A 57,671-nucleotide genomic window follows, 5' to 3' on the forward strand; every position below is an offset into this window, starting at 1 on the left:
AAAGAAATCAAAAATCATGTCCACCTCTTCAAGTTTTTTTATTTTTAGTTGATAATATCTTACTTATCTTTATTCATTATATAAATTATCTAGTGCTTATTAATATATAGCCATACATATAAATACAGATAAAATATTTATAACTGTTATCGATAATATAATTTTCTTTTCTCTCTTTGTAATTTCTGTATTTCTATTAATAAGATTGCTATTAAAAAGAGATACTAAAACTAAATTTAACGGTACCATAACAGTTTCATTGATAATTATCAAATATATATTGATAATGAATATAGTCACACTTACTACTACTGAATATATAAGTGGATTTTTATATTTAGAGACCTTCATAAATTTACTCCTTATACACAATTTATCTCTTTATCTTAAGAGACATTAATAGATATATTAATAAAATAAATATAAATGGACTCAGTTGAATGAACCAAACCAACTCCATTGCCATAAAAATATCATTCAATATCATAGCAATAATAATAGAACTTACAAGAAGCATATATTTTCTTTTCATCCAACGATTTGCCTCCCCCTGAACCTCATTTTCCCCTAACTATTTAAATATTTTAAATAAACACATACCTATAAGAAAAATGACACATCCTCTATTATATAAATTATAGAACCATTCCTCATTCTCACTTACATTAATATTTCCTATAGCAATTCTTATAAATCTCACAATAAGGAAGATAAAAATCCCGAGTGTAATTATAGGAAAAAATGATAGCACTCTACTATCTCCATTAACAGTTAAATCAATCATGGCTACTAATAGTGCAACAATATTTATAATTGTATATATTATAAAATCTTTTTTATGTATTTTAAGTTTCCGCATTGATTCTCTCCCTCTTAATTTTCATTTATAAAACTATGTATATATAAATTAATATTAGCACGTTATCTACTATTAATGTTCACAATGTAATAAACGTATAAAAATTAGCAATAATCGTAGATCATCTACATAAATTCTCTATATACTTCCATCTTTCCTTTTCCAAGTCTTAAAATTATATTTAATCCTTAAACTTAGAAATTTGTAATAATTTAGTTCTTTTTGTATTCTCAATACTTCCCATACTGAATTAGTTAAATTATTTATTAAATTCAATCAAATTTTTACCATAATTCTAATACTATTTTTCCTTTTTTTATGATATAATTGTAGTTAAAATTACATATATTTCATCTTTAGGAGGATTTTATTATGAAAGCAGCTTTTTGGTACAATAAGAAAGATATGCGAATTGAGGAAATCGACGAACCAAGTGTCCCTAATGATTCAGTAAAAATCAAAGTAAAATGGTGTGGAATTTGTGGATCAGATTTACATGAATATGTAGCAGGTCCTATTTTAATTCCTACAGAACACCCTCATCCACTTAGCGGAAAAACTGCTCCTGTAGTTCTTGGGCATGAGTTTTCTGGTGAAATTGTTGAAGTAGGCAGTAATGTATCTAAACTTAAAATTGGTGATAGAGTTGTTGCTGAACCTATGATAGTTTGTGGCAAATGTCCATCATGTCTTGAAGGTAAGTATAACTTATGTACAAGCTTAGGATGCCATGGACAGTGTGGTACTATAGGAGGATTTTCTGAATATAGTGTACTACCTGAAAGATTTGTACATAAAATTCCTGATGAATTATCTTATGAAAGAGCAGCCTTAGCTGAGCCAGTAACTGTTGGAATGCACTCAATAGATAGAGCAAACTTCAAAATAGGACAAACTGCCTTAGTTCTTGGAGCTGGTCCTATTGGTCTTGGAACTATAGAATGCTTAAAGGCTGCTGGAGCAAGTCTTGTAATTTGTTTTCAAAGAAAATCAGTAAGACAAGAATATGCAAAACGTGCTGGAGCAGATATAATTCTTGATCCAAATGAAGTTGATGTTGTTTCCAAGATAATGGAGATTACTGGGGGAGTAGGAGTAGATGCTGCTTTCGAAACAACAGGTTCTGAAATAGGCTTTACAACTGCTTTTAATAGCATTAAATCCGATGGAACACTTGTTATTACAAGTCTTTGGGAAAGTGAAATAAAATTCAATCCAAACTTCTTAGTATTTTTTGAGAAAAAAATTGTAGGTACAATGGGCTATAGAAATAATTATCCAACTACAATAGCTCATATGAATAATGGAAATATAAAAACTGAAGGATGGATAACTAAAAAAATTCACCTTGATGACATAGTTGAAGAAGGATTCGAAACGCTATGTGGTCCTGATAAAAAGAACCATGTAAAAATCCTTGTTACCCCTGATAAATCATTGTTATAAAAACTTACTAAAAGAAAAATATAATAATAAACGTGAGGTGTCGCATAATGGAAAATAATCAAAAATTTCTTAATGTAAATATAATAGGAGTAGGAACTTATCTTCCTGATAATAAAGTAGATAATGAATATTATATTAATCACTTTAAAGAATTAAAAGGAATAGACATTACAGGCGCTTTAGAATCTATAGGTAGAGATTACAGACATATCTCCACAGATTTAGATGAAACAGTTATAACTATGAGTACAGAAGCAGCTTTAATTGCTCTTAAAGAATCAAATACTAATCCAGAAGAATTAGATATGGTTGTTTTCTCTACAGATAGTCCTGAATTTACAACTCCTACTAATGCAATTAAATTAGTAAATGCTATTGGTGCAAAAAATGCTAAGTTAGTATATGATATTAACGCAAACTGTTTAGGTATGACTCTTGGTTTAGATCAAGTAAGCAGGACTATGAAAACTAATAAAAGATTTAAAAAAGCATTAATAGTAGGAAGTGTTCTAATAAGTTCAATAGCTAGAAAAGATGATTTCCTTACATATGCAACCTTTGGAGATTCAGCTTCCGCAGTGGTATTAGAAGCTGTTGAAGAATCTTACCAAAGAGGAGTTATTGACTCTGTTTCTTATACAGATTCAGATCAACATGCAACATCTCAAAGCCCAATTAATGGATTCTCAAGATATTTAAGAACTGATGTTACTGATAAAGAAGAGTTAAAATGGTTCTCTTATCCTGTAGAGTCTGCTAATTATCCAAGCATATGGTCAGACATGATAAAAGATTTACTTTCTGAGCATCAAAAAACACAATTTGATATAGATTTTTTTGCTCTTCCACAGTTTACTGAACCTCTAATAACTGATACATTAAAGGCATTAGATATAGAAAATATAGATGAGCACTATAACTTTGTTTCAAGAAATATAGGTTATACTGGTACAAGCTGCGTTATTTTCTCAATTAAAGATGCTTTAAATAAAGGAAAAGTTAAAGAAGGCTCTAGCGTAATATTTGTAGGATCTGGTGTTGGTTTTTCAACTATGGCACTATACTATAAATTCTAATTAGATATATATGAAAAAAGAGAACCAAAATTCTGGTTCTCTTTTTTATGTATTATTTTATTAAATCTTAGCTATAGCATCTTCATAAGATTTTACAAGTATAACTTGTCCCATGAAATCATTTGAATCAGCTCTCTTATTTTGCATGTTAGTTATAGCACTCTCTGGAACTACAAAGAATTTATTCTTAAATTTAGTTACTGTGTATATTTCCATTACTGATTGTAATACATCAACAGCATCTGCAGGAGTAGTTTTTACTTCTTTTGAATCGATTATTAAATTGTATGATGCTGTGTTTACACTTCCAAAAGTATCTTTTAACTTTTGAAGTATTTCTAAAGCTTCTGCTCTAGCAATCATTCCTTTGCAAACTACATAGATTACACTTTTCTCTTTGTTTAATTCGATATTATTCATTTAACTCTCTCCTTTTAATTAGCAAATTATTTATATAAAATATATTTTAATATATTTTAATTCTTTAATGATTTAAGTCTATCCATAATTGGAGCTGGTTCAGTTCCATCTGTTATTATCTCAATAACACAAGGCCCATTTAAATCTTTAGTAAAATCATCAATCTTTATTATGTCCTCAATACTCTCAATTCTCATTGATTTTACTCCAACTGCATTCATCATATCAGCTATTGAAACTCTCTCTTGTTTAAATACTTCTAAACTTCTACCATATAAAAACTTATGACCATGATCAACATAAGCAAGCATTGAGTTGTTGATTATAAAATATATAATCGGCATATTATTTTCTTTAGCAGTTAAAATTTCTGTTCCATTCATAAAGAATGAACCATCGCCTGAAAATACAGCCACAGGTCTGTTTTCTTCTACTAAATATGCTCCAACTGCTCCACCTATTGCTGACCCCATAGCAGCATAGTTAAGATTCACTTCAAAATTTCCTTCTTCAGGTATGTTTAAATATTTGAACACAAAGTTCATATGCTCTCCTAAATCAGATAGATAAAGGGTATTTTTAGGAACAAATTCTGTGATTCTATCTAAAAATAATCTTAAAGAAACACCTGTATGATTTTTTACATAATCACCATTAAGTTCTGGTCTAATCTCAGGCTTTTCAGCGGATTTTTGTGTATTTCTAATTAACTCAGGTACTACTTGTCTTAGATCTCCATGAATTTTTAAATCTTCATCAAAAACCTTACCAAGTTCTTTCTTATCCCAATCAACGTGAATTACTTTTTTACCTTCTATAAGTTTAGTATTAAAGTTACATGTTGCTGATTCACCAAGGCTTGTTCCAAGAATTAGTAAACAGTCAACATCTTCTGAATAAGCTAGATTTAATGCTGCATCAGTACTTGAATATCCAAAATTACCATAATTCAATTTATAGGTAGAAGGTATAACCCCTTTTCCTTCTGGTGTAGTTATAATTGGCCAATTAAGATGTTTACTTAATTCAACTACTTCATCTCCAAGCCTTCTACATCCTTTACCTACCATTATTACTCCATGTTTAGAATTATTTATTATGTCCGTAGCTTCCTTAATATCATTAAGATTAGCTTCGATAATCTTATCACTTGGATTCGAAAAGTCCCAGTTTATATCTTCTTCAAACTGCATAAGCTGAATATCTAATGGTATAGAAATATGCACAGGTCCATGTGGCGGCGTAAGTGCAATAGTTATAGCTTTCTTAAGACCCTCTATAACCTTATTTTCATCAAGAATAGTTTCACTATATTTTGTAATAGGTTTTAATATGTTCTCTGTATCAAGTTCTTGCAGTGCTCCTTTACCTATTTGCCAGCGGTTAACATAGCCTGAAATAATAAGAACTGGTGCTTTTGCTCTTGCTGCATCTGCAATCCCATTGATCATATTATTAACTCCTACTGCTCCCGCTACTATGCAAACCCCTAACTTTCCTGATATATTTGCATATCTAGCAGCTGCATATGCTGCGCCTGCTTCATTTTTTGTTACTATAGGCACTATGTCTTCATCATTCATTGCATCGTAAATTGGACTTACTGTTCCCGCAGGAATACCAAAAACATGCTTAACATCAGCTGCTTTTAAACACTTCAATATTGAATTACTTATTCTCATCTCAAATTCTCCTAACTTATAGCTTATCCTTGTAGTCATTTACTAATTTTACACACTCATCTATTTCTTCTTGAGTAAAATTATGAACTTCATTAATAGATACTGTACATACTATTCCTTCAACTTCATCATTTTTGATTACAGGTATAATTAAATTGCTATCTAATCCAAAGAAAAAGAAAGCTTCTGAAGATCTAGTATCATTTTTTGTGTCTGAAATAGCAACATAATCTTTAGTTCTTACAATTTCCTGTAATATAAAAGTATCTTTTATATATACGGGATTTCCATAATGACCACTTTTCCATTTATCAATACTTAAAGTATCAGTACTTGTCTTATGAATAGGATTAAGTTTTCCTTCTTTGATTTGATGGTACGCAACATCCTTTAAACTTGTTACCTCACTAATTTTCTCAAATAATTCATCTAAAATATCATATGCCATAATCTAACCCTTTCAATTACCTTTTTTTATGTATTAATTATTTTTCATCTAACAGTACCATAAGCTCTTTCCATCTTCCAGATATAGCTGATGTAACTGTAGTGATTTCCTCTGTTCCTGCAGCTAATTCTTCTATGCATCCTTTAACTTCTTCAACCCCTGATGCTATCTGTTGTATGCTTGCAGATTCCTCCATTGTTGTAGCAGATATTTCTTGAACCACACTAGTTAATTCATCTACAGACTCCATAACTTCTCTACGAGATTCATCTTGAAGCCTTGTGCTTTCTGTTACTGAAACCGCATATTGGTTAGTTTTATCTACTACAGATAAGATTTTACTAATAGAATCTCCACTAGCTTTAACTAGAGACATTCCAGTTTCTAGCTCCTCAAGTCCTTTATTTGACTTGTCCACTGCTTCTTTAATATCTAATTGTATTTTTCTAATTATATCAGCAATACTTGTTGTTGCATCCTTACTTCTATCTGATAATTCCTTTATAGATCTTGCAACAACTGCAAAACCTCTACCATATTCTCCAGCTCTAGCAGCCTCAATACTTGCATTTAATGATAACATGTTAGTTTGATTAGCTATATTTTTTATAACTTCGATTATTTTTCCTATTTCCTCAGCTGATTTACCTAATACAACTATAGAATCAGCCAAATCTTTTATCCTAGTTGAAACATTATTCATTTCACTAATTGCATTAGTAATTATTTCATTACCATCACTAACAGCAACTCTTGCATTACCTGATTCCTTAGTAAGAACTTCTGCTGCTTCTGCAACCTCAGCTATAGAGTCAGTCAATACACTTATTGTTGCATGTATGGTTGACACAAAATCTGAGGCCTGCTGAATATTTTCTGCTGTCTGTTCTATTCCACTTGACATCTCTTCCATAGAAGCCGATAACTGTTCAATACTTACTGCTTGGCTTTCTGTGAAATTTGATAATTCACTAATTGAAACACTAACTTCTTCTGTACTACTATTTAATTCCCTACAAATCTCTAAAGCTTCATCATTATTTTTTGCTTTAGAAATATCGCTTATCTTTTGCTCTTCTAATTTTTCTTCTTCATTTTCTTTATTAATCGATTTATTATTTTTCTTATTTGAGATAATCATAAAACAAACATAAAAAATAATTGCTACTAAAATACTCAATAACAAAGAACTAACAGTAATGTTTCTTAATCCACTTCCCGACTCTGCATTAAAATATCCTAAATCCTTAAGCATAGCCATTCCTCTAAGATAATTAAAAACAGCTTGAATTAAAATGATTGCAAATGTACTACTTATCCAAAGTAAAATCATAGACTTTTTTGAATTTTTCAAGTTATTTCCTCCCATAGCCAATTTATTTTAATTATATATTTTAATACAATGACATTTACTTAACATTCCAAATTTTCATAAACCTTGAATTTAAAAATCAAAAAAAAGATAACACTAAGAAATGCTATCTTTGACATGCATTAACTTAGCAACCTGGCAATCATAGGATAACCCGTTAGACCCATAGCTTTGCGTCCTTACTTTTCAATAAGTTTGCCTTTTTTAAGTTTTTAAAGAATTTCACTATTTAAGTATACCACAATTTCTCACAATTACAATAAATTACGAAGGATATTTTGGAATATTAAGTATTATTTTGTCATTATTTAATATTTAATGTAAATTTATCGATTATTTATCATTTATTTTAGGTTAAAAGTCTTACTTATGTCCATTTCAGCATGGCTATTCACATCATCAAAAGTAATATTATTTCTTTCTTCGTAAGCATTATTAGATACTTTAATCTCTCCATCCCCCCTAACTAAGCTTACTGAATTAGATTTCCTTTTTATTCAACTAAAAGGATTAGATTGACGCTGGGAAGCGCGTCTACCGAATAGTTGTGCTCTTCTAACCTGTAGAGACTTCTTGTAAAGTCTCATTAAATTACTTTTTATTTTCTTCAACTAAATGATTTGATGAAGCTGGGGAACGCTTCTACAGGGCATAGGTGTACATCTCTACTCCTCTACTTCTTTCCTTCTCTAAAGTTCTCCTTCTTTACTTCTCTATTTCTCTACTCCTCTACAGTTTCATAAAATTCCTTTAACTAATTAACTTGAGTTTGTAAAACAAAAATATCCCTATACTGTAGCCGAAATTTTACAGTATAGGGACTCTTATTTTATTAATTAAATTACCAACCTATATAATGGTTTTTAAAAATATAATCGTAAACTCTGTACCATATCCCTGTTTACTTTTTACACTTATACTTCCACTTTGTTCCTCAATTATACTTTTACTCAAGGCTAGTCCTATTCCTACACTAGTTGGATTAGTAGAACTCTCTCCTTTATAAAATCTATTAAATATTTTTCCTATATCATTTTTACTGATACCTTCACCATCATCTTTTATGCATATTTGTACTGTAAGTGCTGTTTCTTCAGCCACCACTTCTATCTTACCTTTAGTATCGGTATGCTCTATAGCATTTTTTATAATATTTATAAATGCTTCTGAAGTCCATTTTCCATCATGAGCAAAAATAATTTCATCACACTCTAATATAAATTCCTGCTCTTTACTTCTCATAAAGTCCATCAAAGGCGCTATTGATTTTCTAAGGGTATCTTTAAGTGATGTTCTTTCTTTTTTAAATATTACTGCACCTGCTTCCAACCTAGCTAACTTAATTAGATTTTTAGATAACCAATCCATTCTATCTAGCTGTTCTCTTGAACTTTGTAAAAGATCTCGCCTCTCTTCTAAGTTCATATCTTCATCATTCTCCATAATTCCATTAAATAATATTAATGCTGCAAGTGGTGTTTTAAGCTGATGAGATATATCTGAAATAACATTCTTTAGATACAATTTATCTTCTTTCAATTTATTTAAAATTTCTTCTAATCTTTCACTCATATTATTAAATTGATTTCCTAATATACTTAAGTCACCTTCTTCGTTATCTAAAAAAACATTGTTGAATCTATTCTCTACAACATCCTCAGCTGCTTTTGAAAACTCTTTTATCTTATTATAAATAATCTTCTGATTTTTTATGATTACTATGTAAATCAATAGAGAGAATATTGAAATTAATAACGATATCTCTATTAAAATCTTTTTATTAAAGCTATTTATAACTGGATTTTTATATACTTCTAAATCTTCCTTATATCCATATTCACTTAAAATATTTTCTGAAGCTTCTATATCCTCACCATTTATTCCTTTTGAGTATATTTCCATAATTTCATTCTTAGCTGATGGGACTATTCCAATCAATCTTGAAGCTACTACTTTATTAGTTCGTATATATTCTTTATTTAGACCTTCTACATTAATCTTAAAAATAACTAATATAGCCAGAATTAATGCCAAGTGTACTACAATAATTTTATATGTAAGAGCTTTAACTTCTTTGTTTTTATATATACTAATCATTACCTCTTACCTCTGCTCTCCATCTATAGCCTATTCCTCTAACGGTCTCAATGTACTTAGGTTCTTTTATATTGTCCTCAATTTTTTCTCTGATCCTTTTTACATATACATTCAATGTATTTCCATCTACAAAATTTCCTTCAGAATCCCATAGTCTATCTAATAAAATCTCTCTAGAGAGAACATTTCCTTTATTCTCAATAAAAAGAAGTAATATTTTATATTCTAAGGATGTTAAAAATATCTCTTCATTTCTTAAAAACACCTTGAACCTTAAAGGTTCAACTATTATATCATTACTTATAATCTTTTTAGTAGGCATATTATTTATTGGTGAGATTTTAAAATGTCTTCTTATTACAGCATTTATTCTAGAAATTAATTCATTTACTCTTACAGGCTTTGTTATATAATCATCTCCGCCTAAATCTAATCCCAATACTATATTCACTTCTTCGTCACAGGCAGTTACAAAAATGATTGGAGTATTCCAAGCTCCCCTTATTTCACTACAAAAATCAAATCCATTCCCATCTGGTAAAGTTACATCTAAAAGTATTAAGTTAATATCATCTTTAATTAAGTTTCTAGCTTCTTTTAAATTCTTAGCTATTAAAACTTCAAAGCCTTCTTTCTTCAAAGTATATTGAAAACCCTTTAAAAGTGCTAAATCATCTTCAACTATAAGTATTTTTATCATATCTCTACCTCTCAAAAACTAATTTTCTCGCATACTATCTATAATATTATTGTTTTTAATCTTACTTAATGGAATTATTGATGCGGTCAAAGTTATCATTAAAGTTCCTATTATGGCTACTACGAAAACTTCATACGGAAACTTATCAATGCTTTTAGATTCAGAGAAATTTAATAAAAACCCTAAGCTACCACCTAATATTCCACCTATAAAAGACGACACAATTGCATAAATTGCACCCTCTATTAAAATCATTTTCCTTAATTGTACCATTGTCATGCCTATAGCTCTTAAAGTAGCAAATTCCCTGTATCTTAAAACAACACTTGTTCCTATGGAATTTGTAATATTCATTGCTCCTATAAAAGTTATTAAAATAATTACTGTATATATAAATACTTCTTCTCTTAGTTTTTCAAATTTCAACTCTTGTATCTGCTTGCTGTAATCAGTATACTTTCCTCCTATTTCAGAAGCTTTTTCATTAAGAAAATGGTACAAATTTTCTCTTACAGAATCATCTTCATATTTTATAAGAAGTTTATTACTATCTAAATTACCATTTATCTTTTTATAAACTTTTTCACTAAACACTAATCCTATTCCACTATCATAAGTATATCCCTTCATCAAAAAATCTTCATTTATTATTGCTACTATATTAAAAGTATAAAATTCTTTATTATCTATTGCTTTTTTAATACTATATAATTCTTCATCATCAATAGCTTCTCCAGACTTTTCTTTTCTGTTTCTCTCCATATATTGATAATCCTTTATCTTAGGTATTACCAGTTTATCCCCTACTTTATAGGTTGAATAGTCATTTTTAACTAATATTACTCCCATGTTATCTAGATCTTCTTTATTAAGATCCCCTTCTAATAAATATTTTTTTGCTAATTCTAGTTCATATTCATTATAAAAAGACATAGTAGATCCAATTCCATCCACATACTTACTATTTTCACTAAGGATTAAAGAATTATCAGTTTTATATTCCTTTGGAAATATGATAGCACAAGGATTAGGGGCTATTTTATATAACTTATCAATTCCGTTTAAGCTTTCAATTTCTTTATACTCAGTTTCAGTGAAGTTTCCTGAATCTTTACTAAATATAGCTTCTCCTTCAATAGGAATATTTCTTTCATTTATATATGAGCCTCTTGAATATGTCCCATAAGTTATAAATAATATTATTGATATGATTAATGAAGAAACTGTAATCCAGAATCTCTTAGGCATTCTTTTAATATTTTTATATGCTAACTCCCCTTCAAATCCCCAAATACTCACGCTTCCTAACTCTCTATTGATTTTATTAAACTTAAATTCCTTATCCTCTTTTATCGTTTTAATAGGTGAAAGCCTACCAGCTCTTAAGGCTGGAAAATATATAGCTATAAATATAGTTAGTGCTGATAAAATACTTGAAATTAAAATTATCTTCGGATAAAAATTTATATGAATTAATTCACTTCCTCCAATAAGTTTAAGTATAACCTCTAAGCCAAAATACCCTAATATTAAACCTATTGGAATAGCTATAAGGCCTATATAAAATCCTTCTTTAAATATTATTTTTCTTATTTGTTTAGGAGAAGCTCCTATTGCTCTTAATATCCCTAACTGACTCATTCTTTCCATAATTGATATATTAAAAGTATTGTATATTAGGGTAAAACTGCATATAGTTATTATAATAAATAATAATAACATAGATATAAATTCTACTTTTAGATATAAATACCACTTATCTGACTTCATGCCCATTAATTCTTGATTAACACTAATAGATTCAGAATCTATGTCTAAATCTTCAGCTAATTTGTGTGCTATTTTAACTTTATCTTTTCGCTCTTTTAAATTAATTAACACATCATAAGACTCTTCACTTTCTAAAATATCTTTATCTATAAATGTTACTCCTGAGACTATAGAGTAAAATAAATCATCATAGACACCAACAATTTTATACTCTTTTTTTTCATAGGTATTTCTATCTTCTATTGTTACATAGTCATCAATTTTTTTATTCCCTAGCAAGTATAAAACTCTGCTCTGTAATACAATTTCTTTTTTACTAATAGGTAATCTTCCTTGCTTTATATTAAACTGTGTATGAAATATATCTTTAAAGGAATTCTCATCATATTCGCTGATATTTATTAAAACCTTTTTATCATCATTTATTATTTCATATTGTCCTAAATATTTACTAACCCCAAAGCTACTAACTTCAGAATTATATATGAGTCTATCTACTTGAGCTTTATGTAAATTTTTATAGACTACCTCATAATCTCCATTAGAAGTTTTTAATGAGTTTATTTTTGCATCTTTATAACTTAAAAACACGCTCATTATACTAGAGAATAGCATCACAGAAAGTACTATACCCATTATTACTAGTATGGTTCTTTTTTTATTATTTTTGATATATTTTAAAGTTATATCACTATATTCTTTCATAGGGCTTTATTACTCCATCTTCTATACTTATTACTCTGTCTGATAAGGTTGCTAAATTTAAATCATGAGTTATAACAATAAGAGTTTGGTTATATTTTTTAGCTGAATATCTTAAAAGTTCAATAATTTCTCTGCTATTTTTAGAGTCTAGGTTTCCTGTAGGTTCATCTGCTAATATTATTGATGGCTTATTAGCTAAAGCTCTTCCAATAGATACTCTTTGTTGCTGTCCTCCAGATAACTGTGAAGGAAGATGATTTTTTCTATTCTCAATGCCTAAAATACTCATTAACTCCTGTATATATTCTTTATCAATTTTTTTCCCATCCAGTAGTAAAGGGGTAACTATGTTTTCCTCTGCTGTTAATACTGGAATTAGATTATAAGATTGAAATATGAATCCTATCTTTCTTCTTCTTAATACAGCCAAGTCTTTTTCCTTAAACTCATATATATCTTGTCCATTCAAAAATACTTTCCCTTCTGTAGGTTCATCTAAAGCCCCCATAATATGTAATAGAGTGCTTTTCCCTGAACCACTAGGCCCTACAATTGTTATAAATTCACCCTTATTTATTGTTAAATTTATATTCTTTAAAGCTTCTATCTTTGACTCACCTTGCCCATAGCTTTTATATAAGTTTCTTACTTCTAACATTTTCATTTATTTCTCCTTGACTTGTAATCAATTATTTTTAGTAATAGTAATAACCTTGCATTAAAATATTACAAGGTTATTACTATTACTATATTAACTTTTATCTTCACTTTCAACTTTATCTATCTTCATATATCCTTTAAGATTTTTTTCGAATACTTTAGAATTAATATTTTCATTTATTTTCAAACTTTTTACAATAGTAGATAATACTACTTCACCTTTACTATTAAGTCTCTCAGACTTCAGTATCATTCCAGTATCCTTATCGACCAACTTTCTAAAGGTTTTATCTCCACTTTTCCCTACAGAACCTAAATTCCCTTCAATAAGCACACAGTTTCTGCCTAGATAATTTTCTTCCCCTTTTATATCCCAAGTATTATAATCTTTAAGTTCACCTGAAGAAAATTCCTGATCAAAAACACTATCATCTGCGCCAAGTATATATTCAGCATCCCTTCTAACCATGTAGCCAGCTTTTTCAGAATATCTATTTTTAGGTTTTAACTTTTTCAAAGTTTCATCTTTAGGACGTACCTCTAACTGAAATTCTCTATAGCTTTTTTTAACATTATCAATTTGAAGCTGGTTACCATTATCGCATATGATTTCACTATCCTCAGCTTCAGAAATACTGTGAACATATCCCCTTCTATTTTCAACATCTATAACATAATTTACTTTTAAATTATCTCCGTACTTTACATCAGTTTTTTCAAGTTCACCTGATACATTTTTAAAATAATCTATAGAATTTAATATTTTATAGTGTATTAGCTCTTTTTCACTCATACTTGAAAAAAATTCTTCATTTAAAATCACATTTGAAACATCTATTTCATCCGTTTTATTAAAGAAACCTTTATTTTTCATATACGCACTTATTGATATAATTAAAATCAATAATATTGGAACGATTATAAAAATACCCGTTTTACTTTTACCCTTCTTAACCATTATTCACCTCTTAATGTTATAACTTTTGCATATAATTTTAATTCATTTATTTCTTTTTCTACTTGATTTTTATACAATTCTTTTGATATATAAAAATCAAATTCATTTGGATTTTTTGATTTCTTTAAAGCATCTTCAAAAATAACATAATTTAGTGTTAAATTAGCTTCTTTATTTGGCTGAAGATTTTTAACCTTTTTTAAATCACCTGTAGCATCTGCATAATCTTGATAGCTTGTTCCAAATCCAAGTCTGCTATTTTCAATAATAGGAGCTATATCCACTACTTCACTACTTATATTTTTTATATTTATCTCCAATATACAACCTAAATTTTCATCTCCATGCTCTTCTAGATTTCTTCTTAATTTTTCAAAAGATTTAACCTTTATTTGAACTCGATCTAAGTTAATACTTTCTCCTAAGGAATAATTATCTATTAAGTACTCTTTAGGCATATCTTTATTTATTATTCTATACCTATATACACCTAAAACTATTAAGATAATGGCTACAAGCAGAATTATTATATTCTTTCTTTTTGTTCTCATATAGCCTTCTCCTATAACACTTGATGATCAGTGATTTTCCCCAGCTGTATAGTATATATTTCATCAGATATTCCTTCTATTTCCTCTTTATCATGATTAGCTAACAAAATAAGTTTGTTTTGTTTTTTTAAATCTTTAATAATTGAATTTATTAAATTAACACCATCTGCGTCAAGGGCATTAGTTGGTTCATCTAAAATAACTAAATCTGGATTTTCCATTATAGCTTGAGCTATCCCTAGTCTTTGTTTCATGCCTAAGGAATATTTCTTAAACTTCCTCTTATCCTCTGGGTCTAATCCAACCTTCTTTATGGCTTCTTTAATCTCCTCTTCTCCTATTTTTCCATTTATGTCTGCCAAGTATTTAAGATTTTTAAATCCTGTAAAGTTAGGTAAAAATCCTGGATATTCAATTAACACCCCTAAGTTCTCTGGGAATGAAATATCTTTTCCCATTACTTTTCCATCCACTGTTATTTCCCCTTCAGTAGCTTTTATTAAACCACAAATAGCTCTAAATAACATTGTTTTTCCTGAGCCATTTTTACCTTTGAAGCCATATATTTTGCCTCTCTCTAATTTCAAATTTATATCTGATAGAATTAAATTACCCTTAATTTCTTTTGTTAATTTTTTTATTTCAACATAATATTTTTCCATACAAATACTCCCTTTCCAAAATTACTTATACAATATCTTTTTTATAAATCACTCTTCCACCTACAAATATAGCTGTAATTGATAATACAAAATTGTATATTAAAGATTTCCACAAAGTTAAATTATATATTTTATCAAAGGGAACATGCCTTAATATTAAAGAATGTTGTCCAGGTAAAAGATTATTTTTCAAAAAAATAGAGAAAGCTAATAATAATATAATTATCAAATAAGCATATACTGGTTTAACTATCAAAGATAATGTAGCATTAAGTAAACATAAAGCTATAGAAGTTGTAAAATATAAAATAAATAAAGTACCTAGAGTTTCTATTAGATCTTTTTCTAATGAACTTCCAGAAAATATTTTCCCAGCAATTACTGCAATACCAAAAACTATTAAATAGTAAATTAAATTATTAATTATAATCCACAATACTTTTGAAATCCAAAAATATTTTGTATTTCCTACTCTAGACAATATATAAACTCCATTATTTTTTAAATCATCATATATATAACTTCCTATAATAAAGACTATAAAGAAGTTAATCATAAACCATACTAAAGGAAAATCAAAGTTTTTAAAACTTACTTCTTCATAAGATATACCTTTAAAAGTTTCAAAAACTAAATTAGTTATACTTATTTCCCCAAGCTGAACCTTATTGTATATACTTAAAGATTCTACTAAACTGAAAGTTAATATTATTAAAATATATTTAATATAGTCATTTTTAAAGCCATATAAAAAATCTCTTTTAGCTAAAGATAGTAATCTTTTATTATTTATAGCTATATCTCCTCACCTCCACTATTAAATGAAATCCTTTCTTTCCATAATTTCTTTTCCTAATATATAACATACTAAAATAAATAATAATAAGTATGCGTCATTTATAAGTATACTAAATGGATCTATCCAATTTTTTAAACTTAAAGTCATCTGTTTTATTATCAATGAAAATTTACTTAGCATCCCATCTGAAAAAATTATTATAGTTAATACTAAATACATATAAATGTTTTTAAGAAAAGTTTTAAGCACCCCGATAAGAAACCCAATAGAGCATAGTCCTAAGAAAGTACTAGTAGAAAGTATAATCAGCATCTTATATGTAAAAAACATATTATAAGCGGTTTCCCATTCATTTGTAGCTCCTATTATGCTATATGGAAAGCTTGTTTCACTTCTCCAGTTATTATTAAAGCTCCCTATTAACATTCCACTTATTAGGTATCCCCCAAAAACTAAAATTATAGAGAATACAAGAGAAAAAATAATAATATAAAATGATTGTTTATTCCATATGGACTTTCTTGAAACCCCTCTTACTATAAAAAATATTTTTTTCTCTGAATCTAATAAACTTATTAGTATGAAAGAAAACACTGGAACTATAGGAATAGCAAGGGGTCTATTTCCTAAAAATCCATATTCTCCACCTACATGACATAATGCATCAAATATAGATAAATTCATTTCCTTAGGTGCAATATCAACAAGATACTTAATTGAAGGAATTACTACACTAAACATAATAATAATAGCAAAAAATATCTTATATTTATTTGAATTTAAATTTCTTAACAAGTCTTTAAACATTTTAGTAGGTTTCATTTTTATAGCCTCCATATATAAATAAACAAATTGTAGCTATAAGAATTAAAACAAAATCTAAAGTAATGGCTGAAATATTTTGATTATTAGACAAATATAAAAACTGAAGTGGCTCATATAAATTTTTATTCATTAGTTGTAATATAATAGATGCAATATGATATATAATAAATGGCGCTATCAAGGTAACAAATTTATTTTTTATTAATATTCCTAAAGATAACCCTATAGACGCAAAGGCTCCAGAATACAAAAAGTATATTAATATCCATATTAATATATAAATAGCAGGATGGTTATAAAATAATCCTGGAAATAAACCTCCTGGCATTATTGTTGGTCTACCTAATACAGCATGAGTTGGAATGCTTGGATATAATAAAATCAAAGCTATAAAATTCAATAGTAGGGGAGCTGCAATAGCTGTTCCTGCTACTATAAAATTTGATAAAAACTTTGATATTAAATATTTCACTTTTTTCTCTTTAGTATAAATAGCCTTAATAAACCCACTATTTACATCTTCTAAATATGAATCTGAATAACTAATAGCACTTATAATAGGAAATATTAAAATTAGAATATTAGATACAGGATTTAGATTAAAGAAAATAAATCTATCAAAGGGTGTATCTAAATATGTCTTAATATAATCTCTAAGTAAATCTTCAGATAAACCCTTGGTTTCTATTAAACTTAATAAACAAAATATTATTCCTATAAATAGAGCAATCTTAAAGGATAATCTTGAGAATCCTCTCTTTAATTCCACTAAAAACATTTCTTTCTCCTCCTTGTCTTTTTTATTTATTCTATAATGAATGTTACCAGTGAATAATTACTTTTATATAACTTATTTATAAGCATTTAGTAATAATTAAACAAAAATCCCTATACTGTAGCTGAAATTTTACAGTATAGGGACTCTTATTTTATTAATTAAATTATATTAATTCCACTTTCATCAAGTATTTTTATTATACCTTTATCCGGTTTTTCTTCAGTAATTATAGTATCTATATCTTCAAGTTTTGCGAAGTTATAGGAGCCATCTAAGTTAAATTTCTCATTTTCTATTAATGCATATACTTTTTTTGAGTGATTGATTATTGCCTTTTTTGTATTTCCTTCTTCTAGATCAAAATTACTTAGAGTGCCTTCATGTACATTAACTCCACAGCTTCCTATAAAAGCTTTATCCGCTCTATATCTAGAGATATTTTCAATAGCTGTAGAACCTATTACCCCTCCTAGGGTTTTATTATATGTGCCTCCAATGCAAAGTAGCTCTGTATCCACATTATCATTAATTAGTGCAGATATTTCTACCATATTTGTTACTAGAGTAACTTTTTTATTTCTTTCTATTATTAGTTTTGCTAAAAGATAATTAATACTTGATATATCTAAAAATATTACTTCTTCATCTTTGATTTCATTGAATGCTTTCTCTATCAATGTATTTTTGATGCTGGTATTTTTTATAAGTCTTGTTTGGATACTTGAACTCTCACTTTTTCCTCTTTCAAGAATAGCTCCACCGTAAGTTCTCTTTAACTTTCCTTCCTTCTCAAGTCTTTGTAAATCCTTTCTTATTGCAGGTTCAGACATATCAAATCTTTCACTTAAGTCTTTAACATATACCCTCCCCTCTTCTTTTAATATATCTATAATTTTATTTAATCTCTCTTCAATAAACATTTTTCAACCACCTTAATTGATACTAAGTAATAACAATTGATATACCCTATATTTTATAGCATAAGCAGGCAAAAATAAAGATTTTTCTCTATTTATGAATATTGACCTTTGGTATTAAATAACATAAAATAATAATAAACAGTAATAATCGATACCAAATACACTGTAAAGGAGATGAATTGTTTTGAGGAGTACTCTAGTATGTGAAATAGAACATTATGCTATCCATGATGGACCTGGTATTAGAACCGTAGTTTTTCTTAAAGGTTGCCCACTTAGATGTCTTTGGTGTAGTAATCCTGAGACTCAGAGAAAAGAAAATGAGCTTTATTACAATAAATCCAGCTGTATAAACTGTGGTACTTGTATTAAGGTATGTAAAGAAAAAGCCTTAAATATTTCCTCTGAAGGTATGCTCATAAACAGAAATAACTGTACAGGCTGCGACCTTTGTGTAAAGGTTTGCCCTACTTCTTCTTTAAAACTTGTAGCTAAAACTATGACTGTTGATGATGTTTTTAATGAAGTTATGAAAGACTCCTTATTCTATAACCAATCTGGTGGAGGAGTAACCGTTTCTGGTGGTGAAGCTTTAATGAATATAGACTTTGTTTTAGAACTTTTTAAGCTTTTGAAAGATAATTATGTGCATACTACTTTAGAAACTACAGGCTTTGGAAATACAGAGAAATTAAAAGCTTTAAGTTTTTACACAGATCTTTTTCTATTTGATCTAAAATGTGTGGATAAATATATGCACCAAACTCTCACCGGAGTGGATAACTCTCTTATCCTAAAAAATCTTCATCTATTAAAATCACTAAATAAAGAAGTTATAATAAGAATTCCTTTAATCTCTAATCTAAATGACAGCATAGAAAATATTCAAAACTCCATAAATATAGCTAAAGAAAATAATATAAAAGAAATTCATCTTCTTCCGTACCATACTTTAGGACTTGATAAATATAGACGACTTCAAAAAGACTATAAACTAGACCATATTGAAAAACCTTTACCTGATTATCTTAATGAACTTAAGACTCTTATGGAAGAGTCAAAAATAAAATGTATTATAGGGGGATAAGAATTATGAAACAATATGAAATTAAAAGTGAAAGAATTAAAAAACTAAGAGAATCTGTGCTTTCACAAACACCAATGGTATGTATAGAAAGAGCACGATTTGTTACAGAGGTCTATAAAGAAAATGAAGCTGAACCTGTATATATTAAAAGAGCTAGATCATTAGAAAACACTTTAAAGAAAATGTATATATATATTAAAGAAGGAGAATTAATAGTAGGTAATCAAGCTTCAGAAGAAAGAACTGCTCCAGTATTTCCAGAGTATGCTGTTGATTGGATGGAAAAAGAGCTTTTAGAAAAAGGTAACTTCAACACAAGAGATGGTGATAATTTTTATTTGCCAGAACAACATAAAGAGGAACTTTTAGAAATCATACAATATTGGAAGGGAAAAACCTTAAAGGATAAATGTATGGCGATTATGCCAGAAGAGGTTAAAGTAGCATCCGAAATAAAGGTTATCCACGGAGAAGGAAATATGACTTCAGGAGATGGACATATAGTTCCTGATTTTGAGAAGGCTTTAAGATTAGGTTTAAGTGGAATCATAAAAGAAGCTGAAGAAAGATTATCTAGGGTTGATATAAGTGAAAATGATGCTTTTAGAGAAATTGCTTTCCTTAAATCTATTGTTATAGTTAATAAAAGTATCATAGAATTTGGAGAAAGATATTCAGCTCTTGCTTATGATTTAAGTTTAAAAGAGAAGGATGAAAATAGAAAAACTGAACTTCTTAAAATATCAGAAGTCTGCAAAAATGTTCCTAAAAATCCTCCTAAAAACTTCTATGAAGCTGTGCAGATGATATGGTTTGTGCACTTAGCAATTCAAATAGAAAGTAATGGTCACTCTGCTTCTTTAGGAAGAGTGGATCAATATCTCTATAAATATTATAAAAATGATAATTTAGATAAGGACTTTGCAAAAGAACTTCTTCAATGTCTATGGATAAAGCTCTACTCCATACTTAAAATAAGATCAACCTCTCATTCAGGTTATGGAGCTGGATACCCAACTTATCAAAACGTGACTATAGGTGGTTCTAATCCTGATTATTCAGATGCTGTAAATGAATTAAGTTTTCTAATTCTAGAAAGTGTGGGCGAAGCAAAACTTACTCAACCTAACCTTTCTGCAAGAGTTCACTTAAACACTTCTGAGAAATTTATAAGAGAATGTACTGAAGTAATCTCAACTGGTTTTGGTATGCCTGCCCTTCATAATGATGAGATTATAATTCCTGCTTTATTAAATAAAGGAGTAAGCTGTAAAGATGCCTTCAACTATACTATGGTTGGATGTGTTGAAGTTGCTGTTCCAGGAAAATGGGGATATAGATGTACTGGAATGACTTTTTTAAATCTTCTAAAAGCTTTTGAGCTTACTATAAATGATGGTTTAGATAAAAGAACCGGCTATACTCTTTTAAAGGGAAATGGAAGTCTAAAAGATTTTACTGATTACACTTCTCTATGGAAAGCATGGGAAAAGAATATTGAATATTATACTAAACTTTCCGTAGTATCAGATAAAATAGCAGATACTATGCTTTTAGAATATCCAGATATTTTTTGTTCTTCCTTAATAGATGACTGTATAGAAAGAGCTAAAACAGCTAAAGAAGGTGGTGCAGTTTATGATATAGTCTCAGGACTTCAGGTTGGACTTTCTAATGCAGCAAACTGTTTTGCTGCATTAAAGAAAGTTGTGTACGAGGATAAAACTCTTACCTTAGAAGAGGTCATAAATGCTATAGAAACTGATTTCTCAGGACTTAAAGGAGAAAAAATACGAACCTTATTAGAAAATGCTCCTAAGTACGGAAATGATATTGACTATGTTGATTCTATAGCTTCAGATATTTATGATACCTATATTAATGAAATTTCCAAATATAAAAATACTAGGTTTGGTAAAGGCCCTATTGGCGGTAATTATGGTTTATCAACCTCTGGTATTTCCTCAAATGTTCCTATGGGTTGTGTTACAGGAGCTACCCCTGATGGAAGAAAAGCTTGGACTCCAGCAGCTGAAGGTTGCTCTCCAGTTCAAGGAACAGATATTAAAGGACCAACTTCAGTCCTTAAAACTATATCAAAACTTCCTAACATTCTAATGACAGGTGGACAATTATTAAACGTAAGATTTTCACCTGACTTAATAAATAATGATATCGGATTTCAAAAATTCCTTATGTTTATTAAAAGCTTTATAGCCATAAAAGGATGGCATATTCAATTTAATATAATGTCAACTGAAACTTTAATTAATGCTCAAAAGAACCCTGAGGAGTATAGAGATATAATCGTAAGGGTTGCTGGATACTGTGCACAATTTATAACTTTAGATCCGACTACTCAAAACGACATAATAAGCCGAACTCAGCAGAGATTCTAATCTATATCCCCTAGAGGCGCTCTCTCATAGTTCAATGAGGCTTAACTAACTTTGATAATATTCTACTTAGGTATATAATTGATATGAGATTAAAATATGCTACGGAAGGATATTATTGAAGGTGCAAAAATGAAGTTTATTCGAAAAGATGTTATTAGCTTAACCCTACCAATATTGGCTGAACAATTATTCGTAATGTCCATGGGAATGATTAATACAATGATGGCTGGTCATATAGGAAAAGAGGCAGTTTCTGCAATTGGTATGGTTGATTCCATAAACAATATAGTAATTGCCTTTTTCTCTGCCCTTGCAGTTGGTGGAATGGTAGTTGTTGCTCAATTTGTAGGACAATCTAATATAAAAAAAGCAAATGCCTCCATGAAGCAAGCCCTTTACTCTTCTATACTGATATCAATATCTATTACTCTACTTATGTTTATCTTTAAGAAACTTATTCTTTCTTTCCTATTTGGCTCTGCTGAAGCTGAAGTTATACGTTCAGCAAATATATATTTATCTATTACTCTATTGACCTATCCCTTAATCACAATGGATCTTATTTGCAACGGAATCTTAAGAGGTGCTGGTGACACTAAAACTCCTATGAAGATAACCATATTTATGAATGTAATGAATGTTGTTTTTACATTTGCATTTATAAATATTTTTAGCTTTGGAATAGTAGGCGCTGCTTTAGGTATAGCATTAGCTAGAAGTATAGGTGCCTTTATTGTTCTTGGTGTATTATTAAGAGGTTCAAGCATACTTAAACTAACAGAACTTAAGAAATTTAAATTTGATTTAACTCTACTAAAACCAATTTTTTCAGTGGGCGTACCTGCTAGTATAGAATCTTTAGTTTTTAATGGAGGTAAGTTAATAACTCAAGTATTTATAGTAGGTATGGGTACAGCCTCCATTGCTGCAAATACTATAACTAGCTCTATTGGTGGAATGCTTAATATTCCTGGAAATGCCTTATGCATAGCAGCTACAGCTTTAGTTGGTCAACATATGGGTAAAGGTGAAACTGATGAAGCAAGCGATACTTTAGGTTATATAACCAAGTTATCAACTTTTTCTTTGATTGCTATGGCTTTAATATTTTTACCTTTCTCAGGATTACTCCCTAGATTATATACAAGTGATCCAGAAATAATTAACTTAGCAAGACGTGTGTGTATACTATATTCACTATGTATTCCTATGTGGTCTATCTCCTTTGTCCTTCCTGCTGGGTTAAAAGGAGCTGGAGATGCAAAATACACAATGGTCACTGCCCTTATAGGAATGTGGCTATTTAGAATTACTCTTGGATATTTTTTAGGAATCACCTTAAATCTCGGACTTATAGGAGTTTGGAGCGGAATGTTTATTGACTGGACCGTAAGGGGAACTCTCTACTTTATAAGATTTAAAAGAGGTAAGTGGAAAGAGAAACTAGTAATAGCAAGACTAGCCTGCTAATAAAAATAGCTGTCATACTAAACAATTAGTAGGCAGCTTTTTCTATTACCCTAAGGAATATATATTTCTATCAATATAAGAATTTAAGAATATAAGAATAAAAGAATATAAGAATATATAGTATTTATGCGCCTTGCAAGGAATCTCAATTATAAATTTACTTTTAATATCAGAGTAAATATAATATCAACTTTACTAAGGTATGTTCCTTAAACTCTCCATAAATAATTTAAATGCATCAATCCCTATTCCAATAAAAGCTCCTATGGCTAGAACTATCATTATCAAAAAAAATATTCCAACCTTAGGTCTTTTTATTTCCACAAAAGGAGAGTTTGTTCTTTCTCTTAAATACTTTATCATATCTAAAAAGATTTCTTTATTTTCTTTCTCAAATGGTCTTGGAAACACATTTTTCCCATCTTTAAAGTTTAAGGAAATTGTGTCGCACTTCACCCATAAATCAGTAAAACTCTCTAAATTATTTATATCATTATTATACTCCTCTAGAACTTCGTAAAAATGATCCAACCTAAAGACAAAAATTCTCTTATTAGTTACAAATAAGCCCATATAAATAGCTACCTTTCCGCCCCAATCACCTACATACCTTGCAAATATTTTTTTCTCAAGATAACTTTGAAGAACCATCATTTTATATTTAATATTTTCATCTTCTTCTAAATAACTTTTAACCTTTCTCTCTAATTCTATAAAAGCTATATTTCTTAACACCCTATCGTTTTTTATTTTATATAAATCCTCTCCAATAGAATTACTACTACTAATAGCTTTTTCTTCTAAATTTTTAATTTCTTCTTCACTATATTCAACAGAGTTTAAAAGTTCTAATACCTCTCTATCATTCATTAATCTCACCAACTATCTTTTTAAATTTTTTCCTAGCCCTAGATATTCTAGTATAGATATACTCTTCTGAGAAACCTGCATCCTTAGATATTTCCTTAATTGACTCTCCTCTAAGATATCTTTTAATAAATATATTCCTATCTTTCTTATCTAGTGTGTTTAGAAGTTCATTAATCAACTCCAAGTTTTCTATTCTTTCTAATTCATTTTCCTGATTGCTTACTAACTCATCATCATATTCTAGACTCTGATTATGCTTTAAATTTTTCTTCTTAATGTCTATTGCCTTATATCTAGTTATGGCGATTATCCAATTCTTAAAACTGCCTTTGTCTAAGTTAAAACAATCTATATTAAACCAAATAGCTGTAAACACTTCATTATAACAATCTTCTATACTTTCCTTTTCGTAAGGCTCTATTAATATAGTTCCTGCTATATAATATATCAACTTACCATAGATATCCATTAGCTTCATAAGACTTTCTTTATCTCTTTTAATTATGCCTTTTATAAGAGCACTTTCATGGTCATCCTTCACTATCATCACCTCTTTTAATGTCCTAATTTCCATTTCATTTATTTATTCTTTAATTAATACACTAATCTGTCATCAATTAATAAAATATACACATATATCTTAATTCAAAATCAATAAATGTGTATATTTTATTTCACAATCAGTTAAATAAAAACATAAAATAACAAGATGGTATATATTTTTTAAAATAATATATCTTAATTTTTAATATTCGGAGGAATACCATGAGTAATATAGCTTTACAAATTGAACGTTTGGCCGGAGGAAATATAGATTCTGGATCAAGTGTTATATTTGATAACATTGTCTATAGTTCTGGAAACATTTCATATAACTCAGGTACTGGAGTAATAACCTTCAATGAAGCTGGACGATATGTTTTAGATTGGTGGGTAGCCACTCAAACATCTACGAGCCCAAATTTTGTTGTATTTTCAGCAATTTCATCGCAAGGTGATAATCTTGAAGGAAATTCTCCTACCAAAACTAGCGAAGTCGTTGGAGTTGGTATTGTTGATGTAATATCTGCTCCTGTAACATTAACACTAGATTATACAGGTTCAGGAACTGCTATTCTTGGCACATCCGTACCTGTTAAAGCAACTTTAGTTATAATACAAGATGATATTGTGGCTACAAGTGCTACTGGTGCTACTGGGTCTACTGGGGCTACCGGCATTACTGGGGCTACTGGTGCCACTGGGGTTACTGGTTCTACCGGAGTTACTGGCGCTACAGGAGTTACCGGCGCTACAGGAGTTACAGGTGCCACTGGTGTTACTGGTGCTACTGGGGTTACTGGTGCTACCGGAGTTACTGGTGCCACTGGCGCTACAGGAGTTACTGGCACTACCGGAGTTACGGGTGCCACTGGGTTTACTGGTTCTACTGGTGTTACTGGAGTTACTGGTGCCACTGGGGTTACTGGTGTTACTGGCGCTACCGGTGTTACTGGTGTAACCGGAGCTACCGGTGAGACTGGCGCTACCGGTGAGACTGGCGCTACTGGTGTAACTGGGGCTACTGGGGCTACTGGTGTTACTGGGGCTACTGGCGCTACCGGCGTTACTGGGGCTACTGGCGCTACCGGTGTTACTGGGTCCACTGGCGTTACTGGCGTTACTGGCGTTACTGGTGCCACTGGGGCTACCGGCATTACTGGCGCCACTGGAGCTACCGGAGTTACTGGTGTTACCGGCGCTACTGGTGTTACAGGTGCCACTGGGGTTACTGGGGTTACTGGTTCTACCGGAGTTACTGGCGCTACAGGAGTTACCGGTGCTACCGGAGTTACAGGAGTTACAGGTGCCACTGGTGTTACTGGCGTTACTGGTTCTACTGGAGCTACCGGCATTACTGGTGCCACTGGCCTTACAGGTGTTACTGGTGCTACTGGCGTTACCGGTGTTACTGGGGCTACTGGCGCTACCGGTGCCACTGGAGTTACTGGGGCCACTGGTGTAACAGGGGCTACTGGTGCCACTGGAGTCACTGGGGCTACTGGTGAAACTGGGGCTACTGGCGTTACTGGGGCTACCGGTGTTACTGGTGCCACTGGAGTTACTGGTGCCACTGGAGTTACTGGTGAAACTGGCGTTACTGGGGCTACAGGTGCAACCGGAGCTACTGGTGAAACTGGAGCTACTGGCGTTACTGGGGTTACCGGCGCTACCGGAGTAACAGGGGCTACTGGTGAAACTGGGGCTACAGGGGTTACTGGTGCTACTGGCGCTACTGGTGAAACCGGAGCTACTGGCGCTACTGGTGAAACCGGAGCTACTGGCGCTACTGGTGTAACCGGAGCTACTGGAGTTACTGGTGAAACTGGGGCTACCGGCGCTACTGGTGCTACTGGCGCTACCGGCGCTACTGGTGCTACCGGCGCTACTGGTGTTACTGGGGCTACCGGAGCTACTGGAGACCCTAGTATATTATTCAATCAAGTTCCTGCAGCAGTTGCTGTTTTTCCTCCACTAAATACTGAGGTTATAGTAAATACCCTTGCAGTACCTGTAGTAATTGGAGAGTTTTTAAAAATTGATTTAGCTGTTTCTGTTGAAGCAATTACTACTTCAAACTTTTCACTGACCTTTGAAGCAAGACTATATAGGGATGGAACTTTGATAAGCACAAGAACAATTCAAAGAAATCTTTCCACTGCTGGAACTCAAAGATTTCCTATTGCTAATACCTTCGTAGATACTGCCGTATCAACTACTACAAGCACTTATGACGTTAGAATAATATTCACAACTGCAACTAATGTTACTTCGGCAACTGCTCTTAATAGGAATATCAATATAATTAGGTTCTAACTTTTCTTGAAAATATCAGCGTTCTTTAGTATTAATTACTAAAGAACGCTTTTTTATTTCATAAAACAAAATTTGTATTTATATAGTCTTTTCTATTAATTCATCTTGCTTTAAGTTATAAAATCAGTGTTAAAAATATTCCATAAACCTTTCTTAATGATAAAAACTCACATACTTCCTTTAGGAGAAAATATGCGAGTTTAGACTTATTATAACCTTTTAACTTATAGGCGCAATTAAATGCATAATTTATCAGTAACAAACTAATTATAGTTATTACTTTTCAAGCTAAATAACTGCTTTTTTAATACAACAGAATCTTCAGGTAATTTTGATGGATTTCCTAAAGATTGAGTTTTCTTTGGCATAATGCCAACTAGTTCCCAACCATCTTTTCCGTATTCATTTAATTTATCTTCTATAGTTCCTCCATTACCTGCATTTATGAATTCATCAACTGTGAAAACTTTGTATTGCCATTCAGCGTTCATGATATCACTCCTTTTTATTTTATATTTATTTTTATATTAAATTTAAAAACTTTATTAATATATTGCATTTTGATTTTTGATAATTTCTATTAATTAATATTTATTATTATATACTATTATTGTATTTTATTTCAAGCTTTTATTATATTATTCCCATAAAAAAATCCATACATTCCTAAATATTTTAATTTATATAGATATAAAGTATCGTATCGCAGTAACAGTCTCTCTATCTAAATAAATGAAAGAGAGAGACTTTAAACCTTTAAAAAGCCTCTCTCTTTCCCATATCTATATTAAGCCAATATATTATTTATATATTAATCTATAGGCTTATCTAATTTAGATATTTCTTCTTTATTACTATCACTACAACAACTTCCTTTTTTATCTCCACCAAGCATCATAGGTATCATTCCAAGCATCATCAAAGGACATATAAATGGAATTATTCCTGAAACAAAGACCCCTGCTCTCGGGCTAAATCTAGATATAAGTGGTAAAAATGATAAGATAATTATAGGTAATCCACAACAAAGTACCATGTGTAACATATGTTTTAGCGGACTATGATTGTGCTTATCTTTCCTTTTATTACTTTTATTAAAATTCATGTATACCCCTCCATTATGATTTCTAAATAACTGAAATCGTGTATATTATAGTTACATTTTAAATTACCTATATAAAGATATTATGAAGAAATATCTTAGCTATCAAATATTTTTATATAATTGGTGAACCATTTTATTTGTTTTCATCTTCATATTATCAACATAACTATTTTGTATAATTTTATAGATTTACAGTATATTCCAATTTAAAATGTATTTTTACTATGCATATAGAACTGGCTTAACCACTAGAGTAACATTATTAGTTAATTAGGAGGATTTTTATGAGTATTAGAAAAGAAAGAATTAGAGTTTATGAAATGACCTGTACATCTTGCGCAAATCGGGTTGAAAAAGCTATTATGAAACTTGATGGTGTATTTAGTGTTAAAGTAAGTTATAGTAACCAACTTGCTGACATTGAATATGATGATAATTTATGTAATTTAAGCAAGATTAAATCTGCAATTAAAAAAGCTGGTTATAGTACGCAAAATTCTAATGACTATAAATTTATTGGAATTCTTATAGTTGTAGCAGCTATAGTTATGCTTGGATTAAAAACAAGTGGTTTTGATATGGAAGCAAAACTTCAAAATGCTTCGTATGCCGTTCTCTTTATAGTAGGAATTCTTACTTCAATTCATTGTGTAGGTATGTGTGGAGGAATAATGCTTTCTCAAAGCTTATCAATAGAAAGCCAAAATAAACTTGAGGCTATTAAACCTGCACTTATCTATAATCTAGGAAGAGTAATATCTTATACTATTTTAGGTGGAATTATTGGTGCACTTGGTTCAGTATTCTCACTCTCAATTATTGCTCAGGCAGGAATGCAAATATTCGCAGGTGCATTTATGATTATAATGGGATTTAATATGGCTGGCTTTGGTGCTTTTAGAAAATTTAATATTAAACTGCCTCATTCTATATGTAAAGTAAAGAATAAATCAGGTTCTCCATTTATTGTAGGTATATTAAATGGACTTATGCCATGTGGCCCACTTCAAACTATGCAGTTATTTGCTTTAGGAACTGGAAGTGTCACAAAAGGAGCTTTATCAATGTTCATGTTTTCATTAGGCACAGTTCCCTTAATGTTAACATTTGGCGCTTTATCTGGATTATTAAGTAAGGGCTATACTAAAAGAATACTAAAATTCAGCGGAGTTTTAATTATTGTTTTAGGTCTTATTATGGGTAATAGAGGTTTTGTTTTAGCAGGTATAAATCTTAATCCTTTAACTGCACTTGCTAGTACTACAGATTTATTAAATGGTGATTCAAGATCTTCATCTAATTCTAATATATCAATAGCGACCCTTAAAGATGGGGTTCAAGTTATTAATATGGCTGCAGATAATAATGGATATACGCCTAATGCTTTTTATGTTCAAAAAGATATTCCTGTAAGATGGATAATAGATGGAAAACAAATAAATTCTTGTAACAATTCTGTTGTAGCTCAATCATTAAATATTCAAAAGAAAATAAAAAGTGGTGAGAATATTATAGAGTTTACCCCTGGAGATAAAGATATAAACTTTAGTTGTTGGATGGGCATGATAAGGGGTGTTATTAAGGTTGTCGATGATCTTAATAGTGTAGATCCTTCAAAATCAGATCCTTCTATACCTCCAGCAAGTAATGGTCCTAGTTGTTGTGCAGTACCAATAGATGATGCTTCTGATGAAACCTCCTCAGCAAGTATTTATGGTAATGATATATCATTAGTGCCAACTGAAACATTGATTAATAAATCACGAATTTTCAATAATGAGCAGATTGCTCAATTCAAGGGTATTGGTTACGAATTACAGCCTTTAGTGATAGTTACAGGAAATAGTGGAAAAACAAAAATCACTTTTGATTTAAATGCTTTTGATAACGCTGATGGTGAGTATACTATCATAGATATCTCAACCTGGAAAGAAGTCACTACCTTTACAGCTAAACAAGGTCTAAATGATATAGTATTTAGCCCTAAAAAAATCGGTGGATATGCTATTTTTAGAGATGATAGTGTTTTAGGAGTCGTTGAAGTTGTTGATACTGTAGATACAGTAGATTTAGAAAAAATTCGAAATACTTATTTAAGATAATCTATGTTCTTTTAGTAAACTTTTCAAAAAAGCTTTACTTAATATAAATATTTAAATAGTCGTATTGGCTTCAAAGCAATGTATAAAAATTTATTAAAATAATTGTATTATTCCAAATTATTACTTAACCGCATTATGTGTTTTTTAATTGTATATAATTTCAAAAGGATGCAATCACTAATGACTGCATCCTTCAATTATTCAATCTTAATATTATCATCTTTTGCTTGACTGTGTTTGTCTGTTTTATAAACTAAAGTAGTAAACATACCACCTGTACCATAAGTGAAGTTATTAGAAATATGATGCGAAATATGACAATGAAAAGGCCAGATACCGGGGTTATCAGCCTTGAAAATTACATCCCAGGTCTCTCCTGTAGCTACTAATATTGTGTTTTTTAATATTCTGTCTTTAGGATTAATTATATTGCCATCAGCCTTTTCCACTTCAAATTGGTGTCCGTGAAGATGCATAGGGTGATTATTTATTTGTATGGCTCCCAGCCTTAATCGAACAATATCACCATACTCTATAGGCATTGGAGTAGTATAAGGAAAGCTTTTCCCATTGATTGTAAACATATTGAAGGCATCTGTGAATGGCTCAATATTATATACTCCGAATTTTACCGTTTCTCCTTTCTTTAAACCTACAAGACTCCATTCCTGCATCAAATTTAAATAATCTCTATCAGCTTTATCACATGGATCCAAAATAACAAAGCCTCCTAAGAGGCCCATCATGTCCTGTTTGGCTGTATTTACATGAGCATGATACATATGAGTTCCCGGAGAATTGATTATTCTAAAATGGTAGTCAAAATATTCTCCAGGTTCTATTCTAGGTGATGGTCCCACAGCTGGAACGCCATCCATTACATTTGGAACATCAAGTCCATGCCAATGAATACTAGTTGCTTCCGGCAAACTATTATATACTCTAATATTAACATAGTCATCGGGATACACTTGAATGGTAGGTCCAGGTATACTGCCATTGTATCCCCAACCCTTAATAAATACACCATGCAGTATTTCCTGAGTTACAGGTTCAGCGACTAATTCAAAATATTTTACTCCTTTATGAATTTTAAACTTAAGTGTTTTAAGATCTGGCGTAATAACCATAATAAAAACCTCTTACTAATATAATAAGCCATATAGCCTAGTATATTATATTAAAGCAATGTTTTTTTGTTACGTAAATAACATCTATAGAGGTACTTGAAACGTTAGTTTATGATAAATTCTTAATTTATCACCCACAATATAAATATTTAAAATGATTGTGCATCTATGGTATCATCCTCAACACCTTCAATTGTAACTATAATGTTATTAGGCAGGCATACTATACTTTGATAAATTTTATCAATCCACCCTGTATCTGAACAAATAGAGTTAGGGCAAATTTCTTTACTCATTTCTAACATTCTTACTTTGCCATCTTTAACTTCAATGTAGCCTATATTATTATTAAAATCAATCTGGTATGTTATGCTTTCACTATATTTATTTAATGGAACTTTTTTTTCTATTTTATTGTCTATTTTAATTATAATATCACCATTCTTTTTATCACCTTGTGTAATCATGAAAATTCCTAATGGTAAAAAACTTAGTATTAAAAGTGATACTATTATTACCACATCCAATATCCTCACTTCTAAAATCTTCATATTTATTTCCTTTCAAACCTTTTATATTATATAAACCTGCCTAGATCTAATTCGCTTAACTCTAATTTATTAGCTTAAATGAAAAGAGCTTTGATAAAAAGTGAATTATTATCAAAACTCTTAATTCTGTACTAGATCTCTTCTATTCCTGCTACCTCATAGCCTGCATCATCAATTGCAAATTTTATATCTTCATTCTTTATATCCTTAGATGCTTCTAGCACAGCTATTTTGTCATCTAAAGCAACATTTACAGTAGTTACTCCCTCTAATTCCATTAATGCCTCTTTGACATGATTAACACAATGCCCACAACTCATTCCTTCAACTAATATCTTCTTTTTCACTTTAATTCCTCCTGAATTTTTTTAATATTTTAATAATTATCTAGCTGGTTTAAATCTTTTTAATCTTAATGCATTTAGTAAAACTGAAACTGAACTAAAACTCATAGCAGCTGCTGCAAATATTGGATTTAAAAGAGGACCTCCAAATATATATAGTATTCCCATAGCTACTGGTATACCTAACGTATTATAAGCAAATGCCCAAAATAGATTTTGCTTAATATTTAATATAGTTTTCTTACTTAATTGAATTGATGTTGGTACATCCATAAGATCACTTCTCATAAGTACAATATCTGCTGACTCCATAGCAACATCTGTTCCTGAACCAATTGCTATTCCAATATCTGCTTGAGCTAGAGCAGGTGCATCATTTATTCCATCTCCAACCATAGCTACTTTTTTACCTTCTGCTTGAAGTTTTTTAACCTCATTAGCCTTATCTTGAGGTAGAACTTCTGCTAAAATTCTATCTATACCAACTTGTTTTGCTATAGCTTCAGCAGTTCGTTTATTATCTCCAGTTATCATAGCTACTTCAATTCCCATATCATGAAGTTTTTCGATTGCCCTTTTACTATTTTCTTTAACAGTATCTGCAACTGCAATTATACCTGCTATTTTATCATCAATAGATATATACATTGGCGTTTTACCTTCACTTGCTAATCTATGTGAAGTTTCCTCTAAATCTTCTAATGATATATTACTCTCAATCATAAGCTTTCTATTTCCAAGTAAAATTGCTTTACCATCTATCTTAACTTCTATACCATGTCCTGGAATTGCTTTAAAGAAATCAAGCTTCAAAATCTTTAATTCTTTTTCATCAGCATCCTTTACTATAGCTTCACCTAATGGATGTTCTGAACCTTTTTCTGCTGATGCTGCTAATTGTAGCAATTTATTTTCATCTATTCCATTTGAAACAACTATATCTGTAACCTTTGGCTTTCCTTCTGTTATTGTACCTGTTTTATCAAATACTATTGTTTTTATCTTATGTGCAGTTTCTAGAGCTACACCGCTTTTTATAAGAACTCCATATTCTGCACCTTTTCCTGTTCCAACCATAATAGCTGTTGGGGTTGCTAATCCCAAAGCACAAGGGCAAGCTATTACTAGTACAGATATAAATATAGTCAATGCAAATATTCCTGTTTCTCCACCAATAAAGTACCAAGCCAATGATGCTACTATAGAAATCGTAATAACAACAGGAACAAAATATCCTGAGATTATATCTGCCAATTTTGCAATTGGAGCTTTAGATCCTTGAGCATCTTCTACTAATTTAATAATCTGTGCAAGAGCTGTATCTTTACCTACTCTTGTAGCTTTATATTTTATGGTACCATTTTTATTTATACTAGCACCTATTATTTTATCTCCTATATTCTTTTCTACTGGAATACTCTCTCCAGTGAGCATAGATTCATCAACTGAAGTAATTCCTTCTACAACTTCACCATCTACAGGCATTTTCTCCCCTGGCTTAACTACTATAACATCTCCTACTTCTACTTCATCTATAGGGGTTTCTATTTCCTTACCATCCTTAATGATGATTGCTGTTTTAGGCGCAAGCCCCATAAGTTTTTTTATAGCCTCAGAAGTTTTTCCTTTTGTAACAGCCTCAAGATATTTCCCTAACAAAATGAGTGTTATAATTACACCAGCTGCTTCAAAATATAAATCATAGGCGTAATCAACATTTCCTCTATAAATCTGTACAATTGCAAATATTCCGTATAAGAATGCGGCAGATGTACCTATTGCAATAAGAGAATCCATATTAGGACTTCTTCTAAATAAGGATTTATATCCTACTGTAAAGAATTTATATCCTGCAACCATAACTGGAAGAACTAATATTAATTGTATTATACCGAAGTTTCTAGCATTATCCATTGGGTTTATAATCTCTGGCAAATGAAATCCGAAACGCTCTCCAAACATATGTCCCATAGTTATAATTAGTAGTGGAACTGTAAAAACTGCAGAAACAATAAACTTCTTCCATAATAGTTTTATTTCTTTTTCTTTTCTTTCTTTATCTATATCTATAGTGGTACTTTCTTCCTCTAAAGCTTTATAGCCTGCTTTTTCAATAGCTTTTTTGATGTCTGAAATCCTAACTGAAGAAGCTTCATAACTTATATTTAATTTCTCTGTTGCAAAATTTACGTTAGACTCAATTACTCCCTCAAGTTTTTTTGTAACTTTTTCAATATTTTTTGCACAGGCTGCACAAGTCATTCCCTCTATCTTTAATGTTTTAGTACTAGATTCAATTATAGCTTTATAACCAGCTTTTTCCACAGCTGATTGAATATCAGATACAGCTACCTTTGTTTCATCAAAATGAATATTAAGCTTTTCTGTTGCAAAATTTACATTTGCTTCAGTAACACCCTGAAGTTTTTTAGATGCTCTTTCAACCGCTTTTGCACATGACGCACAGGTCATTCCCTCTATTTTTAATGACTTTATTGCCATATAAATTTCCTCCTTACGAATCTTATAATACTTACTTGTCTGTTATCTTAGATAAAATACCTATTATCTCATCTATTTTGTCTTCACCATTACTTCTATTTATCGCATCTTTTACACAATGATGTATGTGCTGCTTCAAAATCAGCATATTAGCTTTTTTTAAAAGAGCTTGTGCTGCAATAATTTGGTTTGATATATCCACACAATATCTTTCATCTTCTATCATTTTAATTATTCCTTCAATTTGCCCCTTAGAAGTTCTTAATGCCATCAAAGCTTTATTTTTCTCTTGATTCATTATTCTACTCCCTCCAATGTATGTCTATCTACTTTTAATGTAATTACATGCACCTATTTAAAAGACTTATTAAAACACTTGCCTACCCCACATACCGGGGGTGGGTTGGATATAAAAAAATATTCTTTTATATAGTAAATTCTACCTATCTGGCTTGGATTTATCCTCATCCACCTATCATTTTCAATTGTAGCTTCAAATACCCATCCATTACCAGCAAGTTTAACTTCTACTACATCCGACAAAAAATTCTGCCATTAATGAAAATAAATTATATCGACTATTTTTTTCGTATTTTTCATATTACTACAACTCCTTTAAAAATTTCTTTATCCACAGTTATATAATAAATAATTCTTATGAAGAATATATGAAGAAATATATTCTTATAATCATTTTATATACAGTAATAAAAACTCTTTCAAATCTCCACTGGAAGGAGTTCTTGACTAATAAATTTTATATTTTGGCAAACTTATTAAATTTTACTGTAAAAGTTGTTCCAATATTCTTTTTACTTTCTACATCAATACTTGCAAAATGCAATTGTAATATATTTTTGACTACTGTCAATCCAATACCACTACCTTCTATATGATGTCTACTTTTATCTCCTCTATAAAGTCGCTCAAAAATAAATGGAAGGTCTTCATCACTAATGCCTATTCCTGTATCTTGAATTTCAATGGTTATATTTTTATCATTTGCATAGAGATTAATTTTAATTGTATCTCCTTTTCTAGAAAATTTGATAGCATTTGATATCAAATTAATAAATACTTGTTTTAATTTATCTTTGTCTCCTATCAAGGTATAATTATTATTGAAATCTACATTATAAGCCATTTTTATTCCTTTATCTTTCGCATGAATATAAAAATCTCTGAATATTTCCATTATAAATTCATCTAAAACTATTGCTTGGAAATTTAGTTTAATACTTTCAGATTCGAACTCTTTCAGTGTATTTAAATTATCCAATAATTTCCCGAACCTAATTACTTCTTCATTCAAATAATTTAACCTTTCTGTAGTTACTGGAAAAATTCCATCTATCATTGCTTCAAGGTTGTTTTGAAGTATATTTAAAGGTGTTCTGATTTCATGCGATATGTCAGAAACTAATCTTCTTCTAAGCACATCTTGATAATTAAGCTTTTTAGCCAATATATTTGTACTACTTCTTAGATTTTCTAATTCCTCAATGTTACTTTTAGTATTAGACTTTAAATCAAAATTTCCTTTAGATAAATTAACAGACATATTAACTGCATCTTTAATTGGAGAAGAGAATTGTTTAGAAAAATATAAGCTCATAGCAAAAATGATTATTACAGTAATAATACCACTTATTGCAATACTAGTATTTATAGATGTTTTGAAATTTATGTCTTCTTCGCTTAATAGCAATGAGGAGTATTGACCTATATCAACAAATCCTACTACCTTTTCGTCTATTTTTATTTCATATGTATTAGATGTATATACCCCCTTGTCTTTTCCCATACTAGTAAATCTCATTTCACTAGGATTCATACCCCAAACGACATTTTTATTTTCATCAAGAAGAGTCAAACAGTAATTACCCATATAAGCTTCATGAATTAATTCCCCTCCAGAGGTTTCACTCCATTTTCTATCTCTTTTATATATTTCTTTAAAATAGTCTACAATTCTCTCATATCTCTTATTTTGTGTATCTAGCATATATTTATTGAACTGAATATTAATATTTATATTAACAAATAAAGTTATAAGAAGTATTGCAGTAATAGACGATGTTGCAAGTAATATACTTAATTTTTTTCTAATACTCTGCACTTATCTTTCACCACCAAACTTATATCCTACTTTAGTTACTGTTATAATATATTTAGGATTTCTGCTATCTTCTTCTATTTTTTTACGAATATTTTTGATATGTACATCTATAGTTCTATCATACCCCTCAAAGTCAATCCCAAAAACTTTGTCTATAATTTGTTCTCTTGACAATACTTTTCCTTTATTTATAACTAAAGTATATAGTATATCAAATTCATTTGTAGTAATTGCAATAGCTTCTCCATTTATTTTTACTACTCTTTTTTCATAATCTATAATTAATTTATCTTCATTGAATGACAGATATGAATTATTTGTATTGCTTAAATCTAATCTTCTAAATAATGCATTTACTCTTGCAACTAATTCTCTTGGACTAAAAGGTTTTACTAAGTATTCATCAGCACCAATATTTAATCCTTCAACTTTATCTGTTAATGAACCTTTAGCTGTAAGCATAAAAATATGCACATCTGAGTTATTCATATTAACTCTATTTAATTCTGATGTATTTCTTATCATTTTACAAATTTCTTCACCAGATATATCTGGTAACATTAGATCAAGTATTACTAAATTAAATTCTTTTTCTTTAAATATATCGAGTCCACTCCTTCCGTTAATGGCAGTAAAAACTTCGTAACCAGCTTTTTCTAAGTAAGCTTTCAGTATCTCTGCTACTCTTTCTTCATCTTCTATTATTAAAATTTTATTCATAATTTTTCCTCCACATTTATTTTAAAATAGTATGTTTTTAAAATTATAACAATTATTTTTAAAGATTATATGAAGACATATTTAGTCTTCATATAACTTACATAATTATTTTATATATTTTACTTATAACTTAAAATATATAACATAATAATTGGAGGATTTTATGAGTATTAAAAGAGAACGACTTAAAGTCTATGATATGACCTGTACATCTTGTGAAAGTCGAGTTGAAAGGTCTATAAGAAAATTAAATGGAGTATTGAATGTCAAAGCAAATTATACTAGGCAATCTGCTATAGTTGAATATGATGAAGATTTATGTACAATAAGAAAAATTAAAATAGCCATACGAAATGCTGGTTATAGTACTGAGAAATCTAATGGTTATAAGATTATTGGACTTCTTATTATAGTGGCTGCCATTGTACTACTTGGATTAAACACTAGTGGTTTTGACATGGATTCAAAACTTAATAATGCATCTTATGCAGTACTCTTTATAGTTGGTGTTTTTACTTCTATTCACTGTGTAGGTATGTGTGGTGGTATAATGCTTTCACAAAGCTTATTAAAAGAAAGTAAAAATAAATTTCAATCTATGCAACCAGCAATGTTATATAATCTAGGAAGAGTTATATCTTACACTATTTTAGGTGGTATAGTTGGTGCTATTGGATCAGTATTTTCTCTTTCAATTATGGCTAAGGCAATTCTTCAAATATTCGCTGGAGTATTTATGGTTATGATGGGGTTTAATATGGCTGGATTTAGTATATTCAGAAGATTCAATCTTAAATTACCCAGCTTTGCATGTAATAATAAGAGTAAAAACAGAACTCCATTTTTAGTAGGTCTTTTAAATGGACTTATGCCTTGCGGTCCACTTCAAACTATGCAACTTTTCGCTTTAGGTACAGGCAGTGCCGTAAAAGGTGCCTTATCTATGTTTATATTTTCTTTAGGTACAGTTCCACTGATGCTGACATTCGGTGCAATATCAGGACTTCTAAGTAAAAGTTACACAAAAAAAATACTAAAATTTAGTGGAATTCTTATAGTTGTTCTTGGTCTTATTATGGGAAACCGTGGATTATCACTAGCTGGCATAAATATTAGCCCATTGAATTTGCTTTCATCAAAGATTGAAGAAATCAAAACTACTAACGGAGAGGTTAGTTCATCTACTAATAACAAAAGCTCTGCTTCTTCAGATTCCTCAAATAAAGCAACTCTAGAAAACGGAGTTCAAATTTTAAAAATGACTGCTAGTAGCAGAGGCTATACTCCAAGTGTATCATATATTGAAAAAGGGACTCCTGTTAGGTTAATTGTTGATGGAAAACAGCTTAATTCTTGTAATAGCACCCTAGTAATTCCGTCTTTAAATAAACAATTAAAACTTAAAAGTGGAGAAAATATATTAGAATTTACTCCAGGAAGTAAGGATATTAAGTTTAGTTGTTGGATGGGTATGATTGGTGGAACTATAAAGGTCGTAGATGATCTTGATTCTATATCTGGAACTAGTGGAGACTCCTCTGGTGATACTTCCTCTGAATCTGCTTCACAAGAGATAAAGCCAAGTATCTACGGGAATGATATAAGTAAGGTGTCTACTGATAGATTAGTAAAAAAAGCTAAAATTTCAAGCAAAAATCAAGAAATAACCATAAAAGGAATTGGATATGAGATAGATCCACTTATTATTGTAATTAATAAAGGTATTAATACCAATCTTTCATTAGATTTGACTTCTTTCGTTAACCCTGAAAGTGACTTTTTCATAAAAGATATGTATACGGGAGATTTAGTTAAAGAATTTACAGGGAAAAAGGGAATTGTTGAATTACAATTTACTATAGATAGCTCCGGTCCATATGGAATATTCTATGATGGTCAATTACTTGGATTAATCGAATCAGTAAGTGACATGAATTCTGCAAACCTAGAAGAAATTAGAAATAAATACATTAAATAATTATTCTCTTTTTTAAAAAAAAGAAAATATAAAAGTTCTAACCTTATAAAAAACTAGGTACTCTCCCTAGTTTTTTTATTTATATTGAATATAATAATACTATACTACTCTAATTGGAGATGATACTGTGAATAATAAATATAAAATACTTATTGTTGACGATGAACAAAATATTTTAGATGTATGTAAAGTCTATTTAGAAAAAGAGGACTTTACTATAATTACTGCAATTGACGGTGAGTCTGCATTAAATATTTATAATACAGAGACACTACACCTCATTATATTAGACTTAATGCTTCCTAAAATTTCAGGAGAAAAAGTATGTACTATCATAAGAGAATCATCCAATATTCCAATTATAATGCTTACTGCAAAGGTGGATGAAGATGAAAGGATCGAAGGAATATCCATAGGAGCAGATGATTATTTAACTAAGCCTTTTAGTGTTCGTGAACTTGTTGTAAGGGTAAAAGCACTTCTTGGGAGAACTTATAGAAATACAATTCCAGTAAATGATGTTTTAGTTTTTAATAATGGTGATTTAGAAGTAGATATAAATAAGTTTGTTGCTAAAAAGCAACATATAAATATAAGTTTAACAACTAACGAGTTTAAAGTACTTACTGTGTTCATCACAAATCCTCATCAAGTACTTTCAAGGGAACAGATAGTAGATAAAGCTTTTGGAGTAGATTATGAAGGTTTTGATAGAACTATAGATACATATATAAAAAATATTCGCCAAAAAATTGAGGATAATCCTAAAGATCCTAAATATATAGTGACTATTTATGGTATGGGTTATAAATTTATTGAAAGCCCTACTAAGATGACCTTATGAAACTATCGTTAGTGAAAAAACTATCCATAGCTTTTCATATAACTGTTCTAATATCACTTATATTAACAAGCTTTATTTCAAATTATTATGTAAACAAAAATTTTCAACAATATTTAGTTCACGAACATAAAACAAAAATTGATAGCATAATAAAACTCGTTGAAGATATATACAATGAACAAGATCAATTCTCAAATATAAATAAAGATGAAATACAAAGATATTCTGAAACTCAGGAATTATATATAGAGATTAAAGATATAAATAATAATGTTATTTATACTTCAGGAAGCTCCCACCTTCAACACAGAAATATGATGCAAAATATGATGGAATCATCAACCACTAATTTCTATATGATGACTCTAGAAGATTACACTGAAAGCGATTACATTTTAACTAAAAATGATAAAAATATAGGAGCTATGACTATTGGTTACTTTGGAACTTCTTATCTATCCGCTGGTTCTGTTACATTTATCAATACTCTAAATAAGTCATTTATATTATCAACTATAATTGCTCTATTTTTTGGATTTATAGTTAGTATAGTGATTTCGAAACAAATTTCAAAACCTATTACTAATATAACTCATATAGCCAACAAAATGAGAGATGGAGACCTTAAGGTACGATCCTTAGTTAATACAAATACTGAAGAACTATATGAACTCTCTAATTCTATTAATTATTTAGCTGAAACTTTAAATAATCAAGAAATGCTTAGAAAAAGATTAACTTCAGATATTTCACATGAACTTAGGACTCCATTAACTACACTTAAGACCCACCTAGAAGCATTTATTGATGGTATATGGGAACCCACTACTGAAAGGTTAGAAACTTTTCATGAAGAAATAGACAGACTTACAAAACTTGTAGATAATCTACGTAATTTAGCTAAACTTGAAGAAACTAATGTTAATTTAAACAAGGTTAACATTAACATATCTAAAGAATTAGAAAAAATTATAGACACATTTAAACCCTTATATATTAAAGAAAATTATCAGTTAACTAGTTCAATAACTCCAGATATAAACTTAAAAGTAGATAAAGATAAGTTTAGACAGATAATGAATAACTTACTTTCAAATTCATATAGATATTTAATACCAAATGGTAAAGTTCAAATAATACTAAAGAAAGAAAAACATACTATACTAATAGAAGTTATTGATAACGGAATAGGTATTCCTGAGGAAGATATTCCTTATATATTTGAAAGATTCTATAGAAGTGATATATCTCGAGCTAAAAATACTGGTGGCTCCGGTATAGGTCTTACTATTACTAAAAGACTTGTTGAGTCTCATGATGGGAAAATATCAGTTAAAAGTAAACTTAATGAAGGAACTAAATTTATTATAGAGCTACCACTTAAGTGATTCTTTGCTTAATTCTTTATAATTTCTACATAGTTTTTTGTTAAAATATAATTGTAATCAGTTGATATTCAGTTTTATTTGATTGATTAATAACTTTTTCATTGTAGAATTATAAATTAAGTTTCTACATTTTCAGAAGCCTATTTCCCCTATAGGCTTCTGTATTCTTACAATCTTATATAAATACAAATCCGTAATAATCCTATCAAATAAACATTTTGATAGGATTATTATTTTAAATGTATTTACATAATTTCTACATAATTATTTTATAGAATATTCTTATGTAAAATGTGGTAATTAAGATTACTTATTAATAAAATGAGGTAGTCACTTATTTATCCTATTTATATACAACTACTATTTATTGGAGGAAATACACGTGAAATATACTATAAGAAAAAAATTATTTTTTTCCTTTGGAATCACTTTAAGTTTTATGTTTCTATTAGCCACTGTAGGCTTATATGATATGAAGCAAATAAATCATAATGTTGAGGATATGTATAATAAAGTATCCGATATAAATTATATAAAAGATGCTCAATATTATGTAGCCAAAGTTCAGTTAGCTGAAAAAAATGTACTTTTATCATTAACATTAGAAGAAAAAGAAGAACATACAATGCATCTAGATGATGCTTATGACAATGGAATAATTGAAAATTTAAATAAATATAAGGAATCTACTCATGCTAATAGCATAGATATAGTAAATACTATAATAGACACTGTATCTAAAGTCAGATTACAACAAAAAAACGTAATTGATAAAAGTATGCAAAATAATACCGATGAGGCTTTAGCTCTCTCAAAGGAGAATTCTAAGTTATTTAAAAGTATAGAAGAAAAAATAGATATTATAGCTCAAAATAATATCGACGAATCAAAACAAAAGTATGAGATCAGTATGAATATTTATTATAACGTAGTAAAAGTTGTTATGATATTCTCTATAATAGCAATAATTATAAGTGCTATACTGACTATCCTTATATCTTCATCTATTTTAAGACCACTTCAAAAAAGTATCTCTTTTGCTAAAGACATAGCTAATGGAAACTTAACCGATCAATTAAATACAATATCTAAAGATGAATTAAGCATACTTATTACTGCCTTAAATAATACTGGCAAGAACCTCAAAGACATTGTAAGTAAAATAAAATTTACTTCTACTGAAGTTAATTCAGGTAGCGAGCACCTATCATACTCTATTGATAGTATAACTAATGTAACAAATGATATAGGAAAGAAGATTATTAATATTACAGACAGTATAGAAAACATATCTAAAAGCGTAGAAGAAACAGGCATAAATATAGATTCAATATCCTTAAGCTCAAGCAGTGTTTCTAAACTTGCTATTGAAGCAAAAAATAATTCACTAACCTTTAGAGATTATTCATTTAAAGGTAAAAAATCCGTTGATATTGTAGTCTCTACAATGGAAGAAATTGAAGATGCAACAAAAAAAGTTAAAAATACTATAAGTGATTTAGATAGTTTATCTAACAAAATAAGTGAAATAACTTCAATGATAACTAATATAGCTAATCAAACAAATATGTTAGCATTAAATGCTGCAATAGAAGCCGCTAGGGCTGGTGAGCAAGGTAAAGGCTTTTCTGTAGTTGCTGATCAGGTTAGAAAACTAGCAGAAGAAAGTGCTTCGGCAGCATATAATATTGAAAATATGATTTTAGATATTAAATCTAAAATAGGTATTTCTGTTAGTAATATTCAGTTAACGGAAAGTAAGGTCTATGCTGGAGCTTCTGTTGCAAAAGATACTGAAAAGCAAATTAATTATATAATACAGAATATGAACATATTAACTGATACTATAGAAGAAATATCTGTACAATCTAATAGTCAGACTAAATCGACTGATAATATTGCACAAAACATGAATCAAATAGTTAAAAATACAAAGTTATTAAACCTTACTTCTCAAGATATAAGTTCAAGCGTTCAGGAGCAAATAGCTGTTATGGAAGAAATCTCTTCAACATCTACTAACCTCACTTCAATGACAGAGGATCTAAGCTCTATGGTTGAATACTTTAAAATCAATAATTAGATATAAATCTAAAGTATTAAAAAGTAAAATATATCCCATTGATATGTTTTACTTTTTATTAATTTACTTTACTTATTATTTTATTATATATATGAAACTTTATTGGTAATATGTGATATTAATAATTACTAGTTTATAAGATCTCCATATTATTAAACATTAAGTTAAATATAAGTATTCAAGCCAAATAAACACTTTTTATCATATATATTTTTTATAATTTTCATTACCATTTTATATAAATTACTTACATTTTATGTTATTCTATATTATATCATAATGTATATTATCGGAGGCATAAATAATGAGTGATACAAAATTAATTGAAATTGTTAATCAATATAAGGTAGATTCAGAATCAGTCTATAACACTTGGTTTATACATAATGAAACTAGAATGAAAGCTTTTCGATCTATTCGTCGAGGAGTAATTGATATTATTAATTCTATTAAAACTAACTCATTCGGAAATGATTTTAAAGGTTCTCCACTTGAATTTGTTTTAAAATGTATTACTGAACAAAAACAAGTTTTTGAAGGTGCTGCTCATCCGTTCTATTGGAAACCAAAACTTAGAATTCCGGATATTTATGAGAATGAAGAAAATAAAATAATATTTGGACAATTCTTAGAATCTTGTTTATCAGCTAATAGTGCAGATAAGCTAATAAAAGAAATTATAAAACTAGATAGTTATAAAATTAAAGGTCTAGGCCCTGCTGTAGCAAATATACTTTATTTTTTGCATCCTACACTAATACCTCCGTTTAATACAGCTATGGTAAATGGTTTTAATGCTATATTTTCTGATAAAAAGAAGCTTGGTTCATGGACTGATTATTTACAAATGAGAGAAGCAATTATAAGAACGAATGAAGAACTTAATCCATTATTGTCAAAAGACTTAGGTGCAATCTCTGGATTATTATTCGATATAGGTATTGGTAAAATTTCTTTGACTGAAAACTGGGAGGTATCACTAAAATTTGAAAAAGCTAAATTAGAGAAGGCTTTAAATAAACGCCATCTCGAAGTCCAGAATGAAATTAAAGAAGAATCCGAACATCTTAAAATGCAGTTTTTATTAACTGAGATTGGTAATTCCTTAGGTTATGATGTTTTTGTTGCAATAAATGATAGGACAAGGTCTCTTAATGGTAAAAGCTTGGAGTTTATTACTATTCCTGAACTACCATCTCTATCTCTTCCCAAAGAAGTCTTAAGGACAATATCACTTATTGATGTTATCTGGATAAATAAGCAATCCAATGAAATTGAATGTGCTTTCGAAGTTGAAAAAAGTACTTCTATATACTCAGGAATTCTGCGATTAATTGATTTAGGATTATCACTAGGTTCAAAAGAATCTAATTTTTTTCTAGTAGCGCCTGATTTACGAGAAAAAGAAATAATTACACAATTAAAACGTCCATCTTTCAAAGATATAGAATGTATCACTTTAAGATATATATTGTTTTCTAACTTATATAAAAACTGTGAGTCTTTATGTACATTTGGCGATGATTATAAAATATTATATAAGATTGCAAGTAAAGTTAATTCTTGTCTTTAAAATTGCATCTAAAAAGCTTTGATAATATAAGTCCTATCAAAGCTTTTTTACTATATTTATAGAATAATATACACCTCCATAATTCCTCCATAATTCTTTTTTATAATTAATTTATAGATAAGAAAACATAAGGAGAGAATACTAATGATGAATTTGTTACGATACTTATTTAGCAAAAAATACAGAATAAATTATTCAAAAAAAATCTTAAATAATTACAATGATACTAATAATAAGCTTGAACAAATATATGAAGATGTTCACTACACTGTTGATTTATACTTAAAACTGACCCACCTTTAACGAGTAAAGTTGACCCACCTATAATGGATAAACTATCCTAATCTTTGAACCAAAGATTAGGAGGAATAAAGGTGAAAGATGTGAGAGATTGGATAACAGTCAAAACAATGTATAAGAAAGGAGTTCCGATTCGGCAAATAGCCAGAGAATTAAAAATATCCAGAAATACAGTTAAAAGATTAATACGATTTGAAGAAGAACCTAATTATAAGAAGCGAGAATATGAAACAAAAATTGATGATTATCTAGAAGAAATCAGAGTTTGGTACCTTGATCCCGAATATAACTTCATTGGGACAAGAATTTATAGAGAGTTAAAGAAAATTGGGTATGCTGGAAGCATATCGCCAGTATACAGATATTTAAATAAACTAAAAGAAGATAAAATTAATATTCCATTAAAAGCTACGAAACGTATCGAAACACCTTTAGGTGATCAATCACAATTTGATTGGGCACATTATGTAATGACTATAGGTGGTGAAAAAATAACAGTTTATTGTTTTTCATTAATTTTATCAGCATCAAGGAAAAAAGCTATTATATTTTCTAAGTCTTGCGACGGCGAAGCTACATATGAAGCAATACACTTATTATTTAAGAAATTTGGAGGCGTAACAAAAGAATTATTAATAGATAATCCAAAAGCTTTAGTAGATTCTAATAAAGCTGGGGATGAAGTTAATTTTAATACTAATGCATTAAGATTAGCACATTATCTAGGAATATCTCTAAATGCCTGCAACCCTTACAGGGCGAGACCCAAAGGTAAAGTAGAAAGACCTTTTCAATATATTGAAGAACAATTTGTGAAAGGAAATAAGTTTAATTCTATGACTGAATTAAATCAAGCAGCTGATATATTTATAGAGGAAGCTAATAATTCTGTCCACAGAACTACGCGAAGAATAACAAATGAGTTCTTTCTAGAAGAATCTCCACATTTAATACCGTTAAGAAGTAAACCTTTTATAATTTGTGACCTTAAAGAGAGAAAAGTAAGTTTAGATTCATATATTTCTGTAGATGCTGTAAAGTATAGCGTACCTGTTGAATATGTAGGTAAAAAAGTATCATTTAGAATAACATTAGGATATAAATTAGAAATATTTAATAAAGCTTTAGATATAATTGCATCTCATGAAATTATAAAAGATAAGGGGAAAATGATTACAATAGACACTCACTATGGTGATTTAAATAATATTGCACCAAAATCTATCCCTGAAATAATAAGACAATTTGAAAATACATTTTCTAACGGGAAGGTATTCTACAAAAATTGTATTCCCTATTTAAAGCAACCTAGTTATCACTTGCGTCAAATAATTAAATTCAAGGAGTTATATGATATCGACTCTTTAGACTTAATTTTAAAGTATTGTATTGATAATAATATCTATGAAATTAAAGCTATAAAAACCGTATTAAAAACACAGTATTTTAATATTGTAAAAGGCATGAATTCAGAAGATGAACTCCTTACTATAAGTGAAACTAGCCGTGATTTATCTTATTATGAGGAGGATCAGTTTTAATTATGAAAGACAGGATTAACACAGCACCAGACCATATTAAATCTCTTCTTAAGCAATTTAAATTGTTAGATATTCAGTTAAACTATGAAGAAGAAATAGCTTACGCTATCGAAAATAATCTTGGACATAGAGAATTTTTAGCAAGATTATTAGACATCGAGGCTAAAGGAAAAAAAGAAAGAAATACTGAGCGTAATATTAAGGCTGCAAAATTTGAGGGAATAAAAACATTGGATGGATTTGATTTTTCCTTTCCTGATAAAATTAATGAAGCTAAAGTAAGGGATTTAGAGACACTAACATTTATAAATAACAAAGAAAATGTAATTTTAATCGGCCCGCCAGGCGTCGGCAAAAGTCATATTAGTATATCACTAGGAGTATTAGCTTGTAGAAATGGGTTTAAGGTATTATTTACTACAGCTCAAGAATTTATGGACAAGTTGTATGCTAGCTATCTTCAAGGCTCTTTAGAAAGTAAATTTAAAGCCTTGCGAAAAGTAGATCTATTAATAATTGATGAATTAGGTCATTTTCAAATGGATAAAGAAAAAGAGAGCATATTCTTTCAAATCATCCGCCAACGATATGAAAAAAGCTCTCTAATAATAACTACCAATATACCACTAGGTAATTGGGATAAAATATTTACTAGCAAATTAGCTGCAACTGCAATACTTGATCGACTAATGCATCACTGTCACTTAATAAGTATAACAGGGGATAGCTATAGAGTAAAGGGGATTAAATAGGAGGATTTTACAATGAAACATGATCATAAATATTTAGATTATGAAAAGTTTATACATATATTTAATAATGAAGGAAAAAAAGCAGCAAAAGAGTTTGTCGCCAATACCACTTCAATTAATTATGACTATTTTGTTAGGTTATTGAAGAAATATACTAATTACGTATATAATAGACCGTTTAAGAGATATGAACTTTCCTCTGAGGGGTCTAGTACTTTTATGAGTATGGAAGATTTAATAAACAAAGGAAAAGATGATGCTACAAAAGTTGTAGTATCTATTCCTGAAAAAGTTTATTATAAAGATCCTATCGATGCACTAAATATAGATATACTTCAAGATAGGCTTATAGAAATATCTAAGTATATTAAAATTAGTCAAAGCACCAAAAGTATTGAAATTAATATGTGCCGCTTACGCGAAAGCGGGTATGATCTTAGCGTTATAAATTAAATATTGATGGGTCAATTTTATTTGCAAAAGTGGGTCAAAAGTAGTTGACAATCTACATTAATACTTATACCATTAGGTATACTATCAACTGAAATGGTATCTATTACATTATTTGTACTGTTATCTATAACACTAACTGTGCTATTATACATATTAGTAATATATACGAATTTATTATCAGAACTTACTACTACACCATGAGTTCCCTTTCCAGTTTCTATCGTTGCACCTACTTGTTTTGTTGTTAAGTCAACTTTTGAAACAGTATTAGAAGTATTCTTTTCAGTTCCTTGATTAGCAACATATGCATATTTATTATCTGGCGATAAATAAACTTGGGCTGGCCCTATTCCTATTGCAATTTTTTCAACTTTATCTGAATTCAAATCAACTATTGCTATAGAATTTTCAGCATTTATTGTAACCACTAATGTCTTGCTATCTTCAGTCACCCCTGTAGTTACTGGAGTACTTCCTACCTTTATTTTTTTATTTTCTTATTTCCTGCAATATCAACTACACTTACTGTGTCTTCTCCCATGTTAGCAATATACGCATATTTACTATCTGCAGATATCCTAAAACCATGAGGTCCTTTCCCAACGGCTACATTATTAATAACCTTATAACTTTTATCATTAATTATAGATACATTATTATCCTCATTACTTAGTAGCAATATCTATTATAGATATACTTCCACCTTCATTAGCTGTGAATATGTATGATGTTTTTTTCTCTTCAACTTGATCTTCTGTATTAGGTGTTTTAGTTTCCTCTTTTGCTGAGTTTCCACACGATACTAAAGCCAATGCTAATAGTAAAGAACTTCCTATTACTTTAAAACATTTAAATTTATATATTTTTTCCTCCATTTTAGTTTTATTTTATTAATTGTTAATCACTAATTATAAATTTAAAACTACTTATTTACCGTTAAGTTATCTCATCTGTCTTACAAATATGGATTCAAAATAAAGTTATATTATTCCTTATGAGGATACAATTCATAAATAAAGGCATAAAAAAGGAGAATCTCAAATCATCATGAGATTCTCCTTATAATTATTAGTTTATTGTTTGGAGTCTTGTGCACTGCCTTTTCCCATCATTGAGCTATGCATATTAATCATAACCTCTTTATCTACAGATTCCATCATTCTGCCCATTGATTCATAACCGTTATTTTTCATGATATTTATCATTTTATTGTATTGTTCATCGGTCATATTATTCATAAACTCACTCATATATTCAAAGTCTCTATTTTCCATAGCATTAGCAACATTTTCAAATCCATTTTCTTTCATTATATTTATCATGCTATTTTTGTTCTTTTCAGACATCATTGATAAATTAACGTTAGACTTATTAGGATAAATGTCTTCTTTTGCATATGCTATCTTTACCAAACCTATTGTTAATACGGTTGTACCAATTAACGCTAAAAATCTTTTTTTCATATCTCAGCTCTCCTTATATTTAATACTTAGTCTATATACATATTCTAAGATACAATTATGGAGAGATTATGGAGAGATTATAAAAATGTACTTTAATTCATATTACTTTTTATATTTTTCCTTCAATTCATTTCCTCCTTCACAACAACATGAAGATTTTTTTCTTATCTTCGTATATATTGTAAGAACAGAAAACAATATTATACCCATAGTAATTAAAACTTCTATAATCAATAAAAGCACCCCACCATAGTATTTTTCTCTACATTACTCTTCTAGCTGCATAGAATGACCAAATTTTAGATACTTTAACCACATCTCCAGTTTGAGGTGCATGTATTATTTGGCCTCCACCTACATATATTCCCATATGTCCTGGGCTAGTAAATACTAAGTCTCCTGGCTGTAAGTCAGAATAACTCACAGGAACTCCATCATTTATTTGCGTAAATGTAGTTCTAGATAAAGATATACCTACTTGTTTAAAAACATACTGTGTAAATCCTGAACAATCAAATACATTAGGACCATTAGCGCCATAAACATATTTAGCACCTAATTTACTATACGCTATGGAAAGCAACGTTGAACTTGATGCTGAACTATTCGTAGGTGCAACATTTCCTCCTCTACTTAGGGTAGAAACTGGTGCTTGCTTTTGTTGAACAAGCGTTTTTGCTTTTTCAATTAAGTTTACTAACTCACTATCAATATCTGAACTCTTCATAGTCTTTCTTAACTCTCTCAAAGTTGAAATAGCATTATTTAAATCATTAACTGTACTACCAGAATTATCAATTATAGTTTTAAATGGTTTATATAATTCTCTCTCTGTTGTTGCTAAATCACTAGCAAACTTTTCATATTCTTCTTTAGCCTGATTTATGTATACCATTTGTTCTTCTTTTTTCTTGTTCAGCTCATCTAATTTAACCTTATTATCCGTATTTAATAATTCAATTTCTTGAATATTAATTTCTAAGTTGGATATATGGTCATTATACTCTTTTTGTTTATCCTCAAGATCACCTATAATTTGTTTATCTAAGCTCATTATTTTTCCGACAGCTTGAGCTTTAGCAATTAAATCACCTAAACTATTAGAACTTAATAAAATCCCAATATAGCTTGCTTGTCCACCAGATTTGTAAAGCGCCCGCATTCTTAATCCAAATATCTCCTCTTTTTCTTCTAATTCTTTTTTTGTTTCTTGTATTTGTTTCTTTATGCTTTCTATTTGATTATTTGCATCTGAAATTTTTTCAATATTTTCCTCCACTGCTATAGCTATTGGCTGTATTTGCATATCTAGCTCGTCTACTTTATTTTGTAGTTCCGCATACTTGCTTTGAGCTTCTGATACCTTTTCGCCCTTTTCATCAAGTATTTGCTGTTGTTCTTCTGTTAAAGGTTCAGCCAATACTTGTATACCTGTTCCAAATAATAGTGAAACAATAAGTAAAGCTGATATTGCTTTTTTCTTCATAACATCATAGTATTACCATAATAAATTAGTAATACTTCCCTCCCCTCAATTGTTTATTAAATTATCTGTAACAATAATTTTTCATTCATGTAATATTGTTAACTCAAATCATTTCCATTTAAGAGAATTAACTAATTACTTTTCTTAATCATACTACTCATTCTATTATATTTTTCTTCATTTTTAATAGATAAAATTTCTTCATACAATTTAATCTAAGTTTACTATTTTTATATGAAGATATAATATTTTTGAATTTTTGAAAGTTTCTTAAAAATCAATCATATACCTTTTATATCCATTTAGTTAAAATAATTAACAAAATTTAATTTTAAAAAGTGTTTATCCAAGAATTATATGATTTCACAGAAGAATTTTATTAAGGAATATAATAAATCCAAGAATGTACATTATAGAGAGATAAGCGTTAAAGATTTTTCTAAAATCTTAGGTATAGGCAGTAGTTTTTAAATAAAATTGAAACTAAATGATTTATTAGAATCTTTTAATTTCTAAAAAAACATGTTGTTTGTTTATTATTTCTATATAAAATCTATTTTTAACAAATGCCTTATATTCATTTTTTCTAGTAAAACTCATAATTTAAAACCTAATTTAAACTAAAAAATACACACTCGTAAAAAGAATGTGTATTTTATAAATATTAAATTATTAATTTTTCAAGATCAGCTATTATTAAATTAACTTTCTCAAGTTTGCCTATAGCATAATCTTTTTCTACTAACCATTCGATACCCATTTCTAGACATCTTTTTTCCTCTTTATATTCAGCTAATAATTCTACTAACTTGTTATTCATAAATTCACCCCATATGAATATTTTTTAAATACTTTGCTCTAATAGTGCTTTTGAATAAAAATCATTATATTTGACAAAACTTATTGTAATAACAACTATTTATCTTATTTTACAATTCAAGTATTTATTTTATAATATAACAACTTTATATCATAAAAACTATTCTACAGTTACAGATTTTGCCAAATTTCTTGGTTTATCAACATCAAGGCCTTTATCTTTAGCTATATAATAAGCCATTAATTGGTGAGGTATAACTGCTAAAACTGGTGCTAATAAATCGCTTGTTTGTGGAATTTCTATTGGATAGTCTAAAGATTCCATAATCTCTGTTTCTCCTTCATAGCAAATTCCTGCTATTTTAGCTCCTCTTGTTACAACTTCTTTTATATTACTAACCATTTTGTCTATTAACTTTCTTTGAGTTAAAGTAGTTATAACCATAGTTCCTTCTTCTATTAAAGCTATAGGACCATGTTTTAATTCTCCACCTGCATAAGCTTCTGAATGGATATAAGTTACTTCTTTAACTTTAAGAGATCCTTCTACGCTTATTGCATAGTCTACACCTCTTCCTAAATAGAATATATCTTTCTCCATATAGTGTTCTGCTGCAAATCTTTGAACTATATCTTTGTTATCTATAACTTGTTTTGCTTTCTCTGGTAAAGTAAGCATTTCTTTTTTAATTTCTTCAATCTCTTCTGCTGTTAATGTTCCTTTTAATTCAGCAATATAAAGTGCTAATATATCAAATGCTATTAACATTGTAATATAAGCTTTTGTTGATGCAACTGCAACTTCTGGCCCTGCCCAAGTGTATATTACATCATCTGCTTCTCTTGATACTGAGCTTCCTACTACGTTAGTAATAGCCATAACTCTAGCGCCTTTTTTCTTTGAGTCTCTTAATACTGCTAAGGTATCTGCTGTTTCTCCTGATTGGCTTATAACTATTAATAAAGATTTATCAGTTATTAATGGTTCTCTATATCTAAATTCAGAAGCTATATCTACTTCAACAGGTATTTTTCCCCATCTTTCTATAACTGTTTTTCCTACTAATCCTGCATTATATGCTGTTCCACAGGCAACTACAAATACTTTATCTATTTTATCTAAATCTTCTTTTGTAAGAGAGATATCATCTAGTTTGATTTTTTCACCTAAGGCAATTCTTGAAGTCATTGTATCTCTTATTGCTTTTGGTTGTTCATGAATTTCTTTTATCATGAAGTCTTCATATCCACCTTTTTCTGCTGCATCAGCATTCCAAGTTACGTGAAAAACATCTTTTTCTACTTTATCTCCATCTTCATTATATAAAGCAACTCCATTTTCATCTATTACAACAAATTCTTTATCTTCTAGTAAATAAACATCTCTAGTATAGTTTAAAACTGCTGGAATATCTGATGCTATGAAGTTTTCGCCTTCCCCTAAACCAACTATAAGAGGGCTGTCTTTTCTTACTGCTACTATTTTATTTGGTTCATTTTTAGATATTACTCCTATAGCATAACTACCTTCCATTTTCTTAGTAGCTTCCATAACAGCTTCTAATAAATTTCCTTTGTAGTAGTAATCAACTAAGTTAGGTATTACTTCTGTATCAGTTTCTGAAAAGAATTTATACCCTTTACCTTTAAGCCATTCTCTTAATCTTCCGTAGTTTTCTATTATACCATTATGAACTACGCTGATTGTTTCGCTTTCATTTGAATGTGGATGAGAGTTTACATCTGATGGTTCTCCATGAGTAGCCCATCTAGTATGCCCTATTCCTAATGATCCTTCTATAGGATTTTTTTCTAATTTATCTTCAAGATTTGCTAATCTTCCTTTACATTTACTTATTTCAATTTCTCCGTTATTTAATACAGCAACTCCTGCTGAGTCGTATCCTCTATATTCAAGTTTTGATAATCCTTCTACTAATATATCTGAAGCTTTTTTACTTCCTAAATAACCTACTATACCGCACATATTTTTTACCTTCCTTTTTGCAATCATTATAATTTTTGTATTTTTTTACTAAAAAAGGGTATAAAAATACTAGGGTCCAAAAGCCCTAGTTTTTTTGCTTTAACACCTGATAGGATTTGTGCTAGAAATTGCTCCCTAGTTTTGTCCTTTCGTTAACGGTAGTGCGATACCGTGGGGCACCCGCCGAAATATTCGATAAACCCCAACCCTCGTCAACTCAAAAAGTATATACCCGATCCCTTCTTAAGTTCTGGCGCTTGTATAAAATTTTCTTAAAACCTTATTTTTTCTTACTCTATATACATCCCACCTTTCACAAATATATTATTACACTTTCATATTTTATCATATACACTTACAAAAGCAAGTGATTTTTTATCTTATACTAATATTTATGCAAATATTAAGAAAAATGTTACTTTATATTAATAATATAAAAAGCCTAGAGACTTTATATCTTTTGGCGAAAGATTTGTGAGAGAAGCAAGTTCTCTTGTCCCTAGGCTAATTAGCTATTTTTTATTGTTCTAATTTATTTTCATTGATCCAAGACATCATTTCTCTAAGTTCTTTTCCAACTTTTTCGATTTGATGTTCTTTTTCTATTCTTCTTCTTGCATTAAACGCTGGTCTGTTTACTTGATTTTCTACTAACCAGTTTTTAGCAAATGTACCATCTTGAATTTCATGAAGTACTTTTTCCATTTCCTTCTTAGTTTCAGATGTTATTATTCTCTTACCTACTGAATAGTCTCCATATTCAGCTGTATCACTTATAGAATATCTCATCAAGCTCATTCCACCTTGATACATTAAATCAACTATTAATTTCATTTCATGTAAACACTCAAAGTAAGCATTTTCTGGAGCATATCCAGCTTCAACTAAAACTTCAAATCCAGTTTTTATAAGTTCTGAAACTCCTCCACATAAAACAGCTTGTTCTCCGAAAAGATCAGTTTCTGTTTCATCTCTAAATGTAGTTTCTAAAACTCCAGCTCTAGCTCCACCTATTCCATTTGTGTATGCTAATGCTAATTCTTTAGCGTTTCCAGTGTAATCTTGGTGTACAGCTATTAAACATGGTACTCCTGATCCTTGTGTATATGTTCTTCTAACCATATGTCCTGGTCCTTTTGGAGCAGCCATAAATACATCTACATTTGCAGGAGGAACTATCTGTCCATAATGAATATTAAATCCATGAGCAAATACTAAAGCTTTTCCTTCTGTAAGATTTGGTGCTACTTTTTCACTATATAATTTAGCTTGTTTTTCATCTGGTACTAATATCATTATTACGTCTGAAGTTTTAACCGCTTCTGCTGTATCTAAAACTTTCAATCCAGCTGCTTCTGCTTTTTCCCACGATTTACTACCTTCATATAGTCCTACTACAACATCTACTCCACTTTCATGAAGGTTAAGTGAATGAGCGTGTCCTTGGCTTCCATAGCCTATAACTGCAACTCTTTTTCCTTTTAATAATTCAAGATTTGTGTCCTTTTCATAATACATTTTTGCCATTTTAGCTCCCCCTTATTATTTATACATCTTCTTCATATATGATTTGATTTATAAGTGCTCCTGGTGCAACCATTGGGAACACCTTTTTATCCTCATGCACCCTATAGTCAATAACTACTGGCACTGAAGAATTGATGGCTTCTTTTAAAACAGGTTCTAATTCTTCCCTTTTTTCTACTAAGTATCCTTTTCCTCCATAAGCTTCAACAAGCTTAACAAAATTAGTCCCTCTGTTTATACTGGTATGAGAGTATCTTTCTTCGTAGAAGAAATTCTGCCACTGTCTTACCATTCCTAGTGCATTGTTGTTTACTATTATAGTAATTACTGGCGCCTTTTGAGCGTAGGCAGTTGCAAGCTCATTACAGTTCATTGCAAAACTCCCATCTCCAGCAATATTAATAACTAATTTATCTGGATTTCCAACCTTACTTCCTATAGCTGCCCCAAGTCCAAAGCCCATAGTTCCAAGGCCTCCAGAAGTTACAAATCTTTTTGGTTTCATATGTTTATAAAACTGTGACGCCCACATCTGATGTTGACCAACTTCTGTTGTTATTATAGCTTCTCCATTTGTGAGGTCATTTATTTTTTCAAATAAAAATTCTGGAGTCAATTCTTCTTTTTTACTATTTAAATTCTTCACAGAATCCTTATATCCTTTTATTTTTTCTGTCCACTCATTATTATTTTTCTTTTCTACAAGAGGAATAAGTTTTCTTAATGTTTCCCTTACATCTCCTATTACACTTGCATCAACTTTAACATTCTTATTTATCTCTGCTGGGTCTACATCTAAATGAATTATTTTAGCCCCTTCAAGATTAGAATTAGAGCTTATAACTCTATCACTAAATCTTGAACCTATTGCTATTAATAAATCACATTCCCAAGCTCCTAGATTAGAAGCCTTAGTTCCATGCATACCAATCATTCCTGTAAATAGTGGATGAGTTACTGGGAATCCTCCCATGCACATTAATGATGTAGCTGTAGGAGAATCTATCTTTTCTGCAAATTCCATCAATTCTTCTGATGCATCTGCTCTGATTATTCCTCCACCTGCATATATAAATGGTTTTGAGGATTGATTTATTAGCTTTGCAACTTCATCAAGAGCCTTATCTGTTATAAACTCAGTTTTTCTCTTAACTTTCACTGGTTCTTGTTTTATATATGCACCCTTTTGTGCACTTATATCTTTAGGAATATCTACAAGCACAGGACCTGGTCTTCCTTCTTGAGCGATTCTAAAAGCTTCTCTAATAATATCAGCTAATTCATTAATATCTCTCACCATGAAATTATGCTTTGTAATAGGAAGGGTTATTCCTGTAATGTCTACTTCCTGAAAACTATCCTTACCAAGTAATGGTCTGGTTACATTCCCCGTTATTGCAACCATAGGTATAGAATCCATATATGCAGTAGCAATTCCTGTTACTAAATTAGTTGCTCCTGGTCCTGATGTTGCCAGACAAACCCCAACCTTTC

The 57,671-nt window shown here is 29.7% G+C and carries 55 protein-coding genes and 1 riboswitch (1 of these 56 only partly in view); of the genes, 15 read left to right on the top strand and 40 right to left on the bottom strand.

From position 1 onward, the window contains the following. Window positions 1-99: 99 nt before the first annotated feature. Genes B3N22_RS19720 through B3N22_RS19730 form a run of 3 tightly spaced genes read right to left on the bottom strand, consistent with a single transcriptional unit; the run spans window position 100 to window position 859 of the window. Window positions 100-351: a hypothetical protein gene (locus B3N22_RS19720; RefSeq protein ID WP_286909789.1), complete on the bottom strand. Its 252-nt coding sequence runs from the start codon at window positions 349-351 to the stop codon at window positions 100-102. Between the two features lie 22 nt (window positions 352-373). Continuing rightward, window positions 374-532 carry a hypothetical protein gene (locus B3N22_RS19725; RefSeq protein ID WP_286909792.1) on the bottom strand — a complete coding sequence of 53 codons (159 nt, stop codon included), beginning with the start codon at window positions 530-532 and terminating at the stop codon, window positions 374-376. Between the two features lie 39 nt (window positions 533-571). Next, window positions 572-859, bottom strand: a complete 288-nt coding sequence (locus B3N22_RS19730) for a hypothetical protein (protein WP_286909794.1) — start codon at window positions 857-859, stop codon at window positions 572-574. A 372-nt stretch (window positions 860-1,231) separates the two neighbouring features. Here B3N22_RS19730 and B3N22_RS19735 point away from each other — a divergent pair, with 372 nt between their 5' ends. Next, the gene (locus B3N22_RS19735) at window positions 1,232-2,305 is read left to right on the top strand and encodes a 2,3-butanediol dehydrogenase (protein WP_286909796.1); all 1,074 of its coding nucleotides are present in this window, start codon (window positions 1,232-1,234) and stop codon (window positions 2,303-2,305) included. Window positions 2,306-2,352: 47 nt separating this feature from the next. Further along, entirely contained in the window at window positions 2,353-3,381 is a 1,029-nt protein-coding gene (locus B3N22_RS19740; RefSeq protein WP_286909798.1) for a 3-oxoacyl-[acyl-carrier-protein] synthase III C-terminal domain-containing protein, read from the top strand. Between the two features lie 60 nt (window positions 3,382-3,441). Here B3N22_RS19740 and B3N22_RS19745 read toward each other — a convergent pair whose 3' ends face one another. The 15 genes from B3N22_RS19745 to B3N22_RS19815 all read right to left on the bottom strand — a co-directional run bounded on the left by B3N22_RS19745 (window position 3,442) and on the right by B3N22_RS19815 (window position 18,728). Continuing rightward, complete coding sequence (locus B3N22_RS19745; protein WP_238903361.1) at window positions 3,442-3,801, bottom strand: hypothetical protein; 360 nt, start codon at window positions 3,799-3,801, stop codon at window positions 3,442-3,444. Window positions 3,802-3,857: 56 nt separating this feature from the next. Beyond that, on the bottom strand, window positions 3,858-5,483 hold the full coding sequence (locus B3N22_RS19750) for a thiamine pyrophosphate-binding protein (protein ID WP_286909801.1): 1,626 nt from the start codon (window positions 5,481-5,483) through the stop codon (window positions 3,858-3,860). Between the two features lie 16 nt (window positions 5,484-5,499). Next, entirely contained in the window at window positions 5,500-5,931 is a 432-nt protein-coding gene (locus tag B3N22_RS19755; protein ID WP_181601572.1) for a GAF domain-containing protein, read from the bottom strand. A 37-nt stretch (window positions 5,932-5,968) separates the two neighbouring features. After that, window positions 5,969-7,285 carry a methyl-accepting chemotaxis protein gene (locus tag B3N22_RS19760; RefSeq protein ID WP_286909804.1) on the bottom strand — a complete coding sequence of 439 codons (1,317 nt, stop codon included), beginning with the start codon at window positions 7,283-7,285 and terminating at the stop codon, window positions 5,969-5,971. A 144-nt stretch (window positions 7,286-7,429) separates the two neighbouring features. Further along, window positions 7,430-7,513: riboswitch (cyclic di-GMP riboswitch) on the bottom strand. Window positions 7,514-8,152: 639 nt separating this feature from the next. Beyond that, window positions 8,153-9,400 (bottom strand): sensor histidine kinase, encoded by a 1,248-nt coding sequence (locus B3N22_RS19765; RefSeq protein WP_286909806.1) that lies wholly within the window; start codon window positions 9,398-9,400, stop codon window positions 8,153-8,155. Beyond that, window positions 9,393-10,100 carry a response regulator transcription factor gene (locus B3N22_RS19770; RefSeq protein ID WP_286909808.1) on the bottom strand — a complete coding sequence of 236 codons (708 nt, stop codon included), beginning with the start codon at window positions 10,098-10,100 and terminating at the stop codon, window positions 9,393-9,395. Before B3N22_RS19770 ends, B3N22_RS19765 begins: the two co-directional genes overlap by 8 nt. A gap of 18 nt (window positions 10,101-10,118) precedes the next feature. After that, the gene (locus B3N22_RS19775) at window positions 10,119-12,575 is read right to left on the bottom strand and encodes an ABC transporter permease (RefSeq protein WP_286909810.1); all 2,457 of its coding nucleotides are present in this window, start codon (window positions 12,573-12,575) and stop codon (window positions 10,119-10,121) included. Next, window positions 12,562-13,239, bottom strand: coding sequence for an ABC transporter ATP-binding protein (locus B3N22_RS19780; RefSeq protein WP_286909812.1), 678 nt, complete (start codon window positions 13,237-13,239; stop codon window positions 12,562-12,564). Before B3N22_RS19780 ends, B3N22_RS19775 begins: the two co-directional genes overlap by 14 nt. Before the next feature lie 87 nt (window positions 13,240-13,326). Next, window positions 13,327-14,193: a hypothetical protein gene (locus B3N22_RS19785; protein WP_286909814.1), complete on the bottom strand. Its 867-nt coding sequence runs from the start codon at window positions 14,191-14,193 to the stop codon at window positions 13,327-13,329. Beyond that, window positions 14,193-14,744 (bottom strand): hypothetical protein, encoded by a 552-nt coding sequence (locus B3N22_RS19790; RefSeq protein WP_286909816.1) that lies wholly within the window; start codon window positions 14,742-14,744, stop codon window positions 14,193-14,195. The genes B3N22_RS19785 and B3N22_RS19790 overlap by 1 nt, the downstream gene beginning before the upstream one ends. An 11-nt stretch (window positions 14,745-14,755) precedes the next feature. Continuing rightward, entirely contained in the window at window positions 14,756-15,406 is a 651-nt protein-coding gene (locus tag B3N22_RS19795; protein WP_286909817.1) for an ATP-binding cassette domain-containing protein, read from the bottom strand. Between the two features lie 25 nt (window positions 15,407-15,431). Further along, on the bottom strand, window positions 15,432-16,205 hold the full coding sequence (locus tag B3N22_RS23775) for a DUF2705 family protein (protein ID WP_476728475.1): 774 nt from the start codon (window positions 16,203-16,205) through the stop codon (window positions 15,432-15,434). An 18-nt stretch (window positions 16,206-16,223) separates the two neighbouring features. Beyond that, window positions 16,224-17,027: a hypothetical protein gene (locus B3N22_RS19805; protein ID WP_286909822.1), complete on the bottom strand. Its 804-nt coding sequence runs from the start codon at window positions 17,025-17,027 to the stop codon at window positions 16,224-16,226. Further along, window positions 17,014-17,808 (bottom strand): hypothetical protein, encoded by a 795-nt coding sequence (locus B3N22_RS19810; protein WP_286909824.1) that lies wholly within the window; start codon window positions 17,806-17,808, stop codon window positions 17,014-17,016. The genes B3N22_RS19805 and B3N22_RS19810 overlap by 14 nt, the downstream gene beginning before the upstream one ends. A gap of 158 nt (window positions 17,809-17,966) precedes the next feature. Next, a complete protein-coding gene (locus B3N22_RS19815) occupies window positions 17,967-18,728 on the bottom strand; it encodes a DeoR/GlpR family DNA-binding transcription regulator (protein ID WP_286909826.1) in 762 nt (253 codons plus the stop codon). 184 nt (window positions 18,729-18,912) lie between these two features. Between B3N22_RS19815 and B3N22_RS19820 the strand changes: the two genes are divergently transcribed. The 3 genes from B3N22_RS19820 (at window position 18,913) to B3N22_RS19830 (ending at window position 23,684) form a co-directional block, all read left to right on the top strand. Continuing rightward, window positions 18,913-19,815 carry a glycyl-radical enzyme activating protein gene (locus B3N22_RS19820; protein WP_286909828.1) on the top strand — a complete coding sequence of 301 codons (903 nt, stop codon included), beginning with the start codon at window positions 18,913-18,915 and terminating at the stop codon, window positions 19,813-19,815. Between the two features lie 5 nt (window positions 19,816-19,820). After that, window positions 19,821-22,214 carry a glycyl radical protein gene (locus tag B3N22_RS19825; RefSeq protein WP_286909831.1) on the top strand — a complete coding sequence of 798 codons (2,394 nt, stop codon included), beginning with the start codon at window positions 19,821-19,823 and terminating at the stop codon, window positions 22,212-22,214. Between the two features lie 129 nt (window positions 22,215-22,343). After that, window positions 22,344-23,684: an MATE family efflux transporter gene (locus tag B3N22_RS19830; RefSeq protein ID WP_414632251.1), complete on the top strand. Its 1,341-nt coding sequence runs from the start codon at window positions 22,344-22,346 to the stop codon at window positions 23,682-23,684. A 195-nt stretch (window positions 23,685-23,879) separates the two neighbouring features. Here B3N22_RS19830 and B3N22_RS19835 read toward each other — a convergent pair whose 3' ends face one another. Continuing rightward, window positions 23,880-24,554: a hypothetical protein gene (locus B3N22_RS19835; protein ID WP_286909835.1), complete on the bottom strand. Its 675-nt coding sequence runs from the start codon at window positions 24,552-24,554 to the stop codon at window positions 23,880-23,882. Next, window positions 24,547-25,095 (bottom strand): sigma-70 family RNA polymerase sigma factor, encoded by a 549-nt coding sequence (locus B3N22_RS19840; protein WP_286909838.1) that lies wholly within the window; start codon window positions 25,093-25,095, stop codon window positions 24,547-24,549. The genes B3N22_RS19835 and B3N22_RS19840 overlap by 8 nt, the downstream gene beginning before the upstream one ends. Before the next feature lie 224 nt (window positions 25,096-25,319). Here B3N22_RS19840 and B3N22_RS19845 point away from each other — a divergent pair, with 224 nt between their 5' ends. Next, complete coding sequence (locus B3N22_RS19845; protein WP_286909840.1) at window positions 25,320-27,410, top strand: beta strand repeat-containing protein; 2,091 nt, start codon at window positions 25,320-25,322, stop codon at window positions 27,408-27,410. Window positions 27,411-27,673: 263 nt separating this feature from the next. On the opposite strand, the gene B3N22_RS19850 is transcribed toward B3N22_RS19845, so the two are convergent. Together B3N22_RS19850 and B3N22_RS19855 are read right to left on the bottom strand one after the other, a co-directional pair. Next, window positions 27,674-27,901, bottom strand: coding sequence for a DUF4177 domain-containing protein (locus B3N22_RS19850; RefSeq protein WP_286909841.1), 228 nt, complete (start codon window positions 27,899-27,901; stop codon window positions 27,674-27,676). A gap of 320 nt (window positions 27,902-28,221) precedes the next feature. Beyond that, on the bottom strand, window positions 28,222-28,515 hold the full coding sequence (locus tag B3N22_RS19855) for a hypothetical protein (RefSeq protein ID WP_286909843.1): 294 nt from the start codon (window positions 28,513-28,515) through the stop codon (window positions 28,222-28,224). Between the two features lie 284 nt (window positions 28,516-28,799). On the opposite strand from B3N22_RS19855, the gene B3N22_RS19860 reads away from it, so the two are divergent. Then, on the top strand, window positions 28,800-30,617 hold the full coding sequence (locus B3N22_RS19860; protein WP_286909846.1) for an urease accessory protein UreH domain-containing protein: 1,818 nt from the start codon (window positions 28,800-28,802) through the stop codon (window positions 30,615-30,617). Window positions 30,618-30,814: 197 nt separating this feature from the next. Here B3N22_RS19860 and B3N22_RS19865 read toward each other — a convergent pair whose 3' ends face one another. The 8 genes from B3N22_RS19865 to B3N22_RS19900 all read right to left on the bottom strand — a co-directional run bounded on the left by B3N22_RS19865 (window position 30,815) and on the right by B3N22_RS19900 (window position 37,983). Then, window positions 30,815-31,747: a multicopper oxidase family protein gene (locus B3N22_RS19865; RefSeq protein WP_286909848.1), complete on the bottom strand. Its 933-nt coding sequence runs from the start codon at window positions 31,745-31,747 to the stop codon at window positions 30,815-30,817. Window positions 31,748-31,896: 149 nt separating this feature from the next. Then, window positions 31,897-32,298, bottom strand: coding sequence for a NusG domain II-containing protein (locus B3N22_RS19870; RefSeq protein ID WP_286909850.1), 402 nt, complete (start codon window positions 32,296-32,298; stop codon window positions 31,897-31,899). Window positions 32,299-32,429: 131 nt separating this feature from the next. Beyond that, window positions 32,430-32,645 (bottom strand): heavy-metal-associated domain-containing protein, encoded by a 216-nt coding sequence (locus B3N22_RS19875; RefSeq protein ID WP_286909852.1) that lies wholly within the window; start codon window positions 32,643-32,645, stop codon window positions 32,430-32,432. Between the two features lie 36 nt (window positions 32,646-32,681). Beyond that, window positions 32,682-35,144, bottom strand: a complete 2,463-nt coding sequence (locus tag B3N22_RS19880; protein WP_286909855.1) for a heavy metal translocating P-type ATPase — start codon at window positions 35,142-35,144, stop codon at window positions 32,682-32,684. Window positions 35,145-35,175: 31 nt separating this feature from the next. Further along, complete coding sequence (locus tag B3N22_RS19885) at window positions 35,176-35,442, bottom strand: metal-sensing transcriptional repressor (RefSeq protein WP_286909857.1); 267 nt, start codon at window positions 35,440-35,442, stop codon at window positions 35,176-35,178. Between the two features lie 53 nt (window positions 35,443-35,495). Beyond that, on the bottom strand, window positions 35,496-35,687 hold the full coding sequence (locus B3N22_RS19890) for a hypothetical protein (protein WP_286909859.1): 192 nt from the start codon (window positions 35,685-35,687) through the stop codon (window positions 35,496-35,498). A 214-nt stretch (window positions 35,688-35,901) separates the two neighbouring features. Beyond that, entirely contained in the window at window positions 35,902-37,263 is a 1,362-nt protein-coding gene (locus B3N22_RS19895; RefSeq protein ID WP_286909861.1) for a sensor histidine kinase, read from the bottom strand. Continuing rightward, window positions 37,264-37,983: a response regulator transcription factor gene (locus tag B3N22_RS19900; protein WP_286909863.1), complete on the bottom strand. Its 720-nt coding sequence runs from the start codon at window positions 37,981-37,983 to the stop codon at window positions 37,264-37,266. Window positions 37,984-38,146: 163 nt separating this feature from the next. Between B3N22_RS19900 and B3N22_RS19905 the strand changes: the two genes are divergently transcribed. The 8 genes from B3N22_RS19905 (at window position 38,147) to B3N22_RS19940 (ending at window position 48,895) form a co-directional block, all read left to right on the top strand. After that, window positions 38,147-39,961, top strand: coding sequence for an urease accessory protein UreH domain-containing protein (locus B3N22_RS19905; protein ID WP_286909866.1), 1,815 nt, complete (start codon window positions 38,147-38,149; stop codon window positions 39,959-39,961). Between the two features lie 127 nt (window positions 39,962-40,088). Next, window positions 40,089-40,805 (top strand): response regulator transcription factor, encoded by a 717-nt coding sequence (locus B3N22_RS19910; RefSeq protein WP_286909868.1) that lies wholly within the window; start codon window positions 40,089-40,091, stop codon window positions 40,803-40,805. Then, window positions 40,802-42,193 carry a sensor histidine kinase gene (locus B3N22_RS19915; RefSeq protein ID WP_286909870.1) on the top strand — a complete coding sequence of 464 codons (1,392 nt, stop codon included), beginning with the start codon at window positions 40,802-40,804 and terminating at the stop codon, window positions 42,191-42,193. Before B3N22_RS19910 ends, B3N22_RS19915 begins: the two co-directional genes overlap by 4 nt. 382 nt (window positions 42,194-42,575) lie before the next feature. Beyond that, window positions 42,576-44,276: a methyl-accepting chemotaxis protein gene (locus B3N22_RS19920; RefSeq protein ID WP_286909872.1), complete on the top strand. Its 1,701-nt coding sequence runs from the start codon at window positions 42,576-42,578 to the stop codon at window positions 44,274-44,276. 304 nt (window positions 44,277-44,580) lie between these two features. Further along, window positions 44,581-45,849 (top strand): hypothetical protein, encoded by a 1,269-nt coding sequence (locus B3N22_RS19925; RefSeq protein ID WP_286909874.1) that lies wholly within the window; start codon window positions 44,581-44,583, stop codon window positions 45,847-45,849. A 374-nt stretch (window positions 45,850-46,223) separates the two neighbouring features. Further along, window positions 46,224-47,690: an IS21 family transposase gene (istA, locus tag B3N22_RS19930; RefSeq protein WP_286909876.1), complete on the top strand. Its 1,467-nt coding sequence runs from the start codon at window positions 46,224-46,226 to the stop codon at window positions 47,688-47,690. Between the two features lie 2 nt (window positions 47,691-47,692). Further along, complete coding sequence (gene istB / locus B3N22_RS19935; protein WP_286909878.1) at window positions 47,693-48,442, top strand: IS21-like element helper ATPase IstB; 750 nt, start codon at window positions 47,693-47,695, stop codon at window positions 48,440-48,442. Window positions 48,443-48,454: 12 nt separating this feature from the next. Then, window positions 48,455-48,895, top strand: a complete 441-nt coding sequence (locus B3N22_RS19940; protein WP_286909880.1) for a hypothetical protein — start codon at window positions 48,455-48,457, stop codon at window positions 48,893-48,895. Between the two features lie 17 nt (window positions 48,896-48,912). On the opposite strand, the gene B3N22_RS19945 is transcribed toward B3N22_RS19940, so the two are convergent. From B3N22_RS19945 to ilvB, 10 genes are all read right to left on the bottom strand, one after another. Continuing rightward, entirely contained in the window at window positions 48,913-49,347 is a 435-nt protein-coding gene (locus B3N22_RS19945; RefSeq protein ID WP_349676655.1) for a YncE family protein, read from the bottom strand. Window positions 49,348-49,376: 29 nt separating this feature from the next. Beyond that, window positions 49,377-49,574 (bottom strand): YncE family protein, encoded by a 198-nt coding sequence (locus tag B3N22_RS19950; protein WP_286909884.1) that lies wholly within the window; start codon window positions 49,572-49,574, stop codon window positions 49,377-49,379. Then, window positions 49,561-49,770, bottom strand: coding sequence for a hypothetical protein (locus B3N22_RS19955; protein ID WP_286909886.1), 210 nt, complete (start codon window positions 49,768-49,770; stop codon window positions 49,561-49,563). The genes B3N22_RS19950 and B3N22_RS19955 overlap by 14 nt, the downstream gene beginning before the upstream one ends. Before the next feature lie 198 nt (window positions 49,771-49,968). Beyond that, window positions 49,969-50,358: a hypothetical protein gene (locus B3N22_RS19960; RefSeq protein WP_286909888.1), complete on the bottom strand. Its 390-nt coding sequence runs from the start codon at window positions 50,356-50,358 to the stop codon at window positions 49,969-49,971. A gap of 102 nt (window positions 50,359-50,460) precedes the next feature. Next, entirely contained in the window at window positions 50,461-50,592 is a 132-nt protein-coding gene (locus tag B3N22_RS19965; protein WP_286909890.1) for a FeoB-associated Cys-rich membrane protein, read from the bottom strand. A 28-nt stretch (window positions 50,593-50,620) separates the two neighbouring features. Then, window positions 50,621-51,844, bottom strand: coding sequence for a C40 family peptidase (locus B3N22_RS19970; protein ID WP_286909892.1), 1,224 nt, complete (start codon window positions 51,842-51,844; stop codon window positions 50,621-50,623). A gap of 664 nt (window positions 51,845-52,508) precedes the next feature. Then, the gene (locus B3N22_RS19975; RefSeq protein ID WP_286909894.1) at window positions 52,509-52,664 is read right to left on the bottom strand and encodes a hypothetical protein; all 156 of its coding nucleotides are present in this window, start codon (window positions 52,662-52,664) and stop codon (window positions 52,509-52,511) included. Between the two features lie 159 nt (window positions 52,665-52,823). Beyond that, window positions 52,824-54,650 (bottom strand): glutamine--fructose-6-phosphate transaminase (isomerizing), encoded by a 1,827-nt coding sequence (glmS, locus tag B3N22_RS19980; RefSeq protein ID WP_286909898.1) that lies wholly within the window; start codon window positions 54,648-54,650, stop codon window positions 52,824-52,826. Between the two features lie 519 nt (window positions 54,651-55,169). Next, the gene (ilvC, locus tag B3N22_RS19985; RefSeq protein ID WP_238903441.1) at window positions 55,170-56,177 is read right to left on the bottom strand and encodes a ketol-acid reductoisomerase; all 1,008 of its coding nucleotides are present in this window, start codon (window positions 56,175-56,177) and stop codon (window positions 55,170-55,172) included. A 19-nt stretch (window positions 56,178-56,196) separates the two neighbouring features. Beyond that, on the bottom strand, window positions 56,197-57,671 hold the 3' portion of the coding sequence (gene ilvB, locus B3N22_RS19990) for a biosynthetic-type acetolactate synthase large subunit (protein ID WP_238903443.1). The gene runs 196 nt beyond the window's last position; 1,475 of the gene's 1,671 nt are visible here — the last part of the coding sequence; its start codon lies beyond the right edge, outside the window; the stop codon is at window positions 56,197-56,199.

Origin of the sequence: Clostridium sp. UBA1652, assembly GCF_002320975.1 — a bacterium.
Classification (GTDB): domain Bacteria; phylum Bacillota; class Clostridia; order Clostridiales; family Clostridiaceae; genus Clostridium_T; species Clostridium_T intestinale.

Coding starts and splice junctions, on each gene's coding strand:
- B3N22_RS19720 (WP_286909789.1), bottom strand. CDS start 351: ATGAAGGTCTCTAAATATAAAAATCCACTTATATATTCAGTAGTAGTA.
- B3N22_RS19725 (WP_286909792.1), bottom strand. CDS start 532: ATGAAAAGAAAATATATGCTTCTTGTAAGTTCTATTATTATTGCTATG.
- B3N22_RS19730 (WP_286909794.1), bottom strand. CDS start 859: ATGCGGAAACTTAAAATACATAAAAAAGATTTTATAATATATACAATT.
- B3N22_RS19735 (WP_286909796.1), top strand. CDS start 1,232: ATGAAAGCAGCTTTTTGGTACAATAAGAAAGATATGCGAATTGAGGAA.
- B3N22_RS19740 (WP_286909798.1), top strand. CDS start 2,353: ATGGAAAATAATCAAAAATTTCTTAATGTAAATATAATAGGAGTAGGA.
- B3N22_RS19745 (WP_238903361.1), bottom strand. CDS start 3,801: ATGAATAATATCGAATTAAACAAAGAGAAAAGTGTAATCTATGTAGTT.
- B3N22_RS19750 (WP_286909801.1), bottom strand. CDS start 5,483: ATGAGAATAAGTAATTCAATATTGAAGTGTTTAAAAGCAGCTGATGTT.
- B3N22_RS19755 (WP_181601572.1), bottom strand. CDS start 5,931: ATGGCATATGATATTTTAGATGAATTATTTGAGAAAATTAGTGAGGTA.
- B3N22_RS19765 (WP_286909806.1), bottom strand. CDS start 9,400: ATGATTAGTATATATAAAAACAAAGAAGTTAAAGCTCTTACATATAAA.
- B3N22_RS19770 (WP_286909808.1), bottom strand. CDS start 10,100: ATGATAAAAATACTTATAGTTGAAGATGATTTAGCACTTTTAAAGGGT.
- B3N22_RS19775 (WP_286909810.1), bottom strand. CDS start 12,575: ATGAAAGAATATAGTGATATAACTTTAAAATATATCAAAAATAATAAA.
- B3N22_RS19780 (WP_286909812.1), bottom strand. CDS start 13,239: ATGAAAATGTTAGAAGTAAGAAACTTATATAAAAGCTATGGGCAAGGT.
- B3N22_RS19785 (WP_286909814.1), bottom strand. CDS start 14,193: ATGGTTAAGAAGGGTAAAAGTAAAACGGGTATTTTTATAATCGTTCCA.
- B3N22_RS19790 (WP_286909816.1), bottom strand. CDS start 14,744: ATGAGAACAAAAAGAAAGAATATAATAATTCTGCTTGTAGCCATTATC.
- B3N22_RS19795 (WP_286909817.1), bottom strand. CDS start 15,406: ATGGAAAAATATTATGTTGAAATAAAAAAATTAACAAAAGAAATTAAG.
- B3N22_RS19805 (WP_286909822.1), bottom strand. CDS start 17,027: ATGAAACCTACTAAAATGTTTAAAGACTTGTTAAGAAATTTAAATTCA.
- B3N22_RS19810 (WP_286909824.1), bottom strand. CDS start 17,808: ATGTTTTTAGTGGAATTAAAGAGAGGATTCTCAAGATTATCCTTTAAG.
- B3N22_RS19815 (WP_286909826.1), bottom strand. CDS start 18,728: ATGTTTATTGAAGAGAGATTAAATAAAATTATAGATATATTAAAAGAA.
- B3N22_RS19825 (WP_286909831.1), top strand. CDS start 19,821: ATGAAACAATATGAAATTAAAAGTGAAAGAATTAAAAAACTAAGAGAA.
- B3N22_RS19830 (WP_414632251.1), top strand. CDS start 22,344: ATGAAGTTTATTCGAAAAGATGTTATTAGCTTAACCCTACCAATATTG.
- B3N22_RS19835 (WP_286909835.1), bottom strand. CDS start 24,554: ATGAATGATAGAGAGGTATTAGAACTTTTAAACTCTGTTGAATATAGT.
- B3N22_RS19845 (WP_286909840.1), top strand. CDS start 25,320: ATGAGTAATATAGCTTTACAAATTGAACGTTTGGCCGGAGGAAATATA.
- B3N22_RS19850 (WP_286909841.1), bottom strand. CDS start 27,901: ATGAACGCTGAATGGCAATACAAAGTTTTCACAGTTGATGAATTCATA.
- B3N22_RS19855 (WP_286909843.1), bottom strand. CDS start 28,515: ATGAATTTTAATAAAAGTAATAAAAGGAAAGATAAGCACAATCATAGT.
- B3N22_RS19860 (WP_286909846.1), top strand. CDS start 28,800: ATGAGTATTAGAAAAGAAAGAATTAGAGTTTATGAAATGACCTGTACA.
- B3N22_RS19865 (WP_286909848.1), bottom strand. CDS start 31,747: ATGGTTATTACGCCAGATCTTAAAACACTTAAGTTTAAAATTCATAAA.
- B3N22_RS19870 (WP_286909850.1), bottom strand. CDS start 32,298: ATGAAGATTTTAGAAGTGAGGATATTGGATGTGGTAATAATAGTATCA.
- B3N22_RS19880 (WP_286909855.1), bottom strand. CDS start 35,144: ATGGCAATAAAGTCATTAAAAATAGAGGGAATGACCTGTGCGTCATGT.
- B3N22_RS19885 (WP_286909857.1), bottom strand. CDS start 35,442: ATGAATCAAGAGAAAAATAAAGCTTTGATGGCATTAAGAACTTCTAAG.
- B3N22_RS19900 (WP_286909863.1), bottom strand. CDS start 37,983: ATGAATAAAATTTTAATAATAGAAGATGAAGAAAGAGTAGCAGAGATA.
- B3N22_RS19905 (WP_286909866.1), top strand. CDS start 38,147: ATGAGTATTAAAAGAGAACGACTTAAAGTCTATGATATGACCTGTACA.
- B3N22_RS19915 (WP_286909870.1), top strand. CDS start 40,802: ATGAAACTATCGTTAGTGAAAAAACTATCCATAGCTTTTCATATAACT.
- B3N22_RS19925 (WP_286909874.1), top strand. CDS start 44,581: ATGAGTGATACAAAATTAATTGAAATTGTTAATCAATATAAGGTAGAT.
- istB (WP_286909878.1), top strand. CDS start 47,693: ATGAAAGACAGGATTAACACAGCACCAGACCATATTAAATCTCTTCTT.
- B3N22_RS19940 (WP_286909880.1), top strand. CDS start 48,455: ATGAAACATGATCATAAATATTTAGATTATGAAAAGTTTATACATATA.
- B3N22_RS19955 (WP_286909886.1), bottom strand. CDS start 49,770: ATGGAGGAAAAAATATATAAATTTAAATGTTTTAAAGTAATAGGAAGT.
- B3N22_RS19960 (WP_286909888.1), bottom strand. CDS start 50,358: ATGAAAAAAAGATTTTTAGCGTTAATTGGTACAACCGTATTAACAATA.
- B3N22_RS19970 (WP_286909892.1), bottom strand. CDS start 51,844: ATGAAGAAAAAAGCAATATCAGCTTTACTTATTGTTTCACTATTATTT.
- B3N22_RS19975 (WP_286909894.1), bottom strand. CDS start 52,664: ATGAATAACAAGTTAGTAGAATTATTAGCTGAATATAAAGAGGAAAAA.
- glmS (WP_286909898.1), bottom strand. CDS start 54,650: ATGTGCGGTATAGTAGGTTATTTAGGAAGTAAAAAAGCTTCAGATATA.
- ilvC (WP_238903441.1), bottom strand. CDS start 56,177: ATGGCAAAAATGTATTATGAAAAGGACACAAATCTTGAATTATTAAAA.